Origin of the sequence: Novosphingobium terrae (genome assembly GCF_017163935.1) — a bacterium.
GTDB lineage: Bacteria > Pseudomonadota > Alphaproteobacteria > Sphingomonadales > Sphingomonadaceae > Novosphingobium > Novosphingobium terrae.
Genome location: NZ_JABVZR010000001.1, coordinates 2,736,519 through 2,794,189 on the forward strand (window position 1 = coordinate 2,736,519; position 57,671 = coordinate 2,794,189).

The 57,671-nt window shown below is 64.6% G+C and carries 43 protein-coding genes (2 of these 43 cut by a window edge); 15 read left to right on the forward strand and 28 right to left on the reverse strand.

Annotated features, from left to right (window positions below; translation table 11 throughout):
- Positions 1-252, forward strand: partial view of a hypothetical protein gene (locus HGK27_RS12285; RefSeq protein WP_206240898.1) — the 3' portion only. Its footprint begins 75 nt before the window's first position; only the last 252 of its 327 coding nucleotides appear in the window; the start codon falls outside the window, past its left edge; it ends in the stop codon at positions 250-252.
- A 64-nt stretch (positions 253-316) separates the two neighbouring features.
- The gene (locus HGK27_RS12290) at positions 317-1,243 is read left to right on the forward strand and encodes a LysR family transcriptional regulator (RefSeq protein WP_241127093.1); all 927 of its coding nucleotides are present in this window, start codon (positions 317-319) and stop codon (positions 1,241-1,243) included.
- Here the strand turns inward: HGK27_RS12290 and HGK27_RS12295 are convergent.
- Both HGK27_RS12295 and HGK27_RS12300 read right to left on the reverse strand, forming a co-directional pair.
- A complete protein-coding gene (locus HGK27_RS12295; RefSeq protein ID WP_206240899.1) occupies positions 1,240-3,111 on the reverse strand; it encodes a bifunctional sugar phosphate isomerase/epimerase/4-hydroxyphenylpyruvate dioxygenase family protein in 1,872 nt (623 codons plus the stop codon). The two genes, HGK27_RS12290 and HGK27_RS12295, sit on opposite strands and share 4 nt — an antisense overlap.
- Before the next feature lie 108 nt (positions 3,112-3,219).
- Entirely contained in the window at positions 3,220-4,236 is a 1,017-nt protein-coding gene (locus HGK27_RS12300) for an LLM class flavin-dependent oxidoreductase (protein ID WP_206240900.1), read from the reverse strand.
- 245 nt (positions 4,237-4,481) lie between these two features.
- Between HGK27_RS12300 and HGK27_RS12305 the strand changes: the two genes are divergently transcribed.
- The gene (locus HGK27_RS12305) at positions 4,482-5,921 is read left to right on the forward strand and encodes an NAD-dependent succinate-semialdehyde dehydrogenase (protein ID WP_206240902.1); all 1,440 of its coding nucleotides are present in this window, start codon (positions 4,482-4,484) and stop codon (positions 5,919-5,921) included.
- Between the two features lie 45 nt (positions 5,922-5,966).
- Here HGK27_RS12305 and HGK27_RS12310 read toward each other — a convergent pair whose 3' ends face one another.
- From HGK27_RS12310 to HGK27_RS12330, 5 genes are read right to left on the reverse strand one after another with little or no spacing between them, the layout of a single operon-like run.
- Entirely contained in the window at positions 5,967-7,988 is a 2,022-nt protein-coding gene (locus HGK27_RS12310; RefSeq protein ID WP_206240904.1) for an acetyl-CoA carboxylase biotin carboxylase subunit, read from the reverse strand.
- Between the two features lie 26 nt (positions 7,989-8,014).
- Positions 8,015-10,159, reverse strand: a complete 2,145-nt coding sequence (gene scpA / locus HGK27_RS12315; RefSeq protein ID WP_241127095.1) for a methylmalonyl-CoA mutase — start codon at positions 10,157-10,159, stop codon at positions 8,015-8,017.
- Complete coding sequence (mce, locus tag HGK27_RS12320) at positions 10,146-10,583, reverse strand: methylmalonyl-CoA epimerase (RefSeq protein ID WP_206240906.1); 438 nt, start codon at positions 10,581-10,583, stop codon at positions 10,146-10,148. The genes scpA and mce overlap by 14 nt, the downstream gene beginning before the upstream one ends.
- On the reverse strand, positions 10,580-10,825 hold the full coding sequence (locus HGK27_RS12325; RefSeq protein ID WP_206240907.1) for a hypothetical protein: 246 nt from the start codon (positions 10,823-10,825) through the stop codon (positions 10,580-10,582). Before HGK27_RS12325 ends, mce begins: the two co-directional genes overlap by 4 nt.
- The gene (locus HGK27_RS12330; protein ID WP_206240909.1) at positions 10,822-12,348 is read right to left on the reverse strand and encodes an acyl-CoA carboxylase subunit beta; all 1,527 of its coding nucleotides are present in this window, start codon (positions 12,346-12,348) and stop codon (positions 10,822-10,824) included. The genes HGK27_RS12325 and HGK27_RS12330 overlap by 4 nt, the downstream gene beginning before the upstream one ends.
- 100 nt (positions 12,349-12,448) lie before the next feature.
- On the opposite strand from HGK27_RS12330, the gene HGK27_RS12335 reads away from it, so the two are divergent.
- The gene (locus HGK27_RS12335; protein WP_206240910.1) at positions 12,449-13,867 is read left to right on the forward strand and encodes a helix-turn-helix domain-containing protein; all 1,419 of its coding nucleotides are present in this window, start codon (positions 12,449-12,451) and stop codon (positions 13,865-13,867) included.
- A 42-nt stretch (positions 13,868-13,909) separates the two neighbouring features.
- On the opposite strand, the gene HGK27_RS12340 is transcribed toward HGK27_RS12335, so the two are convergent.
- The 3 genes from HGK27_RS12340 to HGK27_RS12350 form a co-directional block, all read right to left on the reverse strand.
- Positions 13,910-16,009: a malate synthase G gene (locus HGK27_RS12340; protein WP_206243113.1), complete on the reverse strand. Its 2,100-nt coding sequence runs from the start codon at positions 16,007-16,009 to the stop codon at positions 13,910-13,912.
- 124 nt (positions 16,010-16,133) lie between these two features.
- Entirely contained in the window at positions 16,134-16,307 is a 174-nt protein-coding gene (locus HGK27_RS12345; RefSeq protein WP_206240912.1) for a hypothetical protein, read from the reverse strand.
- A gap of 34 nt (positions 16,308-16,341) precedes the next feature.
- Positions 16,342-17,934 (reverse strand): isocitrate lyase, encoded by a 1,593-nt coding sequence (locus HGK27_RS12350; protein WP_206240914.1) that lies wholly within the window; start codon positions 17,932-17,934, stop codon positions 16,342-16,344.
- A gap of 142 nt (positions 17,935-18,076) precedes the next feature.
- Here HGK27_RS12350 and HGK27_RS12355 point away from each other — a divergent pair, with 142 nt between their 5' ends.
- Positions 18,077-19,474, forward strand: coding sequence for a helix-turn-helix domain-containing protein (locus tag HGK27_RS12355; protein ID WP_206240915.1), 1,398 nt, complete (start codon positions 18,077-18,079; stop codon positions 19,472-19,474).
- A gap of 21 nt (positions 19,475-19,495) precedes the next feature.
- Here the strand turns inward: HGK27_RS12355 and HGK27_RS12360 are convergent, their stop codons facing one another.
- Positions 19,496-21,142: an electron transfer flavoprotein-ubiquinone oxidoreductase gene (locus HGK27_RS12360; protein ID WP_206243115.1), complete on the reverse strand. Its 1,647-nt coding sequence runs from the start codon at positions 21,140-21,142 to the stop codon at positions 19,496-19,498.
- A 218-nt stretch (positions 21,143-21,360) separates the two neighbouring features.
- On the opposite strand from HGK27_RS12360, the gene HGK27_RS12365 reads away from it, so the two are divergent.
- The gene (locus tag HGK27_RS12365) at positions 21,361-21,837 is read left to right on the forward strand and encodes a hypothetical protein (RefSeq protein ID WP_206240917.1); all 477 of its coding nucleotides are present in this window, start codon (positions 21,361-21,363) and stop codon (positions 21,835-21,837) included.
- Entirely contained in the window at positions 21,834-22,565 is a 732-nt protein-coding gene (locus HGK27_RS12370) for an HTTM domain-containing protein (RefSeq protein WP_206240919.1), read from the forward strand. Before HGK27_RS12365 ends, HGK27_RS12370 begins: the two co-directional genes overlap by 4 nt.
- Here the strand turns inward: HGK27_RS12370 and HGK27_RS12375 are convergent, their stop codons facing one another.
- Complete coding sequence (locus HGK27_RS12375) at positions 22,566-23,237, reverse strand: 2'-5' RNA ligase family protein (RefSeq protein WP_206240921.1); 672 nt, start codon at positions 23,235-23,237, stop codon at positions 22,566-22,568.
- Positions 23,238-23,396: 159 nt separating this feature from the next.
- Here HGK27_RS12375 and HGK27_RS12380 point away from each other — a divergent pair, with 159 nt between their 5' ends.
- On the forward strand, positions 23,397-24,050 hold the full coding sequence (locus tag HGK27_RS12380; RefSeq protein WP_206240923.1) for a dihydrofolate reductase family protein: 654 nt from the start codon (positions 23,397-23,399) through the stop codon (positions 24,048-24,050).
- 55 nt (positions 24,051-24,105) lie between these two features.
- Here the strand turns inward: HGK27_RS12380 and HGK27_RS12385 are convergent, their stop codons facing one another.
- Positions 24,106-24,441: a hypothetical protein gene (locus HGK27_RS12385; RefSeq protein ID WP_241127097.1), complete on the reverse strand. Its 336-nt coding sequence runs from the start codon at positions 24,439-24,441 to the stop codon at positions 24,106-24,108.
- 161 nt (positions 24,442-24,602) lie between these two features.
- Here HGK27_RS12385 and HGK27_RS12390 point away from each other — a divergent pair, with 161 nt between their 5' ends.
- From HGK27_RS12390 to HGK27_RS12400, 3 genes are read left to right on the forward strand one after another with little or no spacing between them, the layout of a single operon-like run.
- The gene (locus HGK27_RS12390) at positions 24,603-24,884 is read left to right on the forward strand and encodes a hypothetical protein (protein WP_206240928.1); all 282 of its coding nucleotides are present in this window, start codon (positions 24,603-24,605) and stop codon (positions 24,882-24,884) included.
- 35 nt (positions 24,885-24,919) lie between these two features.
- Positions 24,920-25,753 (forward strand): SPFH domain-containing protein, encoded by an 834-nt coding sequence (locus HGK27_RS12395; protein WP_206240929.1) that lies wholly within the window; start codon positions 24,920-24,922, stop codon positions 25,751-25,753.
- Positions 25,750-26,295, forward strand: a complete 546-nt coding sequence (locus HGK27_RS12400; protein WP_206240931.1) for a hypothetical protein — start codon at positions 25,750-25,752, stop codon at positions 26,293-26,295. Before HGK27_RS12395 ends, HGK27_RS12400 begins: the two co-directional genes overlap by 4 nt.
- On the opposite strand, the gene HGK27_RS12405 is transcribed toward HGK27_RS12400, so the two are convergent.
- From HGK27_RS12405 to HGK27_RS12445, 9 genes are all read right to left on the reverse strand, one after another.
- Entirely contained in the window at positions 26,292-27,533 is a 1,242-nt protein-coding gene (locus HGK27_RS12405; RefSeq protein ID WP_407674636.1) for an SGNH/GDSL hydrolase family protein, read from the reverse strand. The genes HGK27_RS12400 and HGK27_RS12405 overlap by 4 nt on opposite strands.
- A gap of 74 nt (positions 27,534-27,607) precedes the next feature.
- Positions 27,608-30,706 (reverse strand): TonB-dependent receptor, encoded by a 3,099-nt coding sequence (locus tag HGK27_RS12410; protein ID WP_206240933.1) that lies wholly within the window; start codon positions 30,704-30,706, stop codon positions 27,608-27,610.
- 457 nt (positions 30,707-31,163) lie between these two features.
- On the reverse strand, positions 31,164-32,792 hold the full coding sequence (locus tag HGK27_RS12415; RefSeq protein ID WP_206240935.1) for a GH35 family beta-galactosidase: 1,629 nt from the start codon (positions 32,790-32,792) through the stop codon (positions 31,164-31,166).
- Positions 32,792-34,264 carry a mannitol dehydrogenase family protein gene (locus HGK27_RS12420; protein WP_206240936.1) on the reverse strand — a complete coding sequence of 491 codons (1,473 nt, stop codon included), beginning with the start codon at positions 34,262-34,264 and terminating at the stop codon, positions 32,792-32,794. The genes HGK27_RS12415 and HGK27_RS12420 overlap by 1 nt, the downstream gene beginning before the upstream one ends.
- Complete coding sequence (gene uxaC / locus HGK27_RS12425) at positions 34,261-35,673, reverse strand: glucuronate isomerase (RefSeq protein WP_206240940.1); 1,413 nt, start codon at positions 35,671-35,673, stop codon at positions 34,261-34,263. The genes HGK27_RS12420 and uxaC overlap by 4 nt, the downstream gene beginning before the upstream one ends.
- Positions 35,670-36,941, reverse strand: a complete 1,272-nt coding sequence (locus tag HGK27_RS12430; RefSeq protein WP_206240942.1) for an MFS transporter — start codon at positions 36,939-36,941, stop codon at positions 35,670-35,672. Before HGK27_RS12430 ends, uxaC begins: the two co-directional genes overlap by 4 nt.
- A gap of 6 nt (positions 36,942-36,947) precedes the next feature.
- Positions 36,948-38,159, reverse strand: coding sequence for a D-mannonate dehydratase ManD (manD, locus tag HGK27_RS12435; protein ID WP_206240943.1), 1,212 nt, complete (start codon positions 38,157-38,159; stop codon positions 36,948-36,950).
- Positions 38,160-38,173: 14 nt separating this feature from the next.
- Entirely contained in the window at positions 38,174-40,537 is a 2,364-nt protein-coding gene (locus tag HGK27_RS12440; protein ID WP_206240945.1) for a glycoside hydrolase family 3 N-terminal domain-containing protein, read from the reverse strand.
- Complete coding sequence (locus tag HGK27_RS12445; protein WP_407674637.1) at positions 40,534-42,888, reverse strand: glycoside hydrolase family 3 N-terminal domain-containing protein; 2,355 nt, start codon at positions 42,886-42,888, stop codon at positions 40,534-40,536. Before HGK27_RS12445 ends, HGK27_RS12440 begins: the two co-directional genes overlap by 4 nt.
- Before the next feature lie 190 nt (positions 42,889-43,078).
- Between HGK27_RS12445 and HGK27_RS12450 the strand changes: the two genes are divergently transcribed.
- The 3 genes from HGK27_RS12450 to HGK27_RS12460 all read left to right on the forward strand — a co-directional run bounded on the left by HGK27_RS12450 (position 43,079) and on the right by HGK27_RS12460 (position 47,575).
- Complete coding sequence (locus HGK27_RS12450) at positions 43,079-45,247, forward strand: alpha-glucuronidase family glycosyl hydrolase (RefSeq protein ID WP_206240949.1); 2,169 nt, start codon at positions 43,079-43,081, stop codon at positions 45,245-45,247.
- Positions 45,248-45,398: 151 nt separating this feature from the next.
- Positions 45,399-46,460 (forward strand): LacI family DNA-binding transcriptional regulator, encoded by a 1,062-nt coding sequence (locus HGK27_RS12455; protein ID WP_206240951.1) that lies wholly within the window; start codon positions 45,399-45,401, stop codon positions 46,458-46,460.
- Positions 46,461-46,519: 59 nt separating this feature from the next.
- Entirely contained in the window at positions 46,520-47,575 is a 1,056-nt protein-coding gene (locus HGK27_RS12460; RefSeq protein ID WP_206240952.1) for a LacI family DNA-binding transcriptional regulator, read from the forward strand.
- Between the two features lie 48 nt (positions 47,576-47,623).
- Here the strand turns inward: HGK27_RS12460 and HGK27_RS12465 are convergent, their stop codons facing one another.
- From HGK27_RS12465 to HGK27_RS12480, 4 genes are read right to left on the reverse strand one after another with little or no spacing between them, the layout of a single operon-like run.
- Entirely contained in the window at positions 47,624-49,036 is a 1,413-nt protein-coding gene (locus HGK27_RS12465) for a sugar porter family MFS transporter (RefSeq protein ID WP_206240953.1), read from the reverse strand.
- A gap of 29 nt (positions 49,037-49,065) precedes the next feature.
- Complete coding sequence (locus HGK27_RS12470) at positions 49,066-49,935, reverse strand: SMP-30/gluconolactonase/LRE family protein (RefSeq protein ID WP_206240954.1); 870 nt, start codon at positions 49,933-49,935, stop codon at positions 49,066-49,068.
- Positions 49,926-50,666 (reverse strand): SDR family NAD(P)-dependent oxidoreductase, encoded by a 741-nt coding sequence (locus tag HGK27_RS12475; RefSeq protein WP_206240956.1) that lies wholly within the window; start codon positions 50,664-50,666, stop codon positions 49,926-49,928. Before HGK27_RS12475 ends, HGK27_RS12470 begins: the two co-directional genes overlap by 10 nt.
- A 3-nt stretch (positions 50,667-50,669) precedes the next feature.
- Positions 50,670-51,800, reverse strand: coding sequence for a fumarylacetoacetate hydrolase family protein (locus HGK27_RS12480; protein ID WP_241127100.1), 1,131 nt, complete (start codon positions 51,798-51,800; stop codon positions 50,670-50,672).
- A gap of 212 nt (positions 51,801-52,012) precedes the next feature.
- On the opposite strand from HGK27_RS12480, the gene HGK27_RS12485 reads away from it, so the two are divergent.
- A complete protein-coding gene (locus tag HGK27_RS12485; protein WP_206240959.1) occupies positions 52,013-53,797 on the forward strand; it encodes an IlvD/Edd family dehydratase in 1,785 nt (594 codons plus the stop codon).
- Positions 53,798-53,829: 32 nt separating this feature from the next.
- On the opposite strand, the gene HGK27_RS12490 is transcribed toward HGK27_RS12485, so the two are convergent.
- Together HGK27_RS12490 and HGK27_RS12495 are read right to left on the reverse strand one after the other, a co-directional pair.
- Entirely contained in the window at positions 53,830-55,323 is a 1,494-nt protein-coding gene (locus HGK27_RS12490; protein WP_206240961.1) for a glycosyl hydrolase family 8, read from the reverse strand.
- Between the two features lie 7 nt (positions 55,324-55,330).
- Positions 55,331-57,671, reverse strand: the 3' portion of a protein-coding gene (locus tag HGK27_RS12495; protein ID WP_206240962.1) for a glycoside hydrolase family 3 C-terminal domain-containing protein. It continues 305 nt past the right edge of the window; 2,341 of the gene's 2,646 nt are visible here — the last part of the coding sequence; its start codon lies beyond the right edge, outside the window; its stop codon occupies positions 55,331-55,333.

The following is a 57,671-nucleotide window of genomic DNA, read 5'->3' on the forward strand; positions in this document are numbered from 1 at the left end:
CTTTCCGAAGGGATCGGCGTGATCGACCAGTCCCTGCGGCCTCTCAAAATCCTGCTCGAAGCGCTGTCGGCCCGGCCGCCGTCACGCAAGGGGGCGGAGCTGAAACTCTTCTTTGCCGGTCGCGCGCAGCGCAGCGATATGGACAAGCGCTGGATCTCCATCCTGATCAGGGAAGGCCTTGTGGAGGAAGACGCTCAGGGCCGGTTGCGCCTTTCAGACGAGGGCGCGCGCCGGATCGTCACCATCCTGTAAGGCGGGGGACTCCGCGTCCTGATCCATGGTGTTCGGGGCGGATGGGCTGTGTTATGCGGCCCCTATGCTCAACGCCATGCTCAATCCCACGCTTACCATGCGCCAGATCGAGATTTTTCGCGCCGTCATGATCACCAAAACGGTGAGCGGCGCCGCCAAGCTGCTGAGCACCTCCCAGCCCGGCATCAGCCGCATGCTGGCCCATATGGAAGACCATCTCAGCTTCCGCCTGTTTGATCGCACCAAGGGCCGGCTGATGCCCACCCATGAAGCGCAGGTGCTGTTCGAGGAAATCCAGCGCCTCTACGATGGGCTGGCCGGGCTGGACCAAACGGTGCGTCGCCTTGCCAAGGGTGAGGATCGCATCTTTCGTGTCGGCGCCTCACCCTCGCTGGGGCACTCGATCCTGCCCGCCATGCTGGCGAAGCTGACCTCGGCCTTTCCGGGGCTGACATTGCAATTCGATATTCTCTCAGTCGATCAGGCGACGGGCTATCTGGCCACCCAGCGCGGCGACTATGCGCTGACGCTTTTTCCCATCGATCATCCCAATGTGCTCTCCAACCGCATTGCATCGGGGCGGCTGATCTGCGCCGTGCCCGCCGACCATCGGCTGGCCGGGCGCGAAAGGATCACCGTGGAGGAGATTGCCGGGGACCAAATCCTTTCCTTCCCGCCCGATACGCCGCATGGCAATGCGATTGCGGCGATGTTCGCCATGGCCGGCTGCACGCTGAAGGTGGCAAGCTATCTGCGCTTTGCCGAAACGGCGGTGGCCTTCGTGGCGCAGGGCATGGGCGTGGCGCTGGTCGACAGCTTCACCGCCATGCAGCCGCATGCCGAGACGGTGCGCTTTCTGGAATTCGAACAGCCCGCCAGCCTGCCGGTCTATCTCAACCGCAATCTGGAAGCCCCCCGCGCGATCATCGGCGAAAGCTTCGAGGAGATCGCCCGCAAGGTGCTGCTGAGCCTGCCCCGGCCCAAACTTTAATCGATAGGGTCTGCCGGGCGGAACCGCGCCTGCGCCGCCAGCCTGACGCCAGCATTGGGCGCGCCATAGCCATTGTAGCCCGCATCGCGCTGGAGGAATTCAAAGAAGAAGCGCCGGTCCACAGCGCGGCTGTACATCTGGTGGAAGCGATTGCCCGCCAGATCCTCATCATAGAGTAGGTGGGCCTGTTCCATCGCGGCCAGTTGCGCCTCGTCGAAGCCGAAGCGGGCGCCCAGATCCTCGTAATAGTTGGCGGGGATTTCCAGCAGGGCCGCGCCGCGCTCGCGAAGTGCCGCGCTGCTGGCGGCCAGATCGTCGCTGGCCAACGCCACATGCTGGAAGCCGCCCGCCATCCCCCGCGCCAGAAAGCGCGACGACAGCGTTTCGCGCGCATCCGAGGCGTTGATCGTCACCCGGAAGGCCCCATCGGCGGATTGCAGAGCCTGACTATGCACCAGACCCGAAGGGTCGATCACATCCTGCTCGCTCAGCGCCTCAAGACCGAAGAGGGCGCGCCAGTAGAGTTGCCATGACAGGAACTCGTCATGATGCACCACGCTGGCCAGATGATCGACGCGTTGCACGGCCTGCGCGGAAGAGCCCTCGCCCGCGCTGGGAAATTCGCGATGCCACAGCGCCTCGGCATCATCGTCGGCGATCAGGTAAAGCAGCGTACCGCCCACCCCGCGCAGAGCAGGCATGGCCAGACGGCCCGGGCGCCCCTCAGGCTTGTAATGGCGGATGCCCAGCGCGGTGGCGCGGTCCAGCACGGCCTGCACATTGGCCACCCGCAGGCCGATGGCGCAGATCGATGTGCCGAACACCGTGCGATAGGTCTTGGCGAAACCCTTGGGCTCGGCATTGACCACCAGATTGACGCCGCCCTGCTGCCAGCGCGTGACCTTCTTGTTGCGGTGCTTGCCCGCCTTGGCGAAACCGAGGCTGGCGAAGGTCTCCTTCAGCGTTTCGGCTTCCTCGCCCTCGGCGGTAAATTCGATAAATTCGGTGCCCAGCACAGGTTGCGGCGCGGGCATGCTGGTGGGCTGGTCCAACCGCGTCAGCGCCGCATCGCGCACATAATCAAGCGAGCGATAGCCATCGGCGGCCACCAGCGCGGGAGAGCTGGAACGGAAACGATCGTTGAAAATCTCCAGCGAGAGCGGGCCCTTGTAACCGCTGCGCAGGATTTCCGCGACGAAGCCCGCCACATCCAACCCGCCCTGCCCCGGCAGATTGCGGAAATGGCGGCTCCAATAGAGCAAATCCATCTCCAGCAGCGGGGCATCGGCCAGCTGGACATAGGTGATCTTGTCGCCCGGAATGTCCGCGATGCTGGCGTTAGGAATGCGGCGCGAAAGCGAATGGAAACTGTCGAGAATAATGCCGATGCTGGGATGATCGACGGCTTTCACCACCTCCCACGCATCGCGGTGGTCATAGATATGGCGCCCCCAGGCCAGCGCCTCATAACCCACGAGAATGCCGCGCTTGGCCGCCCTTTCGCCCAGCTCGGCAAAATCGTCGATGATGCGCTGGCGCTCGCCCAGCGAGTGGGGCTGGCAGTTGGAGCAGACCAGAATGCGGTTGGTGTTCAGCTCGCCCATCAGGTCGAACTTGCGCTCGGCGCGGTCGAAGGCGCGGGCGCGCAGGGCGCCGGGCATGCCCTCGAAATCGCGGAAGGGCTGGTAGAGATCACAGGTGAGGCCCAGATCCTCCAGCAGCTTGCGCACTTCGGTGGGCGAAAGGCTGGAGCCGATCAGATCGGCCTCGAAAATCTCCACGCCGGGGAAGCCGGCGCCCGCTGCCGCCACCAGCTTTTCCTGCAAGGTGCCCTTGAGCGAAACCGTGGCGATGGCGTTGGACGACATAAGGTTGACCCCTGCTGGATGACTGACCCTGCCGATTATGCGCCTGTCCGCGCGGCGAGGTAAGCCATCCTATATGGGTCGATCATACCATGATGTTATGGCTTACGCTTAACGCCAGCCCAGCGCCGGGGCGACATGGGTCAGGATCGCCTCGATCAGATGGGCGTTGTAGTCCACCCCAAGCTGGTTGGGCACGGTGAGCAGCAGCGTATCGGCCTCGGCAATGGCCTCATCGGCGCGCAGTTGCTCGATCAGGCGATCAGGCTCGGCGGCATAGGAGCGGCCAAACACCGCGCGCATATTGTCGATCACGCCGATCTGGTCGCTGCTTTCACCGCGCCCGAAATAGGCGTGGTCCATCTCGTTCACCAAGGCGAAGATCGAGCGCGAGACCGAGACGCGCGGTTCGCGCTTATGCCCGGCCTTCTTCCAGGCCTCGCGATAGAGGCGGATCTGCTTGGCCTGCTGGATATGAAAAGGCTCACCGCTTTCATCGGCCTTCAGCGTGGAGCTTTGCAGATTCATCCCCTGCTGCGCCGCCCAGACCGCCGTGGCATTGTTCCCCGATCCCCACCAGATGCGATCGCGCAAGGTGGGCGAGAAAGGCTCCAGCCGCAGCAACCCCGGCGGGTTGGGGAACATCGGGCTGGGGTTGGGCTTGGCAAAGCCCTCGCCCTTGAGCAGATCGAAGAACATCTGCCCATGGCGGCGGCCCATATCGGCCTCGCTCTCGCCCTCGGCAGGCTGGTGGCCGAAATGGCGCCAGCCCTCGATCACCTGCTCGGGGGAGCCGCGGCTGATCCCCAGTTGCAGCCTTTCGCCCGCGATCAGATCGGCGGCCCCGGCATCCTCGACCATATAGAAGGGGTTTTCATAGCGCATATCGATCACGCCAGTGCCGATCTCGATCTTGCTGGTTTTCGCACCGACAGCCGCCAGCAGTGGAAAAGGCGAGCCCAACTGCCGCGCGAAATGATGCACGCGGTAATAGGCGCCATCGAGCCCCAGTTCCTCCGCCGCCACGGCCAGATCGATCGACTGCAACAGCACATCGCTGGCCGAGCGCGTCGCCGATCCGCGCTGATCCGACCAGTGACCGAAAGAGAGAAAACCGATCTTTTTCATACCGCGTCCTGCCAAGCCAAAGGATGATTAATGCCCGCTTATCATTGGTATGGAGCGCCCGAAAATCAAGGATAGGGCCAGCATGCCAACCAATGATCCCGCATGAACAACGGACCATCGCATGCCGACAAGCCCCGGCCTTGGTCCTGCTTGCCCCACGCCCGCCCCCTTCCGATATGATGCGCCGCAATAACTCAGACAGGGATCTCTCCCTCCCTGCCCCCTCTGATCCGGAGTCCCCCGAGATGACCTATCCCAACACGCAACTTTTCATCGATGGCGTCTGGCAGGATGCCGCCGACGGGCGCACGCTGGCGGTGGAGAATCCGGCCACGGGTCAGGAAATCGGTCGCGTCGCCCATGCCAGCAAGGCGGACCTCGACAAGGCGCTGGCCGCCGCCCAGCGCGGCTTTGAGATCTGGCGCGACTACACCCCCGCCGCCCGCAGCAAGATCCTGCGCAAGGCCGCCGCCCTGATGCGCGAGCGCGCCGACGACATCGCCAAACTGCTCACGCAGGAACAGGGCAAGCCCCTGATCGAGGCCAAGGGCGAGGCCATGGCCGCCGGTGACATCATCGAATGGTTCGCCGAGGAAGGCTTCCGCGTTTATGGCCGCCTGGTGCCGCACCGCAGCGACATCGCCACGCGCCAGATGGTCATCAAGGATCCGGTCGGCCCCGTTGCGGCCTTCACGCCGTGGAACTTCCCGATCAATCAGGTGGTGCGCAAGATTTCGGCGGGTCTGGCCGCAGGCTGCTCGCTGATCGTCAAGGCGCCGGAGGAAACCCCGGCCAGCCCTGCCGCCCTCATCAAGGCGTTTCAGGACGCGGGCCTGCCCGAGGGCGTGCTGGGCCTCGTCTTCGGCAATCCGGCAGAGATTTCGGAATATCTGATCGCCAGCCCGATCATCCGCAAGATCACCTTCACCGGCTCCACCCCTGTCGGCAAGCTGCTGGCGGGTCTGGCGGGCCAGCATATGAAGCGCGTCTCGATGGAGCTGGGCGGCCATGCCCCGGTGATCGTGGCCGAGGACGCGGACATCGCTCTGGCGGTGCGCAGCGTGGGCACGGCCAAGTTCCGCAATGCCGGTCAGGTCTGCATCTCGCCCACGCGCTTCCTCGTTCACAACAGCGTGAAGGATGAGTTCGCCAAGGCGCTGGCCGCCTATGCGCAGGGCATCAAGGTGGGCGACGGCACGGCGGAAGGCACGCAGATGGGCCCGCTGGCCAATCCGCGCCGTCTGGCCGCCATGGCCGAGTTCCAGCAGGATGCCGTGGAAAAGGGCGCCACCGTGCTGACCGGCGGCAGCCGCATCGGCGAGACAGGCAACTTCTGGCAGCCCACCGTGCTGACCGATGTGCCGCTGGAGGCCCGCCTGTTCAACGATGAGCCCTTCGGCCCGGTCGCGGGCGTGCGCGGTTTCGACAAGCTTGAGGAGGCCATCAGCGAGGCCAACCGCCTCTCCTTCGGCCTTGCGGGTTATGCCTTCACCCGCTCTCTGGCGAACGCTGATCTGCTGACGCGCCGCGTGGAAGTGGGCATGCTGTGGGTCAACACGCCTGCCACCCCTTCGGCAGAACTGCCTTTCGGCGGCCTGAAGGATTCGGGCTACGGCACCGAGGGCGGGCCCGAGGCGGTCGATGCCTACCTCAACACCCGCGCGGTGGTGATCGCCAACGTGTGATCTGATGCGCAAGCCTCCCCGGCATAGCGCCGGGGAGGCTTGGCTTTATTCCATTTCCAGAATGATGGCGTCCACCGCCAGACTGTCGCCAACTTTGGCGTTGACAGCCTTCACCGTGCCCGACTTGCCAGCGCGCAGGATGTTTTCCATCTTCATCGCCTCCACCACGGCAAGCGGCTGCCCGGCTTCCACACGGTCCCCCACACCGACCGACAGCGACACCAGCAGCCCCGGCATCGGGCAGATCAGGAAGCGCGAGAGATCGGGCGGGATCTTCTCGATCATATGCTCGGCAAAAGCGGCCAGTCGCGCGGGCAGGATCTGCACCTTGTGGATGGCGCCGCGCGTGGTGATGATCAGCCCGCTGCGGGTGGGCTCGATCTTCACCGTCAGCGCTTCCTCGCCGATTTCGGCGTAAATCAGACGGTCGCCGGGCGTGTATTCCATCGCCAGATCGACCACCTCGCCATCGACGGTGATCTCATCCTCATCCACCGCGACGGCAAAGCTCTGGCCGCCCAGCTTGACCTGCCAATCGAGATCGGGCGTCAGCTTGCCATCGAGCTGCCCGGAAATCTCCAGCGCGCGATCGGCCCGCGCCGTGGCCACAAAGGCCGCAATCGCCGCCAGTTCGCGCAGCAGCTCGTCCGACACCGCCGCGCCGTGGAACCCTTCCGGATATTCCTCGGCGATAAAGCCGGTGGTCAGCTCGCCGCTGCGGAAGCGCGGATGCTGCATGATGGCGTTGACGAAATCGATGTTGTGGCCCAGCCCCTCGATCTCGAAAGCATCCAGCGCGGCGATCTGGCGGTCGGCAGCCTCGTCGCGGGTGGCGCCCCAAGTCACCAGCTTGGCGATCATGGGATCGTAGAACATCGAGACCTCGCCGCCTTCATAGACGCCGTCGTCCACGCGCACGCCCGCCACGCCGCGGCGGCCATTGGCGGCGCCATCATCGGTCCAGCCCTCGACAGGCGGGCGATAGCGGCTGAGGCGACCGGTGCTGGGCAAAAAGCCGCGATAGGGGTCTTCGGCATAGACGCGGTTCTCGATGGCCCAGCCGTCGATGCCGATGTCATCCTGCGTGAAAGCCAGCTTCTCGCCCGCCGCGACGCGGATCATCTGCTCGACCAGATCGATGCCGGTGATCGCCTCGGTAACCGGATGCTCCACCTGCAGGCGGGTGTTCATTTCGAGGAAGTAGAAGCTCTCGCCCGTGGGATCGGCGCCCGAGACGATCAGCTCGACCGTGCCCGCACTGTAATAGCCCACCGCGCGCGACAAAGCGACGCATTGCTCGCCCATGGCCTTGCGCATGGCGGGGCTGACGAAGGGTGACGGGGCCTCTTCCACCACCTTCTGATGGCGGCGCTGGATCGAGCATTCACGCTCGTTCAGATAGAGGATGTTGCCGTGCTGATCGCCCAGGATCTGGATTTCGATATGGCGCGGGTTGAGGATGAATTTCTCGATGAACACGCGATCATCGCCGAAGGAGTTGAGGCCCTCGCGCTTCACCGCCTCGAAGCCCTCGCGCACGTCCTGCTCGCTGTAGGCCAGACGCATGCCCTTGCCGCCGCCGCCCGCCGAGGCCTTCATCATCACCGGATAACCGATTTCGCCCGAGATGCGCACGGCATGCTCGGTGTCCTCGATCTCGCCGACAAAGCCGGGGACGACATTGACGCCCGCCGCCTTGGCCAGCTTCTTGGACTCGATCTTGTCGCCCATGGCGGCAATGGCATTCACCGGCGGGCCGACAAAGGCGATGCCCTCGGCGGCCAGCGCCTCGGCAAAGCTGGTGCGTTCGGAGAGGAAGCCATAGCCGGGATGGACGGCATCGGCGCCGGTCGCCTTGCAGGCCGCGATGATTTTGTCCGCGATCAGATAGGACTGCGCGGCGGGCGACGGGCCGATATGCACCGCCTCATCCGCCATTTGCACGAAGGGCGCGCGAGCGTCAGCATCGGAATAGACCGCCACGGTGGCGATCCCCATGGCGCGCGCAGTCTTGATGACGCGGCAGGCGATTTCGCCACGGTTGGCGATCAGGATTTTCTTGAACATCTCGTCTCTCGTCCCAACTTCCGCGTTTATGCCAAGACCGCATCGACCGGCGGCATGTTATGACCCAGCAGGCGCAGCATATCGGCTGCGCATTCCACCACATTGCTGCCCGGCCCATAGATCCCCTGCACCCCGGCATCGCGCAGCATATCGTAATCCTGCGGCGGGATGACGCCGCCCGCCACCACCTTGATATCCGGGCGTCCGGCATCGCGCAGCAGGCGGATCAGCTCAGGGATCAGCGTCTTGTGCCCGGCGGCCAGAGAGCTGGCGCCCACCGCGTCCACCTCATAGGCCAAGGCCAGATCGCAGGCTTCCTGAGGCGTCTGGAACAGCGGACCGCTGGTGACATCGAAGCCCATATCGCTGAAGGCGCTGGCGATCACATTGGCGCCGCGATCATGCCCGTCCTGCCCCATCTTGGCCACCAGCAGACGCGGCTTGCGCCCCAGACGGCGACCGACAGCCTCAACACCATCCAGCACCTGCTGGTAGCGATTGTCAGCAGCATAGGCCGCGCCATAAACACCCTTCACCGGCGTGGGCGTGGTGCCATAGCGGTCGAACACCTCTTCCATCGCCGCGCTGATCTCGCCCAAAGTGGCGCGGTGGCGGGCAGCCTCCACGGCCAGTTCCAGCAAATTGCCTTCGCCCTTGGCCCCTTCGGTGAGAGCTTGCAGCGCCGCCTGACAGGCCGCCTCATCGCGCGCGGCCTTGGTGGCCTTGATGCGGGCGATCTGGGCATCGCGCACCGCGTGGTTGTCCACCTCCAGCGTTTCGATGCGGTCTTCTTGGCGCAGCCGGTATTTGTTGACGCCGACGATCACATCCTCGGCCTTGTCAACGCGGGCCTGACGGGCAGCGGCGGCGGTTTCGATCATCGCCTTGGGCCAGCCGGCGGCGACGGCCTGCGCCATGCCACCCTCGGCCTGCACCTTCTCAATGATAGCCCATGCCTCATCGACCAGCGATTGCGTCAGCGATTCAATGTAATAGCTGCCGCCCAGCGGATCGACCACCTTGGTCATGCCGGTCTCTTCCTGCAGCACGATCTGCGTGTTGCGGGCGATGCGCGCGGAGAAATCGGTGGGCAGCGCGATGGCTTCGTCCAGCGCGTTGGTGTGCAGGCTCTGCGTGCCGCCCAGCATCGCGGCCATGGCCTCCACCGTGGTGCGGATGACGTTGTTGTAGGGGTCTTGCTCCTGAAGCGAGACGCCGCTGGTCTGGCAATGGGTGCGCAGCATCTTGCTGCGTTCGTCCTGCGCGCCAAGCTGGGTCATGGCGCGGTGCCACAACACGCGGGCGGCGCGCAACTTGGCGATCTCCATGAAGAAGTTCATGCCGATGGCGAAGAAGAAGCTGAGGCGTCCGGCGAATTTGTCGATATCCAGTCCGCTCGCCACGCCGTAGCGCACGTAATCCATGCCATCGGCGATGGTGAAGGCCAGTTCCTGCACCTGCGTCGCCCCGGCCTCCTGCATATGGTAGCCGGAGATCGAGATGGAGTTGAACTTGGGCATCTCGCGGCTGGTGTAGCCGAAGATGTCGCTGATGATCCGCATGCTGGGTTCGGGCGGATAAATATAGGTGTTGCGGACCATGAACTCCTTCAGAATGTCATTCTGAATGGTGCCGTCCAGCAGCTTGCGGTCAACGCCCTGCTCCTCACCCGCGACGATGAAGAAGGCCAGGATCGGGATCACCGCACCGTTCATCGTCATCGAGACCGACATTTCGCCCAGCGGAATGCCGTCGAAGAGGATCTTCATATCCTCGACGGAATCGATGGCCACACCCGCCTTGCCGACATCGCCCACCACGCGGGGATGGTCGGAATCGTAACCGCGATGCGTCGCCAGATCGAAAGCGACCGACAGGCCCTTTTGCCCTGCCGCCAGATTGCGACGGTAGAAGGCGTTGGATTCCTCGGCGGTGGAGAAACCGGCATATTGGCGGATCGTCCATGGGCGCCCCGCATACATGCTGGCGCGCACGCCGCGCGTGAAGGGCGCGAAACCGGGCAAGCCGGGGTCAGCCGTCACATCATCGGCGGTGTAGAGCGGCTTGACGTCGATCCCTTCTGGCGTGTGCCAGGTCAGATCGCGGCCCTTGACCTCCTTGGCGGAGAGCTTTTCCCAGTCTGCGATGCCCGGATTTTCAGTGCTGCTCACGGGGCGTCTCCATGATTTCGGTCAGCTGGCCCAGCATGTCCTTGGGGTGCAGGAAGAAAATCGGCGTGCCATGCGCGCCGATGCGCGTGGGGCCGAGGATGCGCTTGCCCTGTCCTTCAAACCATGCGCGGGCCTCCGCGATATCGGCAACCTCATAGCACAGATGATGCTGTCCGCCCGCCGGGTTCTTGACGATAAAGCTGGCGATGGGGCTGTCTGCCCCCAAGGGTTCGATCAGCTCGATCTGCGTGCCGGATGTGCCCTGCTCGCCCGGCGTATGGACGAAGGCCACCTTCACGCCCTGTTCGGGCATATCGAAAGGCTCCGTGATGACATCGGCACCCAGTACGTCGCGGTAATAGGCGATGGCATCCTGCATCGACGGCACAGCCACACCCACATGGTTCAAACGTCCCAGTTTCATAGCCTTATCACTCCAACCGCACGCAGCCCGATCAACATCATGCTCACCATCAGCAGAGGGCCTGCCAACCGCCCGATCGTCACCCACCAGAACATCACCGGCTGATCCGCGCGACGATAATGGTAGCGAAAATAATAGACCGTCTCTCCGGTGCGGATCGCCTGAATGCCCAGAGATATCTGATGCATGGCCACAAGGCAGGCGACCGCCAGAAAGAGGATGAAGAACCAGTCCATCGTCACAACGGAATGTTGTCGTGCTTCTTCCACGGGTTTTCCAGCGCCTTGCCGCGCAGCTTGCGCAGCCCCAGCGCGATGCGGCGCCGGGTGGAGTGCGGATGGATCACCTCATCGATAAAGCCCTTGGCCGCCGCCACGAAGGGATTGGCAAAGCGGTCTTCGTACTCCCTGGTCTTTTCAGCGATCTCCTCACGCGACAGGCCGCGGAAGATGATCTCCACCGCGCCTTTCGCGCCCATCACCGCGATTTCTGCCGTCGGCCACGCGTAATTCAGATCGCCGCGCAGATGCTTGGAGGCCATCACGTCATAGGCGCCGCCATAGGCCTTGCGGGTGATGACAGTGATCTTGGGCACGGTCGCCTCGGCATAGGCGAAGAGCAGCTTGGCGCCATGCTTGATGATGCCATTATGCTCCTGCGCGGTGCCGGGCAGAAAGCCGGGCACATCGACGAAGGTGACGATGGGAATATCAAACGCATCGCAGAAGCGCACAAAACGCGCGGCTTTCTTGGCGCTGTTGATGTCCAGCACGCCCGCCAGCACCAGCGGCTGATTGGCCACCACGCCCACGGTGCGCCCCTCGATCCGGCCGAAACCGCACAGGATGTTGGCGGCATGGGCGGGCTGAATTTCGAAGAACTCGCCCTCATCCAGCACCTTGCGGATGACTTCGTGCATATCATAGGGCTGCGCCGCGCTGGCCGGGATCAGCGTGTCGAGGCTGTCATCGCGGCGGTCCCACGGATCGCTGGTGGGGCGGTCGGGCAGTTCGGCACGGTTCGACAGCGGCAGGAAATCGAAGAGTTCGCGCGCCGCCAGCAGCGCCTCGATATCATTCTCCAGCGCCAGATCGGCCACGCTGGTGCGGGTGGTGTGCGTGACGGCGCCGCCCAGCTCCTCCTGCGTGACGACCTCGTTCGTGACGGTCTTCACCACATCGGGGCCGGTCACGAACATATAGGAGCTGTCCTTCACCATAAAGATGAAGTCCGTCATGGCCGGGCTGTAGACCGCGCCGCCCGCGCAGGGCCCCATGATCAGCGAGAGCTGAGGCACCACGCCGCTCGCCAGCACATTGCGCTGGAAGATTTCGGCATAGCCGCCAAGGCTGGCGACGCCCTCCTGAATGCGCGCGCCGCCGCTGTCATTCAGCCCGATCACCGGCGCGCCCACCTTCAGCGCCATATCCATGATCTTGCAGATCTTCATGGCGTGGCGCTCGGAAACCGCCCCGCCGAAGACCGTGAAATCCTGGCTGAACACAAAGACCAGACGGCCATTGATCGTGCCGCTGCCGGTCACCACGCCATCGCCGGGGATATGGTTGTCCGCCATGCCGAAGTCGACGCAATTGTGTTCGACATACATGTCGACTTCCTCGAACGATCCTTCATCCAGAAGGACCTTGAGGCGTTCGCGCGCGGTCAGCTTGCCCTTGGCATGCTGGGCATCGATACGGCGCTGCCCGCCACCGGCGCGCGCGGCGGCGCGGCGGGTTTCCATTTCGGCGACATTGGCGCTCATGCAAAGCTCTCCTGAGGTATTTTTGCTGCTTTCGCAGCCCTCTTCGGCTGTGTCCAATGCAATCTTGCTAATTTGCAATGCATGACTTAGCAAATTCTTCATGCCCCCCCCCCCCACCCAACGCCGGCTTTATGCCGGCCCCTTTCTCAAGAACCTGCGAAGCGCCCATGGGTTGCGACAGGCCGAGATGGCCGCGCAGCTCTCCATCAGCCCGCCCTATCTTTCGCAGCTGGAAAGCGACAGCCGCCCGCTCACCCCGCGCCTCATGGCAAGGCTGCGCGCGCTTTATCCGCACGACTGGGCCGACAGGACCGACAACCGCCAAGAACCGGTGATCGAAAGCCTGCTGGAGGCCACGCGCGACCCCGCCCTGCGCGAGGCTCTGCCGGAAGATCAGATCGAGCGCATTGCCCAGCAGCACCCGGCCTTTGCCGCGCAATTTGCCCAGCTGTACCGACTCTACCGCTCCAATGCGCAGAGGCTGGAGGCGGTGGATGAGGCGCTGGGCTCGGACATGCTTTCGGGCGGGCGCCTGCCATGGGAGGAGGTGCGCGACTGGTTCAACCGCGCCGACAATTACAACCATCTGATCGACACCGGCGCCGAGGCGATTGGCCTCAGCCTGTCCGATGGCGCCCCCTCGCCCGATACGGCGCAACTGTCGGACTGGTTTACGCAGCGCGGGATCAGCTTGCGCTTCGATGCTACATCGCTGATGCGCAGCTATGATGAGGCCGGCAAGCAACTGGTTCTGAACGCCAACCAGCCGCTGGAAAGCCTGCGCTTCCAGATGGCCTTCCAGATTTGCGCCATCGCTCTGGCCCGGGAAATCCGCGAGACCGTCGAGGCCTCCGACCTCACCATGCAGACCGCGCGGCATCTGCTGACGGTGGGCCTCACCAATTATGCGGCGGGCGCCCTGCTGATGCCCTATCGCGGCTTTCGCGATGCGGCGCGGCGACTGCGCCACGATGTCGACCGGCTGCGGCAGATTTTCAGCGTCAGCTTCGAGCAGGCCTGCCATCGCCTTTCCACGCTGCAGCGCCCGCATATGCGCGGCACGCCGGTGTTCTTCTGCAAGATCGATATGGGCGGCAACATCACCAAGCGCCACGCCGCCAATGGCTTGCAACTGGCGCGCTTTTCCGGCGCCTGCCCGCTGTGGATCGCCCATGAGGCGGTGACTGTGCCCGAGCGCATCCATCTGCAGCTGGCCGATATGGCCGAGGGCGGGCGCTATGTCTTTCTGGCGCGCGGGCAATTGAAACCCTCGGACAGCTACTTCCTGCCGCCGCGCCGCCATGCGCTGGTGCTGGGCTGGGAGGCGTCTCTGGCGGGCGATTTCGTCTATGCCGATACGCTGAACATGGCTTGCGAGGAGGCCTTCACCCGGATCGGCGTTTCCTGCCGCATCTGTCCTCGCATGGATTGCCATCAGCGCGCCTATCCGCCCAATGAGAAGCAGATTTCCATCGATACACGGCGGCGCGGGCCCATCCCCTACGATATTTGTGAGTAGGCCATCAGGGCGGGGATGCCGATTACACCCCCGCCCTGTCTGTTACCCGGCCTTCACCTCGGCGCGCCATGCGTGCAGCAGCGGCTCGGTATAGCCATTGGGCTGGGCCACGCCCTCGAACACCAGAGCGCGGGCGGCGAGGAAGGCGGGGCTGGTGCCTTCCTGCCCGCTCATCGGCTGATAGAGCGGATCGCCCGCATTCTGCCCGTCCACCTTGGCGGCCATGCGGCGCAGCGCACCTTCGACCTCGGTGGCGCTGGCCACCCCATGGAGCATCCAGTTGGCCAGATGCTGCGAGGAAATGCGCAGCGTCGCGCGGTCCTCCATCAGGCCGACATCGTGGATATCGGGCACCTTGGAACAGCCAATGCCCTGATCGACCCAGCGCACCACATAGCCCAGGATCCCTTGCGCATTGTTGTCCAGCTCCTCCCGGATTTCCTCGGGCGACCAGTTGTGGCCGGAGGCCAGAGGCACCATCAGCAGCTTGCCCAGCGGCACCACCGGCTCGGCCTTGCGCGCGGCCTGACGCACAGGGACATGGACCAGATGGTAATGCGTTGCGTGCAGCGTCGCCGCCGTGGGAGACGGCACCCATGCCGTGCTGGCCCCCGCCTTGGGGTGAGCCACCTTCTGCTCCAGCATATCGGCCATGCGGTCGGGCGCGGCCCACATGCCCTTGCCGATCTGCGCCTTGCCCGACAGGCCGCAGGCCAGACCGATCTGGACATTGCGGTCCTCGTAAGCCGCGATCCATTCCGCCGCCTTCATCTCGGCCTTGCGCAGCATCGGGCCCGCACGCATCGAGGTGTGGATTTCATCGCCCGTGCGGTCGAGGAAGCCGGTGTTGATGAAGACAACCCGGTGGCGCACCGCATGAATGCAGGCCGCCAGATTGGCCGAGGTGCGGCGCTCCTCATCCATCACGCCGATCTTGATCGTGTGACGCGCCAGCCCCAGCGTGTCCTCGATGGCATCGAACAGCCGGTCGGAGAAATCGACCTCTTCGGGCCCATGCATCTTGGGTTTGACGATGTAGATCGAACCCTCGCGGCTGTTCTTGAAACGCCCATTGCCGCGCAGATCATGCATGGCGATCAGGCTGGTGACGATGCCGTCCAGAATGCCCTCGGGCGCGTCGCTGCCATCGGCCAGCTTGACGGCAGGCGTCTTCATCAGATGGCCGACATTGCGCACGAACATCAGGCTGCGGCCCGGTAGCACGATATCGGTGCCATCGGGGGCGGCATAGGTGCGATCTGCGTTCAGGCTGCGGGTGACGGTCTTGCCGCCCTTCTCGAAGCTCTCTTCCAGATCGCCCTTCATCAGGCCGAGCCAGTTGGCATAGGCCGCAACCTTGTCCGAAGCATCGACCGCTGCGATGGAATCCTCCAGATCGACGATGGTGGTCAGCGCCGATTCCAGAATGACATCCGCGATATGCGCCGGATCGTCCCTGCCGATGGGGTGCGTGGGATCGATCACGATCTCGATATGCAGCCCGTGGTTGGAGAGCAGAATGCGCTTCGCATCCTGCGCCACCCATTGCCCCGGATTGGCCAACGGCAGCATCCCGCCCTTCCACTGCGCCCAGGAGCCATGCGCCAGCGGCACGACCTTGTCGAGGAAGGCCTTGGCATAGGCGATCACCTGCGCGCCGCGTGCCGCATCGAAGCCCTTGCCCTCGGGCGTGCCGGGGATGGCATCGGTGCCGTAAAGCGCATCGTAAAGACTGCCCCAGCGCGCATTGGCGGCGTTTAGCGCAAAGCGGGCGTTGAGCGCGGGCACCACCAACTGAGGGCCGGAGCGCAGCGCCACTTCCTCATCCACATGGCGCGGATCGACCGAGAAAGGCGCGGGTTCGGCCACCAGATAGCCGATCTCGCGCAGGAAGGCCTGATAGGTCTCGCCATCGATGGTCTGGCCGTGGTGCTGTTCGTGCCAGCTGTCGATCTGCTGCTGCAGGCGGTCGCGCTTGATCAGCAGGGCCTCGTTTTCCGGGGCGAAGCGGCCGAAGATGCCTGCCACGCCGTACCAGAAGGGCTGCGGCTCGATTCCCGTGCCGGGGAGAACCTGCTCCTCGATGAAGCTGGCCAGCGGCTCGGCCACCGACAGGCCGGCGCGGTTGGTGTATCCTGTCATGGTCATCTCTCACTTCCGATTGCGACGGGAGCGGCTGATCCTAATCGATGGGATCAACCGCTCCAGCCTTTTGTTTTATCGCATCGTACAGGTCACCGGGCCTTATGCCCGGCTTGACGGCTGCTTAGCGCAGCCGACCCAGACGGTGGTACAGGTGGCTGTAAGCCTGCGATTCCGGCGAATCTTCCACCTGATGGATGTAGGCCAGCACAGCGGTGCGCAGCAGCTTGAAATCGGCGGTCGAGAAGATCGGGCGAGCCGGGGTGGGTTCAGTGCGTTCTGCGGTCTGAGTGGTCATGATACTTCTCCTTTCTCTGTATTTGCCTGTTTGATCAGGCGAACTGGTTCATCGTGTTGTGGACGCCGCCCGCCTTCAGCGCGGCCTCACCGGCGAAGGCTTCCTTGTGATCGTCGCCAATGTCGGAGCCCGACATGTTCTGGTGGCGCACGCAGGCAATGCCCTCGCGGATTTCCTTGCGCTGCACGCCCGCGACATAGCCCAGCATCCCGGCCTCGCCGAAATATTCACGCGCCAGATTGTCGGTGGACAGGGCGGCGGTGTGATAGGTCGGCAGAGTGATGAGGTGGTGGAAGATGCCCGCACGCTTGGCAGCATCGCGCTGGAAGGTACGGATCCGGTCATCGGCCTCATGCGCCAGATCGGTGCTGTCATAGACAACGCTCATCAGCGCGGCGCGGTCATAGGCAGACACATCCTTGCCCGCTTCCTTCCAGGCATCGAAGACCTGCTGGCGGAAGTTGAGCGTCCAGTTGAAGCTGGGCGAGTTGTTGTAGACCAGCTTGGCATTGGGGATCACCTCGCGGATGCGGTCCACCATCGATGCGATCTGCTCGATATGCGGCTTCTCGGTCTCGATCCACAGCAGGTCCGCGCCGTTCTGGAGCGAGGTGATGCAGTCGAGCACGCAGCGATCCGCACCCGTGCCGCTGCGGAACTGATAGAGGTTCGAGGGCAGGCGCTTGGGGCGCACCAGCTTGCCGTCACGCTCGATCAGCACGTCGCCGCGCAGGCCCTTGAGATCGCTGATCTCGTCGCAATCGAGGAAGCCGTTGTAGAGGTCGCCCAGATCGCCCGCCTCGCGGCTGTAGGCGATCTGCTTGGTGAGCCCGGCCCCCAGCGAGTCGGTGCGCGCCACGATGATGCCATCTTCCACGCCCAGTTCGAGGAAGGCGTAGCGGCAGGCGCGGATCTTGGCGATGAAGTCCTCATGCGGCACGGTGACCTTGCCGTCCTGATGGCCGCACTGCTTTTCATCCGAGACCTGATTTTCGATCTGGAGCGCGCAGGCACCCGCCTCGATCATCTTCTTGGCCAGCAGATAGGTCGCCTCGGCATTGCCGAAACCGGCATCGATGTCGGCGATGATCGGCACCACGTGAGTCTGGTGGCCATCGATCTGAGCCTGAATCTCGGCTTCCTTGGCGCGATTGCCCTCGCCGCGCGCCTTGTCCAGATCGCGGAACAGCATGCCTAGCTCGCGGGCATCGGCCTGGCGCAGGAAGGTGTAGAGTTCCTCGATCAGCGCGGGCACGCTGGTCTTCTCATGCATCGACTGGTCGGGCAGCGGGCCGAATTCGGAACGCAGCGCGGCAACCATCCAGCCCGAGAGGTAGAGGTACTTGCCCTTGGTCGTGCCGAAATGCTTCTTGATGCTGATCAGCTTCTGCTGGCCGATGAAACCGTGCCAGCAGCCCAGCGACTGGGTGTAGTTCGCCGGATCGGCATCATAGGCGGCCATGTCCTGGCGCATGATCTTCGCGGTGTAGCGCGCGATATCGAGCCCGGTGTGGAAACGGTTCTGCAGGCGCATGCGCGTCACGGCCTCAGCCGCGATGCCGTTCCAGGCCGAGCCCTGAGCGTCGATCGTGCGATCGGCATCGTTGAGGAGAGTCTGATAGGTCATGGTCTCAAGCATCCTGTTGTCTGTCGTTGCAGTGGGGATGACGCTGAAATGGGCCGCTTTGCTGCATTGCGACAGGGCTAAGGGTGACAAGGAGACATGATCTGACTTGTCACGCTAGTCACACTGTGACAATCTGACAGACATGAGCACCAACCCCGATCGCAAGCTGTATCTTGGCCCCCGCCTGCGCATGCTGCGGCGCGAGCTGGGGCTGAACCAGACCGAAATGGCCGAGGAACTGGGCGTTTCCCCCAGCTATCTCAACCATCTGGAACGCAACCAGCGCCCGCTGACGGCGCAGATGCTGCTGCGTCTGGCCAGCACCTATGATGTCGATCTGCGCAGCTTCACCGCCGCCGCCAATGAGGCCGCCAGCAGCGATCTGCACGAGATCTTCGCCGATGCGCTGGTGCGCGACATTGGCGTACCCCGGCAGGAAGTGCTTGAAGTGGCAGAGAATTACCCGGCCATCGCCGAGGCCATCGGCCGCTTCTACCGTGCGCTCAGCGATCTGCGCGATGTGCCCAAGCGAGTCGAATCCGCCGGGGCCACCGGCACCAAAGTGTCCTCGGCGGTGGCGTGGCTGCGTGACTGGCTCTACGCCCGCCGCAACTATTTCCACGAGATCGATATGGAGGCCGAGGCGCTCTCCGAAGCGCTGGGCGATCACGCCGATGCCAGGCGCGAAGGTATGATCCAGCGCCTGAAAGAGCGCTATGACATCACCGTGCGCATCGTGACACAGGATCAGATGCCGGACGCCAACCGCCATTATGACGCGCATCGCCGCCGCCTGATGCTGGCCGAAAGCCTGCCCCCGCATGACCGCCTGTTCGGTCTGGCCGAAAGGCTGGCCGCCACCGAGATGCGCCGCGTGCTGGCCGCCGCTCTGGATGCGGCGCAGGCGCCGGATGCCGAGGCCAGCCTGCTCACCAAGCGCTTTCTGGCCAATTATGCCGCCGCCGCGCTGATCATGCCCTATGGCAAGTTCCAGAGTTCAGCCGAAGACAGCCTCTATGACATGGACCTGCTGATGGCGCGCTTCGGCGTCTCTTACGAGCAGGCCGCGCACCGCCTCACCACGCTGGACCGGCAGGGCGCGCGCGGCGTGCCGCTGTTTCTGCTGAAGCTGGACGCCTCGGGCAATGTCGCCAAGCGCTATGGCAGCGAGACGATCCCCCTCGCGCGTTTCGGTGGCGGCTGTCCACGCTGGCGCATCCATCGCGCCTTGCGGCGGATGGGTGAAACCATCGTCGACCATGTCGCCATGCCCGACGAGGCAGCCTATCTCACCTGGGCCCGCGCCCTGCCCCAGCCGCATGGCCGCGAGCCAGTGGTGATCGTGCTGGGCTGCGAAGCGCGCCATGCCAGCCGCATCGCCATCGGCGCGCAGACGGCGACGGTCACGCCGATCGGCCCGGCCTGCCATCTGTGCGAGCGGGCCGACTGCATGGACCGCTCCCTGCCGCCGATCACCCGCGCCCTGGATTTCCACCAGATGCGGCAGTCGCGCGCGCCTTATCCGTTCCGTTCGACGTAACGGGATAAGGCGCGCTGCCAATCACATATTGGGGTAGTTCGGGCCGCCGCCGCCCTCGGGCGTCACCCATTCGATGTTCTGGGTGGGGTCCTTGATGTCGCAGGTCTTGCAGTGGACGCAATTCTGCGCGTTGATCTGCAGGCGCTTCTCGCCCTCTTCGCCCACGAATTCATAGACGCCCGCCGGGCAGTAACGCGCCTCCGGCCCGGCATAGACCGGCAGGTTGACGCGCGTCGGCACGGTGGCATCCTTCAATCGCAGATGGCAGGGCTGATCTTCCTCATGGTTGGTGAAGGAGAAGGCCACGCTGGTCAGGCGGTCAAAGGTGATCACGCCATCGGGCTTGGGATAGGCGATGGGCTTGTAGAGATCAGCGCGCATCGTGGCCGAGGCATCGGTGTGATGCTTCATCGGCCCGGCGATGCCGAAACCGAACAGGTTGCGCAGCCACATATCCGCGCCGGCCAACACCGTGCCCAGACCGCCGCCGAACTTGGAAACCATCGGCTGGGCGTTCTGCACCAGCTTCAGTTCATCGGCGATCCAGCTGCTCCGCACGGCGGCATCGTAATCCTCCAGAGCATCGCCCCGGCGGTCCTGCGCCACGGCGGCGGCGATGCTTTCGGCCGCCAGCATGCCCGACTTCATCGCCGTATGGCTGCCCTTGATCCGCGGCACATTGACGAAGCCTGCGCTGCAGCCCGCCAGCACGCCGCCCGGGAAGGCCAGATGCGGCACGCTCTGCCAGCCGCCCTCATTGATCGCGCGGGCGCCATAGGAGACGCGCTTGCCCCCCTCCAGCACCTTGCGGATCTCGGGATGCTGCTTCCAGCGCTGGAATTCCTCGAAGGGATAGACGTGCGGGTTCTTGTAATCGAGCGCCGTCACAAAGCCGAGCGCCACCTGACCGCCTGCCTGATGATACAGGAAACCACCGCCCCAGCTGTTGCTTTCGCTCAGCGGCCAGCCCTGCGTGTGAAGCACGCGGCCGGGCACATGCTTGTCGGCCGGAATGTCCCAGAGCTCCTTGATGCCAAGGCCGTAGACCTGCGGCTGGCAATCGCGCTCCAGATCGTACTTCGCTTTCAGGCGCTTGGTCAGATGGCCGCGCGCGCCCTCGCAGAACAGCGTGTAGCGGGCCAGCAGGTTCATGCCGGGCTGGAAATCGCCCTTGGGCTGGCCCTCGCGGTCCACGCCCATATCGCCGGTCTGCACGCCGATCACCTCGCCCTGATCGCCGTAAAGGACCTCGGCAGCGGGGAAGCCGGGGAAGATTTCCACGCCCAGCTCTTCGGCCTTGCCGCCCAGCCAGCGGCACAGATTGCCCAGCGAGCCGGTGTAATTGCCATCATTCGAAAGAAAGCCCGGCATGATGGCATGCGGCATGGCGAATTTGCCGGTCTTGGTCAGCACCCAGTGCCAATTGTCAGTCACCGGGGTTTCGGCCATCGGGCAGCCGTCTTCGCGCCAGTTCGGCAGCAATTCATCCAGCGCGCGCGGATCGACCACCGCGCCCGACAGGATATGCGCGCCGATCTCGCTGCCCTTTTCCAGAATGCACACCGACAGGTCGGCGTTCAGCTGCTTGAGCCGGATCGCCGAGGCCAGCCCAGCCGGGCCGCCCCCCACGATCACCACATCATACTCCATCACATCGCGTTCGATCATCATCCACCCCTCGGCATGGCCATCTGCTCGGGACATTCGCTGCGGAAACGCTGTCCGCTCCCGCCTTGGCGATGGCGACTGCACGCAATTGACCGCTCTGTCCAATCTGAAGATGAAAAAACACAGGCGCGCGATCGGGCAAATTCGTTATGATGGCGCCGGGGGATGGCGATGCGGCCCCGCCAAATGTTTGATTTTCAGGAGGCTGCGGGCCAATCGTGTTTCCCTTCACCGGTCTGCGGCTGCTGTTTCCCGCCATCATGCCCTCATGGCGTTTTTTCGATGCGGTGAGCGCCAGCCCGCGTCTGGATTACGCTCTGCTGCCCGCCCCTGAGGCGGAGGCCGGGCCATGGCATGCCTTCTGCCCACGCCCCGCCGTGCTGAGCCTGGGCACCATGCTGCGCCGCCTTTTTTGGAACCCGCAGTGGAATGAAACGCTGTTTCTGGTCAGCCTTTCGGAACGGCTGATGCATGGTGTGTCGCCGGAAACGGTGGCGCATAGCCAGCGCGAATTGCTGTTGCGCGTGGCGCGGCATCTGGATCGCGAAGGCCTCGCCTATCGCGGCGATTGCCTGCAAATCCGCCTGCGCCTTGTGACGCGTGAGGTGACGCGCGAGGTGACGCGTGAGGAAAACGGGGGCGAGATCATCTACCTCTCCGCCCCCTGCTCGATCAACGGATTGCTGAGCGCATGATGCTGGAGCGCGCCCTCGATCTGACCAGCGGCATGATGGCACTGGCCTTTATCCAGCAGAGCCTTGAGCATCTGCGCCCCGCCGTCCGCCCGCAGGAACGGCTGCTGTTTGCGCCAAGGCTGGTCCTGTCGATCCTGCTGCTCGCCGCCAGTCTCGGCGCGCAACTGCCCGGTCTGACGCCGGGCATGCTCACCCTGGCTCTGGTGATCAACCACCTGCTGATCCTGCCCTTCTTCAACGGCCCCTACAATGGCGGTGCCGACCGCATGGGCCTGCTGATCCTGCTCTGCCTGACCGCCGCCTTCAACCTGCCGCATGTTGGCGCTCTGGCCTCCGGTCCGTGGCGAGAGCTGGCCTTCGGCTATCTGGGGGCGCAACTGCTGCTGTCCTATTTCATGTCGGGCTGGGTGAAGGTGGTGAACCCGGACTGGCGCAACGGGCAGGCGCTGCGCGATGTCTTCCTGTTCTCCGCCTATCCCGCCGGGGAAAACATCCGGCGCTGGGCCGAGAACCCCCGCCTGCTGCTGGCGATGGGCTGGGCCGTGATGGGCTTTGAACTGGCCTTCCCGCTGGCCTTCCTGACGCGTCCCACCTTGCTGGCCGGGCTGGCCATCGCGGCGCTGTTCCATGGCGCCAATGCCTGCCTGTTCGGGCTCAACCGCTTCTTCTGGATCTGGATCTGCGCCTACCCTGCCATCCTGTGGCTGCAGGAGCGGCTGCTGGGCTGATCAGCGGAAATGGTATTCCGCCAGAGTCTTCACGATCTGGCCATTGGCATCCACGATCCCGATGCCGATCCCTTCCACCTGACCGCTGGCAGCAGGCTGGTTCTGCTCCGCCTCGGCCACAAAGGCGCTGAGGCCGGGGTTGCTCTCATTGGCCAGCAGGGTGAGATGCGGCTCGAACTGCGCGAAGACATTGGGCGAGCCATAGCGCTCGAAGGCGGGCAGCTTGGCGGGGTAATCCTTCATCCAGCCCGGCGCGGAGACGCCATGATCGCGAAAAGGCTCGGCAGCCAGAGTCACCTGATCGGCCAGCCTCTGCAGTTCGGCGCTGCGCTGCACCTTCAGGAACAGCCAGTTGGAGGCGGTGCGCTCGGTGCCGTTCACTCTCAGCGGGAAGCGCTTGCTGCTCTTCACCAGCCGGGCGATCGCGGCCTTCAGCGCAGGCGTCGCGCTGGCCGGATATTGCGTGAGATACAGCGTGGCATGCACGGCATGGCCCTGTGCATAGAAAGTCTGCATCCCGCGTTTGGCCAGATTTTTGCTGGCCTGCGCCACCGCATCGACCACCGGGCGCGAGGGGATGGCGTAAATATCGATGCTCACCGTGTCGCCGGCATGGGCGGGCAGAGCTGCGCCCATCGTCGCGATCAGGGCCGGGAGAGCATAGCGCAGCATCGTCAAGGTCTTTCGGGCAGCCGAGTCCATGGATCATGGCGATAGGCGCTGCCCCTGCGGTGTGGCAAGCGTGTTGGGCAAGCGCCTCAGGCAAGATGTTCCGCGTTGCGCATGCTTCCGCAACAGGGCAGCATCGCGCAAACGCTTGAGGAGGCTGGAATGGGACGTGTCAGAGTCGCAGGGTTTTCGCTGTCCCTCGATGGATTTGGGGCAGGCCCCGAACAAAGCCTCGACGCCCCCCTGGGCCAGCGCGGGCCTGAAATCTTCCAATGGTTCTTCGGCACCAGAACCTTCCGCGCCATGCATGGCAAGGAGGACGGCGTGGACGGCATCGACGAAAATTTCGCCCATCGCGCGATGGACGGCTTCGGCGCCTTCATCCTGGGCCGCAACATGTTCGGCCCGGTGCGCGGGGAGTGGCCGGACGACAGCTGGAAAGGCTGGTGGGGCAGCAATCCGCCCTATCACGCCCCCACCTTCATCCTCACCAACCATGCGCGCGATCCGATCCCCATGGAAGGCGGCACCACCTTCCATTTCGTCACCGGCGGCATTCATGAAGCGCTGGATCTGGCGCGTGAGGCGGCGGGCGATCTGGATGTGAAGATCGGCGGCGGGGTTTCGACCGTGCGGCAATATCTGCAAGCCGGGCTGATCGATGAGCTGCATTTCGCGCTCTCGCCCGTGCTGCTGGGCCGGGGCGAGGCGATGTTCGCGGGGCTGGATCTGTCAGCGCTGGGCTATCGCGTGACAAGCTCCACGCCCTCGGAGCTGGCCACCCATATCGTGATCGAGCGCAGCGCCAGCGCATAGGCGCCTGATCGGGAGGCCCTGCCAGCCTCCCCCCGGCCTCCTCATACCATCGGGCTCAGGCGATCTGCGGTTCGAACGAGAACCATGCCTGCGCGCCATGATCGTAGAGCTGGATCAGGCGCGGCAGGATCTCGGCCTCATAGTGGTGGCCGGACGCCCGGTCATAACCTTTGACCTTATAGCCATCCACCTCCAGCGAGACGAAGGCCTGATCGGTTGCATCGAACAGTTCGGGCAGCGTGCCGCCGAACAGGCCCGGGCGGCCCTCGTAATTCCCCTGCACCCGCCCCTCTCGGCTTTCGGCGGCAACGCGCAGATGCTCCTGCGCGGTGAAATCATAGAGACCCGCAACCTTCCGGTCAAAGATCACAGCATAGGCGGAGGCGGCCACCAGGGCCCTTGTGTGAGACTGCATGGGCCTGATGTGGCATTCAGCGTCCCCGGCTTCAAGATGCCGGGCCAAGGAAGAGAATTTATATAAACTTCATAAAATTCCTGATAGATGAGAGCGAAGTTGCTTCAAGATATGCTCTGCTATCGAGGATACAGCGCTTGGCCCATGTCCTGATCCTGCTGCTGATCTTCGGCCTGTTCTATGTGTTGAACAGAAGACCCCGCAGGATCGCTCCGCCCCCGGCCCGCCCTGTTGCACAGCGGCTGACATCGCAGCGGACGCGCGCCGCGCCGCCATCCTTCGAGGATGAGGATGATGATGAGGTGATCGAGGGCGACGACGACATCCCCGTCGATCCCCCCGCCCCGCGCCACCGCCCCCGCCACGCACGATCCTTCTATCGCACGCTCTACGGCCCCGGCCTCTGCTCGCCGCGATAGGCCAGCCTTACAACACCACCATCGGGAGAGTTCCTTTGGCCATCACCAGGCAAGTCATCACCACGCTTCAGTCCGACGGCTCGGATGTGCTGGGCACGCGCACGCTGGCCTACAAGATCGCGGACGACAGCATCGTCTCGGGCTCGCTGCTGACGGTGGAAAGCAACCATTTCTGCGTGCTGAAATCGCGCGGCGCGGTGCTCGATGTCTATGAAACCGGGCAATATGCCATCGAAACACCCGACAAGCCGCTGATCGGCACGCTGGCCAAGGGCTTCTTCGGCGGATCGAGCCCCTGGGTCTATGAGGTGATCTACATCAACCGCTCCAAGCTGCTGGTGCGCAACAGCGGCATCGCCACCTCGGCGGAGATGGCGGAGGTGTCCTATGTGGTGGATTATTACATCCATATCGACAGCAAGCAGGAAGCGCTGGACCTCATCACCCATATGCCTTTCGCGGGCACGGTGATCGATACGAACGAAGTGGCCGATTACGCCGGCCCCGCCATCGAGCAGGCGATCAACCAGATCGTGCAGGTGACGAAGCTGGAGAACATCAACGAGCATATCGGTGAGGTGCGCGAGGCGGTGAAGGGCCATCTGGCCGAGTTCCTCAAGGTCTATGGCATCATGCTCAATGACCTCAAGGTGCTGATCCTGCCGCGAGACGAGCGCATGCGCGAGCTGATCTCGCTTCAGGCGCTGGGCCTCTCGCCGATCGAGGCGGTGCGTTACTATCTGGCGCTGAAGATGGCCGACAAGGGGCTGGTTTCGGCCCCCAATGCGGCGGCGGGCCTGCCCTTCCATATCGGCGGCCAGCCCACCGGCATCTATCCGCTGGGGCCGGAAGTGGGCGTCACATCGTGAGCGAGGATACGGGCACTGGCGCGGGGGAAACCCTGCGCCAGATCGCGACCAACCTGTTCCACGGTTACGGCTACACCTACTATCGCACGGAAAACGAGCTGCGCGCCGATGATCAGCGCATCCGCCGCATGGTCAGCGAACTCCTGCAACGCAGCCGCAAGGCGCTGAGCGAAGCCGAAGCCCGCTATCGCCGCGAGCGTTTCCCCGCGCCCAGCCGCGCCCAGCCCTTCCCGCCGCCCGAAGCTCAGGCCGACGCGCGGCGGCTGGAGGCCTTGGCGGGCGCGGTCAGCGCGCTGGACGGGCAGATCGCTCACCTGCCCGTGCCCGGCAATGATTTCATGACCCAGCGCTACCGCAATGAGGCCGAAACGCTGCGGCAACTGGCGGAAAAGGATGTCGAACTGGCCGAAGCCGCGCATGGCCTGCTGACGCTGGTCGAGGGGCTGGATCTGGGCGCGATCCTGCCCGCCGCCTCACAGATCGAAAACGCCATCGAGGCCTTGCGTCGCAAGATTCTGGAACGCCAGACTTTGCTTGTTTAATTCTGGGAGAACACAGACAGAGGGATGCTCTTCGCCATCGCCCGGTAACCTTCGGGCGATGGGTGGAGATGATCGCCACTGTCATAGGCGGGCAGCAGGCGGTCGGGCCGGGCCGGATCGCGCATGGCAGAATCGAAATCCACCACCGCGTCGAAATGGCCCTTTTCCCGAATCCAGCGGTTGACGGCCTGCCGGTCCGTCTCATTGCGCGCATCGGGGTGGTAATAGGCATTGCCCATAAAGGGCAGCACCGTCGCGCCGATCGCCTTGATCCCCCGCCCATGCGCCCGCGCGATGATCTGGCGATAGGCGCCGATCATCTGCGCAACCAGCGCCTGATGCGCTGCCTCATCCACCGGAGCGTCGCGGGTCAGCGTGCCGATATCGTTGATGCCTTCCAGCACCACCACCCAGCCGGCGCCCGGCTGCACCAGCACATCGCGGTCCAGCCGTGAGAGCGCATTGGGGCCCAGCCCGTCATGCAGCAGCCGGTTGCCGCCGATGCCCTGATTGACGATGGCGAGGCCGCGCGTCGCCGGATCGGCCTGCAGGCGGCGGGCCAGATCATCGGTCCAGCGGTCATTGGCGTCATCGGTGGCGCCATGGCCGTCGGTGATGGAATCGCCCAGCGCCACGATCAGGCGCGGCGCCTCGCAGCGTGAAACCTCCAGCCCGGAAAGCGTGAACCAGTGCTGGAACGTCTTTGCCCCTGCCAGATCGGCATCACCCAGATGATCGCCCGCCAGCAGCCATGAGGTGGCGCGCGATCCGGGGTGAGAGGTCTGCCCCTGTGGATCCTGCGCATAATGCAGGGTGATTGCCAGATCGTCGAAAGCGCGGATGGGCAGAGCGACGGGATCGGAAAGATACTCCGCCCCGGCGGGGATGGTCACGCCCGCCTGCCCGTCAAAGCGCAGCGCAATCAGCGAGGCCGGATCGATCGCCGCGCTGCCCGCCTTCACCGCACGGGCCAGAGTGGCACCATCGATGCGCAAAGGCGCCGTGCCATTCACATTGGAGAGCCTGATGCGCAGCCCCGTCCCGCCGATGGAAGGGCGGATGATCTGCCGCAGCGTCGCCCCGCCGAAACTGCCAGCAGGCAAGGCATTGTCCCCCGTGGGCACCATCTGCGAGGACGCCCAGCCTGCCACCCATTGCGGCGCGCATGGCGCCGCATGGGCCGCGAAAGGCGACAGGGCCAGCACCGAAGCAAGCGCGGCGCGCAGGGCAGGATTCATCAGCATCACCTCCGGCATACGGAAAGGACCGGGTTTCACGCCCGGCCCTTCCCTTTTTCACACTCTTCGGATCGTCAGAACTTCTCGCGCAGACCCAGCGAATAGGTCGTGCCCGGATTGTAGTCCGAATAGGTCACGTTCTTATACTGCAGATAGGTGCGGATATGCGCCTTGGTCAGATTGGTGACGTTGAAGGAGACCGTGGGAAGCAGCGTGCTGCCGCCGAAGATCTTCTGCAGGTCGAGGTTGGAGGAGAAATCCAGCTCCTTGTGCACGTCATTGTAGATCGCGAAATTGTTGAGCCCGTTCTGGGGGCCCGCTGCCGCCAGCGAACCGCCGGTGAAGTTGTACAGCAGTCGCGCCGACACGCCCTTGTGATCGTAATAGAGCGTCAGGTTGTAGGTCGTGTGGGCCACACCCGTCGCGATCACGGCGGGCACGCTGGCGCTCGACTGGTCGATCACGGTGACGTTGCCGATCACGCCCAGACCCTTGATGCCATGGCCATGCGGCGCAAGGATGAAGTCCAGCGGCTGAACAACCGTGAATTCAGCGCCGTTGATCACCAGATTGCCGGCATTGACCTGCTCGGTGATGTTGATCGGCGAGTTGGCAGCGCCGGTCGGGTAGCTGTTGAGGATCGTCGCCTGTCCGGTGGTCACCGTGTTGATGTTGACGCCATAGGGAGCCAAAGCGCTGAAGGTGCTGGCAATGTTGGCCGACTGGGTGAAGCCGGTGATCGACTTGCGATAGGCGGCAACCGCGATGTAGCCTTCCTTGCCGGTATAATATTCAAAGCCCAGGTCGAGGTTCTTTGACAGATAGGGCGCCAGCGCCGGATTGCCGATCGAAGCCTGATAGGCCGAAATGTCGGAGAAGTTCACACCCGGCAGCATCGCATTGGGGTCCGGACGGGTCAAAGTCTTGGACCAGGATGCGCGGAACACCGCATGGCGGCCCAGCGCGAAGTCCGCCGTGAAGGCCGGCAGCGCATAGCTGTAGCTGTTGTAGGTGTTGATGAAGTTGAAGGCGCCAATGCCCACCGTGGGGTAATAACCGCCGCTGGTCAGCGAAGCGTTCTGCTGGGTGATGGCGCCATTGGCGACATAGCCGCCGATGCGCTGGTTGGTGTGGATGAAGCGCACGCCACCGTTCAGGCGCAGCGTGTTGTCACCGAATTCGAACTTGTCATCGGCTTCGATATAGGCGCCGAAGTTCTTTTCCTCATACTGGCCCGAATTGGCGCCGGTGTTCGAGGCGGTCGAGAAAGGCGCGCTGGCATTGTACTGGGCATAGTTCGACGCGGCAGCAAAGGCCGGCCAGTTGACGGTGATGAAACCGCGCGGCCCGGGCATCAGATAGTTGGCCAGCGAGGCCTGCGGGATCAGCGAGCCCAGATACTGGACCGAACCCGTCGCCCCCGCCGTCGCGCCCGTGCCATAGCCCGGATACAGCGCTGCGGCCGAACCCGGCGCATTCAGGCCAAGGCAGGCAGGCTGCGTGTTGGGCGACTGCATCGCCACATTGGGCTGATTGCCGCAAACCGCATTCTGCCACAGCGTGCTGTTGTCCATGGCGTAGATGTTGCGGTAATTGTCATCATAGGCGGCGCCCACGCGCACCACGATATCACCGTGATCCCAGCGCAGATTGCCGCGGATGCCCTTGGTCGTGGTCTGGCGGCGTTCGTCCTGCAGATTGACGCGGCCGCCATTCCAGTTGAAGTTCGCCGGATTGTCGAGATCCGTGCTGGAGGCAATGTTGATGTTGCCGTTGTTGTTGGTGTAATTGACGGTGTCGCCCGAACCCAGCACCGTCGAGACCAGCACCGAAGGCGACTGGCGGTAGAAGCTGCTGTGCGTGACATCACCGCGAACATCGATCTTCAGATGGTTGGTGATCTGATACTCACCGCCCGGATTGAAGCCGTAATAGGTCAGCTGTTCGTCATAGGGACGATATTCGAGGAAGGACTGCGAATTGGCGAAGGTGCCCGAGGTCACCACGCCATTGCTGTCCACCTGCAGGCCGATCGGGATGGCGCTGCCATTGCGGCCCACCCAGTCCATATCGATGCGCTGTTCCTGGTTGCGCGCCTTGGACAGCATGCTGTCGAGGTAGAGATGCAGCCCGTTGTCGTCGCCCTTATACTCCAGCGAGACGACGCCGGTGATGCGCTTGCGCGAACCCCATTCGTTGAACTCGCGGCCCAGACGAGGGATCAGTGCCTGGTTGAGCTGGGTGATCGTCAGGCCCGGGTTCAGCGCCAGCAGCGCCGCCTGATTGAGCGCGCTGCCCGTCACCAGACCATTGCCCGCGCCTGCCGGAACGGTGGCGGGGATGCTCCAGGTGCTGCCGTTGCTGCCGGTGCCATTGATGTTGTTGCGCGAGGAGGTGGTGTTCTGCGCGGCGGACAGGTTCGGCTCGGTCCAGCCCACCGACTCAAAGCCGTTGGAATTGACCTGATTGCTGATGCCCGAAACGCCGATCAGAATGCCGAACTCGCCCTTGGTGCTGCTGAACACCGCCGCGCCCTTATAGCCGGGCGTCTTGGCATTGGTGTTGTAGAGCCCGTCCATCGAGAGGCTGAAATGCGTGCCCGGCTTGTCGAAGGGATGCGCCATGCGCAGATCGATCGAACCGGCGGCGCCGCCTTCCAGAATGTCAGCGCGCGAGCTTTTCTCGACGGTGATCGAGGTGAACAGCTCGGTCGGGAAATAGTTGAGGTCGACCTGACGGCCCGTGCCCGAACCATCGGCGGTGCCGGTCGAGCCGATCATGATCGCCGCGCCGTTCAGCGTCACCTGCGTGAAGGCAGAACCCAGGCCACGAATGGCAGCGTTCACACCCTCGCCATCATTGTCGCGGTTGATGGTCACGCCCGGCACGCGGCTCAGCGATTCAGCGATGTTCGAATCCGGGAACTTGCCGATGTCTTCGGCCAGAATGGTTTCGGTCAGGCCGATGTTGTTCTTCTTGATCTCGGCAGAGCGCTGAAGGCTGGCGCGATAGCCGGTCACGATGATTTCATTGGCCGCATCCTGATCGGGCTGCGCAGCCGGAGCGCTCGCCTGTGCGGCAGGCGCCTGAGCAAAAGCCGGCATGGCCAGAAAGCCGAAGCTGGAAACACCCGTCGCAAGGCCCAACATGATGGCCGTTTTCTTATATGTCATATGCCTACCCCTGATTCCCATGCATGTGCGGCGCGGATGGCGGGCCTGAACCAGCCCGGGCGCCCGATTTCATTATGGCCGGCCCGCTTGCACACGCGCCGACAGCCCTCCGCCCCCTGATGTTTCAGCGTGCGGGTTGCAGATGGTTACGTCCTGATGATCGGCGGCCTGACGATCGGGCCTGTGTGAAGCCCTTGTCGTCAGGCGACCCGTGTGAGGCCGAACGCCTCTAGGCGGCGCCCTTCCCTGTCAGACGCATGCCAAGGGGTCCCTTCCCGGCAAGGCGGCGAACAAGGCTGGAGCGAACGCAGGTGCGTTGGTGTTTGCTGAACATCGGCCTCTCCTGAGCGCTATCCCCGGCCCTGTCTGTTTCGAGCCTTTGTACTGGTTTGTGATAGCGCTATCACTGCTTGGTGTTTACTCCGACCACTCCGCCTGTCAAGCAAAGATCGCAAGCCTATTGGTAGCGATACAATTTTATCCGCTGGATCTGGAATTCCCCGGGCGCGAGCTGGATGTGCCGCCCCTGGTGAGTCTGGTCGCCATTGAGCAGACGGCCCGCAATCCAGCGGTGTTGGGCGTCGAAATGCCCCTCCCAAGCGCTGTCGATTCCGGCAAGGCGCCCACCGGGCCCGACAGGCTCAAAGGTAACGGTAACACCCTGCCCTGCCACGATATAGTCTTCCGGCCCGGTCTGCACGATCACCGCCCCGGCCTTGCCGGTTTCAGGCGTGGCCTCGGGCTTGACGATATCGGCAAAGCTGACGGTGAAGCGGTAATCGCCGATCCGCTCGGTAACGGGCTCATAGATCAGCGTGCCATCGTAAAGCGCGCGCGGTCGGAAGGCCGACATGCGCCCCAAGCCCTGCGCGCCGAGAATCTCGGGCGAGATCTGCTCCAGCACGTCATAGGCCCCGGCCAGAGCGCCCGGTTTCTCATCGACCGATTCGATGGAGAAGGGCCCGAAGCCGATCGCATCCAGCTTGCCGATGGCATAGAAGGCATTGCCCGGCACCTGCGGGTGATCGGCATTGTTGGCTTCGGGAATGAACAGCGGATTGTCGGGCCGCTTGTAGGTGTTCACGATATCAACGAAGTTGGTGAAATAGATATCGGGCGCCAGAAAATCGAGCGCAGGCGCCGCGGCCTTCCAGACATCGATCAGATGCGGCAAGGGGCCGCCGCTGGGATATTCACCGGGCGCGCGTCCGGGCCGGTTGAGCGCCACATTGACATACATCGGCAGGTCGTAAGCACCTTTCCCCGCGCGCGTCAGCCCATCGGCGAAGCGCGCGTAATGCCATGCGGTGAAGATTTCCTCCGACGCCGTGCCCGGCCCGAACACCTCGGCCCATGTGCCGCTGGTTTTGGCGCCATTGTCCTCCCAGCGCTGACGCATGGCGGGGACCAGCGTATCGTGATGCTGCTGGAGGTAGGTCATCAGCTCGGCGGGCACTTGGCCGCGATAGGCGGCATCGGCCTGCGCGCTGTAATCGCGCGCCACCGGCAGCATGCCGATCTCATTTTCCACCTGCACCATCAGCACGGTGTTCTGCTGGGCATCCACCGCCTTGATATGGGCGAGCAGCGCGGCGAAGATCTTCTGATCCGCCGCAAGGGTCGCGGGCGCCATGGAGGAAAGGATATCCACCCCCTGCCCGCTCGGCAGTTGAGCGCGCGGGAAACGGGCCTGATCCCGCTTCACCCAGGCAGGCACATAGGTCGACATGGAATTCTTCCACGCCCCGAACCACAGAAACACCAGATGCAGATTGTTGGCCCGCGCGTTGCGGATCAGCGTATCGACGCTGGACCAGTCATACTGGCCTTCCTTGGGCTCGATCAGCTCCCAGGAGACCGGCGCCAGCACGGTGTTGAGATGCATGGCGCGCAGGCGCTTCCAGTGGGGGGCCATATAGGCCTCACTGGTGTCGCTGCTGTTGCCGAGTTCGCCAGCCAGCAGCAGCATGGGCTTGCCCTGCACCTGCAACTGGGTGGCGGTGCCCTGTTTCACCAGCCTGGGCGCATCGGCCAGAGCGGGCGTTGCGACCAGGGAAAGGGCCGCCGCACAAGACAGCAATTTCATCACGAAACATCCTTGCAAAGAGCCAGCGCGGCCAGCGCGCCCTGCGTTTCCAGAAGGGTGAGCCAGCGGACCAATGCTGCGCGGAATGCTGCATGGTTTTGCAACGCGAGCGGCACGACGGCCTCAAGCCCCAGCACGGCATCCACCCGGGCTTCGGCATCCTTGGCCCCGGCCAGACGCTGCGCGATCACCCCGGCCAGCGGATCATCGATGGCGAAGGTTTCACCCCTGTCATTGCGCCCGGCCTGCCAGCGAATCCAGCCCGCCACCGCCAGAGACAAGGCCTCGATCCCCTGCCCCGCCGCCAGCCTTGCGGCGATCGGCGCCAGCAGACGTTGCGGCAGCTTCTGAGAGCCATCCATGGCGATCTGATGCGTGCGATGCATCAACGTGGGATTGTCAAAGCGCGCCATCAACGCTTGGCGATAGGCGGCGATGTCCAGCTCCGGCGGGGGCGACAGAGTGGTCTGCGCCTCATCCCATAGTTGTTCGACAAAAGCGCGGGCCTCGGGGCGTTCCAGCACCTCATGCACATGCGCGAGGCCCGCCAGACCGCCCAGATAGGCGATGCCGCTATGCGCGCCATTGAGCAAGCGCAGTTTAGCCTCCTCCCATGGGGCGACGGCGGCGGTCAGTTGTACGCCCGCGCCGAAGGCAGGGCGAGGCCCGCAGAAATGGTCCTCGGTCACCCATTGGGTGAAGGGCTCGGTCTTGACCATGGCTCGGTCTTCTACGCCGAGGCGCTGCGCCAGATCGGCAATATCCTGCTCCGTGGTGGCAGGCACGATGCGGTCCACCATGGTTTCAGGGAAAGCGCCATAGGCCTCGATCCACACGGCAAGGTCAGGATCGTGATGCCGCGCCAGAGCCAGCACCCCGCCGCGCAGCCGCGAACCATTGTGCGGCAGATTGTCGCAGGAGATCGCGGTGAAGGGCTTGAGCCCCGCCGCCCGGCGCATGGCCAATGCTGCAACGATATAGCCCAAAGCGGTTTGCGGCTTTTCCAGCGACAAGAGGTCTGCCGCCAGCTGCGCATCATCCTCGATCAGCGCGCCGCTGGATGGGTCCAGCTTGTAGCCCTTTTCGGTGATGGTCAGAGTGACGATATGGGTGTCCGGCGCGGCCATCACGGCCAGCAATTCCGCCGGAGCCTCCGGCGCGATCAGCACCTTTTGCACCGCGCCCATGATGCGGGCGGTCAGGGCCGCGCCATCGCGCACCAGCATGGTGTAAAGCCCATCTTGAGGCACCATCTGATCGCGCACTGTGGGCGAACGCAAGGACGCCGCCACAATGCCCCAGCGCAGATCGCCAGCGGCCAGCACATCATCGAACACTGCCGCCTGATGCGCGCGGTGAAAAGCGCCGATGCCCAGATGGATGACACCGGTCTTCACCGCGCCGCGATCATAGGAGGGGCGCAGCACATCGCCTGGCAGCTGGCTCAGCGTGGCTTCGGAAAGACGCGTCACAGCCGATACGCCTGCTTGGCCAGCCCATAGGACAGCGCATGGGCCAAGTCGAAAGCTTCGTCCTCCTCGATGCGGTGTTCGGCCACCAGACGGGCGAGGAAGCCGCAATCCATCCGCCGCGCCACATCATGCCGCGCAGGGATTGAGAGGAAGGCGCGCGTATCGTCGTTGAAGCCCACCGTGTTGTAGAAACCGGCGGTCTCGGTGACGTTTTCGCGGAAGCGGCGCATGCCTTCCGGGCTGTCATGGAACCACCAGGGCGGACCCAGCTTCAGCGCGGGATAGTGCCCCGCCAGCGGCGCCAGTTCGCGGGCATAAACATCCTCATCCAGCGTAAAGAGGATCAGCGTCAGGCGCGGATCATTGCCATAGAGGTCCAGCAACGGCTTCAAAGCGCGCACAAACTCGCCCGGCATCGGGATATCACCGCCCTTGTCACGCCCGAAGCGGCCCAAAACCGCATCGTTGTGGCTGCGCCAGACGCCGGGGTGAAGCTGCATCACCATGCCGTCCTCGATCGACATGCGCGCCATTTCCACCAGCATATGGCCGCGGAAGAGTTCGGCCTCCGCCGCGCTGACGGGGCCTGCCATCACCTTGGCGTAAAGCGCCTCGATCTCGGGGCGCGAGAGATGCGCGGTGAAGGCCGTGGGATGGCCGTGATCGGTGCTGGTGGCGCCCGCCGCGCGGAAATCGGCGCGGCGCTTTTCATGAGCGCGCAAGTAACCGGCGAAGCTGCCGACATCCTCGCCCGTCATGGCGCAGAAGGCTGTCACCTTTTCGATAAAGCGCGGATCGTCCGGGTCCATCACCGGGTCGGGGCGATAGGCGGTGACAACCTTGCCGCCCCAGCCGCTCTCACGGATCGCCTTGTGGTGGGTCAGCGGGTCCAGAGGCCCCTCGGTGGTGGCGATGGCCTCGATGTTGAAGCGCTCGAACAGGGCGCGGGGGCGGAATTCGGGGGTTTGCAGCGCGGCGTCGATGGTGTCGTAATAGAGGCTGGCGGTGGCTGGTTCCAGCCGCACATCAATGCCGAAAACCTGCGTAAAAACATAGTCCAGCCACATGCGCGAGGGGGTGCCCGCGAACAAATGGTAATGGGCGGCAAAGCGATCCCATATGGCGCGCGAATCGCTTTCGGTGGGGCTGCCATCGACCGTCGGGATGCCCAGTTGATCCAGCCCGACGCCCTGACTCATCAGCATACGGAAGACGTAATGGTCCGGCACGATCAGCAGATCAGAGGGGTTCGCGAAAGGCTCGTTATAGGCGAACCACGCCGGGTCGGTATGGCCGTGCGGGCTGATGATCGGCAGGTCGCTGACGGTGGCGTAAAGCGCCCGGGCGATATCGCGGGTGCGCGTTTCAGCCGGAAACAGGCGATCAGGATGGAGGCGAAGGGGCTTCATGCGGTTGTTTCCGAAAGCGAGACCGGCGCGTAACGCGGAACGATCAGGTGAAGGACAAACAGCGCCACCAGATAGGCGCAGGAGGCGAGGATAAAGATGGGCTGAAAGCTGCCGACCGTTTCCAGAATCATGCCGGCATATTTGGCCATCAGCATGCCGCCCAGCGCGCCCGAAAGCCCGCCGATGCCGATGACGGAGCCCGCCATCCAGCGCGGAAAGAGATCGCCCGGCAGAGCGTAAACATTGGCCGAAAAGCCCTGATGCGCGGCGCAGGCAAGGCCGATCAGCAGCACCGCCACCCACAGGCTGGGCGCCTGAGCGGCAAAGGCAATCGGCAGGGCAAACAGCGCGGCGCAGAACATCGCGCCCTTGCGCGCTCGGTTGATCGACCACCCGCGCCCCATCAGCCGCGAGGACAGCCAGCCCCCCGCCACCGATCCGACATCGGCCAGCAGGTAAACCGCGATCAAGGGCGGCCCGAAATCGAGCATTTTTACATGATACTGCCGGTTGAAGAAATCGGGCAGCCAGAACAGGAAGGTCCACCACACCGGATCGATCAGAAAGCGGCCCATCAAATAGGCCCATGTCTGGCGATGACGAAACAGGCTGAGCCATGGCACGGAACGCTGAGGCTCTGCAGGTTCGGCCTCGATCCAGGCGAGTTCTTCCGCCGAAAGGCCCACCTTGTCGCGCGGGCGGCGATAGATCGCCAGCCATGCCGCCAGCCACACCACCGTCAGCAGGCCGGTGAGGATAAAGGCCCAGCGCCAACCCAAGGTCACCGCGATCACCGGTACCAGCAGCGGCGTAACGATCGCGCCAACATTGGAGCCCGCGTTGAAGATGCCGATGGCCAGAGCCCGCTCGCGCCGGGGAAACCATTCATTGGTGGCGCTCAGCGCGGCGGGGAACGTCCCTGCCTCACCGATGGCCAGCGGGATGCGCGCCAGCAGCATGCCTCCGGTGGTGGTGAAGAAGACATGCATGACATGCCCGAGCGTCCACAATCCTACTGCCAATGCGTATCCTGCGCGTGCGCCGATCCGGTCGATTACGCGGCCGAACAGCACATAGGCCACGCCGTATCCCGCCTGAAACCAGATCGCGAGGCTGGCATAGCCGGTCTCGCTCCAGCCATAGCGGGCCTGAAGATCGGGTTTCAGCGTGGGCAGCACCAGCCGGTCGATATAGCTGAGCACCACGGCGGCAAACAGCAGGGCGCAGACCACCCAGCGGATTTTGCCTGAAGGTTTGGCCTGCTCCATGCGCGCTTACCAGTTGTACATCGTGCCATCTTCCAGCCGGTTCACCGGCAGGAAGGCGCGCTTGTATTCATACTTTGCGGCCAGCTCTTCATCGATCTCCACGCCGAGGCCCGGCTTCTCGCCCGGGTGCATCATGCCGTCTGCAAAGGTGTAGGCATGGGGGAAGACGGCATCGGTCTCCGCCGTGTGCTTCATATACTCCTGAATGCCGAAATTGGGCACCGAGAGGTCGAAATGCAGCGCAGCGGCCATGCAGACCGGCGAGAGATCGGTGGCGCCATGGCAGCCGGTGCGGATCTGATAGAGATCCGCCAGCGCCGCAATCCGGCGCAGATGAGTGATACCGCCCGCATGCACCACCGTGGCGCGGATATAGTCGATCAGCTGGTTCTGGATCAGATCCTTGGCGTCCCAGATCGAGTTGAAGATCTCGCCCACGGCCAGCGGCGCAGTGGTGTGCTGGCGGATCAGCTTGAAGGCCTCCTGATTTTCGGCAGGGGTGGCGTCTTCCAGCCAGAAGGGGCGGTAGGGCTCCAGATCCTTGCCCAGACGGCCCGCCTCGATGGGGGTGAGGCGGTGGTGGATGTCATGCAGCAGATGAACATCCCAGCCCAAAGCCTCGCGCGCGGCCTTGAAGAGTTCGGGCACCACGCGCAGATATTTGCTGGTGTTCCACACGTTTTCCGTGGGCAGATCGGAGTCAGCGGGCTCGTAGAAATATTTGTCCTTCGAGACGCCATAGGTGCTGGCCATGCCCGGCACGCCGCATTGCAGGCGGATCGCCTTGTAACCCTGCTTCTGATACTCCAGCGCGACGTTGATCGTATCCTCGATGCTGGTGCCATTGGCGTGGCCATAGACCATCACGCCCTCGCGGCTCGCCCCGCCCAGCAGCTGGTAGAGCGGCAGGCCGGCGATCTTGCCCTTGATGTCCCACAGCGCCGTGTCGACCGCGGCAATGGCGGTCATGGTGACGGGGCCGCGACGCCAGTAGGCGCCCTTGTAGAGATACTGCCAGATATCCTCGATGCGATGCGCGTCACGCCCGATCAGGCAGGGGATGATGTGATCCTGCAGATAACTCGCCACCGAGAGTTCGCGGCCATTGAGCGTGGCATCGCCAAGCCCGTAAACGCCCTCATCGGTCTCGATCTTGAGGGTAACGAAATTGCGGCCGGGGCAGGTCACGATGACCTTGGCGCCTGTGATGATGGGCATGGCTTTGATCCTGTTCAGACGATGTCGAGAGTAACGGTTTGCAGGGTTTCGCTGTCTGGCCCGACCATGATGTCGAAACGGCCGGGTTCGACGCGCTCGACCATGTTCAGATCCCACAGCGAGAAGGCATCGGGGCCGAGGGTGAAGCGCACCTCACGGCTTTCGCCCGGCGCCAGGGTGACGCGCTCGAAGCCCTTCAATTCCTTGATGGGGCGGGTGACGGAGGCCACCTGATCATGGATGTAAAGCTGCACCACCTCATCGCCCGCGCGGGAACCGGTGTTGCGCACATCGACGCTGACCATCACCTGCCCCTGCGTGCCGATCTGCGGCGCGGAAAGGCGCGGTTTGCTCATCTCGAAGCTGGTGTAGGAGAGGCCGAAGCCGAAGGGATACAGCGGCGAAATGTCTTCAAAAACATAGCCTCGCCGGGCGCTGGGCTTGCGGTTGTAGAAGATGGGGATCTGCCCCGCATTGCGCGCCACGGTGACGGGCAGCTTGGCACCGGGATTGACCGCGCCGAACAGGATATCGGTCATGGCCGTGCCGCCCTCCTGCCCCGGATACCAGCATTCCAGCAGAGCGTTGGCGCCTGCCGCCACGGCAGGATAGCTGGGCGGGCGGCCATTGATCGCGCAGACCACCACAGGTTTGCCCGTAGCCTTGAGCGCGGCGAAGAGATCATTCTGCTCGCCCACCAGATCGAGGCTGGTGCGGTCGCCCAGATGGTTTTTGGCGAAGCCCTCGCGGCTGGTCTGCTCGGTGTCGCCGATGGCCAGCAGGATGATGTCGGATGTCTGGGCCAGCTTGACCGCCTCGGCGATCAAGTCGCGGTTGCGGGCAGGATCGGCCAGCAGCACTTCGTCGCTGGAGCGGTCCTCGCTCTGGGTGATGAAGACGCCTTGGGCAAACTCCACCTGCGCCTTGCCTGCCAGATGGGCCTTCACGCCTTCCAGCAACGATACCGCCTGACGCGGCGTGCTGCTGTAACCGCCCAGACGCGCCACGGCGGCATTCGGCCCGATCACCGCCACACGCTTGTGAGCACCGGGCGTCAACGGCAGAATGCCATCGTTCTTGAGCAGCACGATCGAGCGATGCGCCGCCTTCAGCGCCAGAGCGCGGGCCTCGGCATTGCCGGTGATCCGGTCGAATTCCTTGTCGACGAAGGGGTTTTCAAACAGCCCGGCGCGGAATTTCAGGGTAAGCATACGCGCGCAGGCGGTGTCCACCGCTGCCTGCGGGACCTTGCCCTCGCGCACCTGCTGCACCAGCGTGCGGAACGCCAACCCATCGGGCAGCTCGCAATCGACGCCCGCCGCCAGAGCATGACGCGCCGCCGCTTCCAGATCGGCGGCCACATGGTGGATCGTATCCAGCTCCGGCACCGCGCCGTAATCGCTGATCACCGCGCCATCGAAGCCCCATTCGCCACGCAGCACCTGCGTGAGCAGCCAGCGGTTCTGATGGCTGGGCACGCCGTCGATCTCATTGTAGCTGGGCATCACCGCGCCGATGCCGGTGCGTTTTACAACCTCTCGGAAGGGCGGCAGGAAGTTCTCGCGCAATTCGCGCTGCGAGATCGGCGCGGGGGCGATGTTGTCGCCGCTCTGGGGCTGGCCGTGGCCGGTCATATGCTTGAGCGTGGCGAACACCTTGCCCGGGGGCAGCTCACGCCCCTCACCCTGCAGGCCCAGCACGGCGGAGACGCCCATTTCCCCGCAGAGATAGGGGTCCTCGCCATAGGTTTCCTCGATGCGGCCCCAGCGCGGATCGCGGGCGATGTCCACCACCGGCGAGAGCGCCAGATGCACGCCGCGCGCCCGCACCTCGCGCGCGATCACCGACTGGACATCATGCATCAACTGCCGGTCGAAGCTGCCCGCCAGACCGATGGCCATGGGGAACATGGTGGCGTCAGTCGCCATATAGCCATGCAGCGCTTCCTCATGGAACAGCACCGGAATGCCGAGGCGCGTTTCGTTGCGCGCCCATGTCTGCACAGCGTTGATAAAGCTGACCGTATCGGCAGGCGTGCGCCAGCGCGCGCCCACGCCGCCCGCCTGTGTCGAGCCATTGGGCGCCCCGCGCCGGTCCGAAGGCCGGGTGATCTGGCCGAAGCTGGCCGGATAGGCCGCGCTGGCCTTCTTAGGCGAGAAGGTGAGATCATCCATCACCTGCGCCTTGGTGGCCCAAAGCGCGATGATCTGCCCGACCTTCTCCTCCAGCGTCATGCGTGAGAGCAGATCGCGCACCCGCAGATCCACCGGCGCAGCGGCATCCTTGTAGAGCGGCCTCGTCGCCGCCGCACCCGCACGGCTGGCCGCCAGCATCGCGCTGCTGGCCAGCAGCCCGCCCAGAACTTGCCGCCGGATCATGGTGCCACCGTCAGCGTGGTGGTCTTGAGATCGACCGAATTGTCGCCGGTCATGATCTCGAAATCGCCGGGCTCGACGACGCGCTGCATCTGATCGTTCCACATCTGCAAGGCCTCGGGTCCGATGTTGAAGGTGACGGTGCGGGTCTCGCCGGGTTTGAGCGTGATGCGTTCAAAGCCCTTCAGCTCCTTGATGGGCCGCGTGACCGAGCTGACCTTGTCGCGGATGTAGAGCTGCACCACCTCATCACCCAGACGATTGCCCGTGTTGCGCACATCGACCGAGACCGTCGCCTGCCCCGCCTTGCCGATGGTCGCCGCCGAGAGACGCGGCGCGGAAAGATCAAACGTGGTGTAGCTCAGCCCGAAACCAAAGGGATAGAGCGGCGCGGTGGTGTCGAACAGATAGCCGCGCCGCGCACTGGGCTTGGCATTGTAGAACACCGGCAGCTGCCCCACCGAGCGCGCAACGGTGACCGGCAGATGACCGCCGGGGTTCACATCGCCGAAGAGCACATCGGCCACGGCATTGCCGCCCTGCTCGCCCAGATACCAGCCTTCGAGGATGGCATTGGCCTGCTCCGACACCTTTACGATGGAGGGCGGGCGGCCATTGATCAGCACCACGGTGATCGGCTTGCCCAGCGCCTTGAGCGCATCGAACAATTCCTGCTGCTCACCCACCAGATCGAGGCTGGGGCGGTCGCCCAGATGGTTGTCGGCCCAGCCCTCGCGGCTGGATTGTTCGGTGTCGCCAAGGGTCAGCACGATGCGGTCGACGCCGCGCGCCGCCTCCACCGCCGCCGCGATCAGCTTGCGGTTTTCCGCCGGATCGGACTTGGTGACCTTGTCGGCCCACCAATCGTCATCCTCGGTGATCTTCACGCCCTGCGCGAAGACGATCTTCGCCTTGTCGCCCACGCGCGCCTTGATGCCGTCGAGGATCGAGACCTTATGCGGCGGTTGGCCGTAATAGCCGCCCAGACGGGCCACCGCCGCGCTCGGTCCGATGACGGCAATCGTGCCCTCGGGCTTCAGCGGCAGCATGCCATCGTTCTTGAGCAAGGTGATCGAACGCTGCGCCGCCGTCAGCGCCAAAGCGCGAGCCTGCGCATCGTTGGTCAGCTTTTCGGCCGCCGCGGCATCGGCATAGGGATGTTCGAAAAGCCCGGCGCGGAATTTGAGGTCCAGCATGCGGCGCACGGCTTTATCCACCTGCGCCTCGCTGACGCGGCCCTCGCGCACCGCCTTGCCCAAAGTGCTGTAGGACAGGCCCTCGGGCAGATCGGCGTCCACGCCCGCATCCAGCGCGCGCCTTGCCGCGCCCTCCAGATCGGGGGCGATATGGTGGATGCTCATCAGCTGATCGACAGCCGAATAATCGCTGACCACCGCGCCCTTGAAGCCCCATTCGCCGCGCAGCACCTTTTCCAGCAGCCACTTGTTGGCATGGGAGGGCACGCCGTCGATCTCATTGTAGCTGGCCATCACCGCCTCGATGCCGGTGCGCTTCACCACCTGTTCGAAGGGCGGGAAGAAGTTCTCGCGCAGCTCGCGCTCGGAGATCGGCGCGGGGCCGACATTGGTGCCGCTCTCGGGCTGACCATGGCCGGTGAGATGCTTGAGCGTGGCAAAGACATGGCCCGGCGTCAGCTGGCGCGCATGGCCGGGGCCCTGCAGGCCCTCCACCGCCGCCACGCCCATTTCGCCGACGAGATAGGGGTCCTCGCCATAGGTTTCCTCGATACGGCCCCAGCGCGGATCGCGGGCGATATCGACCACCGGCGCCAGCACCTGAGACACGCCGCGCACCCGGATTTCCCTTGCGATCACGCTGTTGACCGCGCGCAACATCGCCGGGTCCCAAGAAGAGGCCATGGCGATGGATTGTGGAAAGCTGGTGGCGCCAACGGCAGCGTAGCCATGCAGCCCTTCCTCATGGAACAGGATCGGGATACCCAGCCGCGTCTGGGTCGTGGCCCAATGCTGCAGGGCATTGACCAGCGCCACCGTCTGCGCCGGATTGCGCCCCGGCAGCACGCGCGGGCTAACCGAGCCCTTGGCGTCCGAAGGGCGCGTGAACTGCCCCAGCCCGTTGGGATAATGCGATGCCAGCTTCGCGGGATCGAGCTGCAGCTTCGCATCGAAAATCTCGGATTTGGCATCCCAGACGGCGGTGATCTGGGCGATCTTCTCATCCAGCGTCATGCGCGCGATCAGATCGTCAACCCGCGCCTCGATGGGAGCGTTAGCATCCTTGTAGACCGCCCCTGCCGCTGCGGCCTTCACACTGGCCGCCCGAGCAACCGCCGCCCCCGGCGGAAGCGCCGAAAGGGCCGTAACCATGGCCATTGCAGATGCGGCGCGCAGCGCAGATCCACGGATCTGACAGGACTTGAACATGGAACCCCTCTCCAGCGGCATATATGGCGACCGATTTTTCTTGCCGCATCACCTTTGATAGCGTTAACATCACTCAAACAGGATAGGCTTGTCAATGCCCATCGGCGCGATGACAGCGAGAAGATTCGGGAGAGAGAGAATGTGGTCTCGGCTATGCTGCTGGCTGCTTGCCTGCGCCACGCTGTGCGCGACAATGGCCCTTGCCCCAGCCGCAAGGGCTGAGGACGGCTACAAGCTATGGTTGCGCTACGCCCCCTTGCAGGGCGCGGCTCTGCAAGGGGCAACCATCCATGCCAAAGCCATCATGGGCCCCGCGCAAGGCCCCAGCGCTCTGGCCGCCGAGGCCGAATTGCAGCGCGGCTTTGCCAGCCTGACCGGCAAGGCACCGCAGACCACGCAAAACCTCACCGATGGCGCGATCTGGCTGGCAACGCCTGCCACTTCCCCCACCCCGCTGCCGGTCTCGCTGAAGGCTCTGGGCGAGGAAGGCTATGCGATTCGCACCATCCAGACGCAGGGCAAGACCGTCACGCTGATCGCCGCCAACCGCGACATCGGCCTGCTTTACGGCGCCTTTCACCTGCTGCGGCTGGCCTCCTCCGGCGCCGATCTTGCCCATCTGGACATCACCAGCGCCCCGCGCATCAGGCTGCGCATGCTCAACCATTGGGACAATCTCGATGGCACGGTCGAGCGCGGCTATGCCGGCGCCTCGATCTGGGACTGGTGGCACCTGCCCGACTTCACAGACCCGCGCTACACCGATTACGCCCGCGCCAATGCCTCGATCGGCATCAACGGCACGGTGCTCAACAATGTGAACGCCAAGGCCGACAGCCTGACCGCGCCCTACATCGCCAAGGCTGCCGCGCTGGCTGCCGTGTTCCGCCCCTATGGCATCAAGGTTTACCTCTCCGCCAAATGGAGCGCCCCCATCGAGATCGGCGGGCTGAAAACCGCCGATCCGCTCGACCCGCAAGTCGCCGCATGGTGGGCCGCCAAGGCCGATGAGATCTACGCCGCCATCCCCGATTTCGGCGGCTTTCTGGTCAAGGCCAACAGCGAGGGTCAACCCGGCCCTCAGGACTATCACCGCACTCATGCCGATGGCGCCAACATGCTGGCCGCTGCCGTAAAGCCTCATGGCGGCGTGGTGATCTGGCGTGCCTTCGTCTATGCGGCGGGCGCTCAGAAAGATCCGCGCCTCGATGACCGCGCCAAGCAGGCCTATGATGATTTCAAGCCGCTCGACGGCCAGTTTGCCGACAATGTGATGGTGCAGGTGAAGAACGGCGCCATCGACTTCCAGCCGCGCGAGCCCTTCCATCCGCTGTTCGGTGCCATGCCCAAGACGCCGCTGATGATGGAATTCCAGATCACCAAGGAATACATCGGCCAGTCCACGCATCTCACCTATCTGGGGCCGCTATTCGAGGAAACGCTGCGCGCCGACACCGGCACCGGCGGCACGGTTGCTGATGTGGTCGATGGCACGCTGAACCACCACAGGCTGACCGGCATCGCGGGCATCGCCAACATCGGCACGGACCGCAACTGGTCGGGCTCCATCTTCAATCAGGCCGACTGGTATGCCTTCGGGCGCCTCGCCTGGGATCCGCAGCTTGCCGCGCAGCAAATCGCTCAGGAATGGGCGGCACAGACCTTCTCGCCCGATCCGCGCGTGGTGGCGCCCGTCACCGCCATGATGGCTGGATCGCGTGAGGCGGCGGTGGATTACATGACCCCGCTCGGTCTGGCTCATTTGATGGGCACGGGGCACCATTACGGCCCCGCTCCATGGATCTCCGATCTGGCCCGCCCGGAATGGAACCCGGTCTATTACCACCGCGCCGACGCGCAAGGCATCGGTTTCGACCGCACCGCCAAGGGCAGCGACGCCATTGCGCAATATGCCCCGCCCGTCGCCGCACGCCTGTCAAAGCTGGAGACCACGCCGGAGAAGGAATGGCTCTGGTTCCATCATGTCAGTTGGGACCAGAAGCTGGCCTCGGGCGATACGCTGTGGGATGGGCTGGTCCATCATTATGACCATGGCGTGGCCTATGTCGCGGGCATGCAGGCGACATGGGACAGCCTGCGCCCGCTGATCGATGCCGAGCGCTTCACCCAGACGCAAAGCTATCTGGCGATCCAGCACCGTGAGGCGCAATGGTGGCGTGATGCCAGCATCGCCTATTTCCAGTCGATCAGCCGCCGCCCCCTGCCCGCCGGAGCCGCCGCGCCAGCCCACACGCTGGACTGGTACAAGGCGCTGCGCTTCCCCTATGCGCCGGGCAATCCCAAATAGGGAGGGGCCGAAACAAGCCTTCATGTTAGCGAAAACATCCTCCTTTGGCACTGGTTCATAACATTCCGCTGGCGGTTTGCGGTGTTTTCGCTAACATTTTTACCAAAGGGCACACGATAGCCCCCTGATATCGCCTCCAGATTGACCGTCCATGGATCACAAAGACTCCCGCGCCCCCACGATCATCGATGTTGCCAGAGAGGCCGGTGTCTCGCCAATGACCGTGTCACGCGTGGTCAACGGCAAGCAGGCGGTACGCCAGGCCACGCGTGAGGCGGTGCAGGCCGCCATCGCCGCACTCGGCTATGCCCCCAGCGCGGCGGCGCGGGCACTGGCAGGCGGCGAGGAAATCCGCATCTGCCTGCTGTTTTCCAACCCCTCCACCTCCTTCCTCTCCGAATTGCTGATGGGCAGTCTGGAACAGGCCAGCCACCACAATGTGATGCTGGCGGTGGAAAAGCTGGCCGAGCCGCTCTCGGTCGAGGCGGTGCTGGCCCATCTCAAACATGCGCGGATCAACGGCATCATCCTGCCCCCGCCGCTTTGCGATTCCCCCGAAATGCTGGCGGCCCTGCGCGACGCCGGTATCCGTGCCGTCACGCTGGCGGCCAGCCATCGGCCCGATCACTTCTCCTCGATCAATATGGACGACCGGCTCGCCGCGCGGGAAATGACCCGCCATCTGGTCGCGCTGGGCCATCGCCGCATCGGCTTCGTGAAGGGCAATCCGGCCTATAACTCGGGCCAGCGCCGGTTCGAGGGCTATGTCGCCGCGCTGGCCGATGCCGGTCTGCCGCTCGATGAGACGCTGATCGCGCAGGGGCTGTTCAACTATCGCTCGGGCCTCGATGCCGCCGAGCACTTGCTCGATCTGCCCGAGCCGCCCACCGCCATCTTCGCCTGCAACGATGATATGGCCGCCGCCGCCGTGGCCATCGCCCATGGGCGCGGGCTGGATGTGCCGGGCGACCTCACCGTCTGCGGTTTCGACGATACGCCGCTGGCCACCACCATCTGGCCGGAGCTGACCACCATCCACCAGCCGATCAGCGATATGGCCCGCGCCGCCGTCGACCTGCTGGTGCGCGATTTGCGCGAACAGCGCGGCGATGCCCCTGACGAGCCTGCGCATATGCTGCTCGATTTCAAGCTGGTGCGCCGCCAGTCCGATGCCGCGCCCCGCCGGCGCCCGCGCGGAAGGCCGAAAGCTTAAGGTGCGGCGCTTTCATTTCCATAACTTGCATTTCACCGGGCGCGAGGCTTTATGACACAATGACCAAGCCCCGTTCCCGCAGCCAGCGCAACGCGCCGACCATTGCCGATGTTGCCCGCCACGCCGGGGTCTCCCCCATGACCGTTTCGCGCGTGATCAATGAGGGCACCATGGTGCGCGCCACCACGCGCGAAAAGGTCGAGGCGGCGATTGCGGCGCTCAATTACGCGCCTTCGGCAGCGGCGCGGCAATTGGCGGGCGGCGACGATACGCGCATCGCGCTGGTCTATTCCAACCCTTCCTCGACCTATCTGTCCGAATTTCTGATGGGCAGTCTGGATCGCGCTGCCAGCCTCAACGTCACGCTGACGGTCGAGCGCTTCGGTGAGGATGCCGATCTGGCCGATCTGATCACCCGTATGCAGCGCGGGCGCCTGAACGGCGTGCTGCTGCCCCCGCCCCTGTGCGAGAATGAGGCGATGCTCGCTGCGCTGCGCAAGGAAGGGCTGGCGGTCGTCGCGGTGGCGGCGGGCGTGCCGCGTCCGGAGATCGCCTCGGTCGGCATCGATGATTTCCATGCCGCCGAAACCATGACCAGCCATCTGATCGCGCTGGGCCATCGCCGCATCGGCTTTATCAAGGGCAACCCCGATCAGAGCGCCAGCGAAAGGCGCTATGAAGGCTATCTTGCCGCGCTGGAGCAGGCGGGGATCGCGCTCGATCCCTCGATCGTGGCGCAGGGCTATTTCATCTATCGCTCGGGTCTGGATGCCGCTTCGGACATTCTCGATGCCGCCGAGCCGCCCACCGCCATCTTCGCCAGCAATGACGATATGGCCGCCGCCACCGTGGCCACGGCCCATGCGCGGCATCTGGATGTGCCGGGCGATCTCACTGTCTGCGGTTTCGACGATACGCCGATGGCCACCACCATCTGGCCGGAGTTGACCACCATCCGCCAGCCGATCAGCGATATGGCGCGCGCGGCGATGGACCTGCTGGCCAGCATGATCCGCAACCCTGACGATGGCGCGGAGGTCCGCCACGACCGGCTGGACTATCAGCTGATCCGTCGCCAGTCCGATGCCAGCCCGGCGCGCAAGCGCAAAAAATAAGGCGGGCGGTTTGACCCGCCCGCCTCTTCAGACAATCCGGGCTTTCTTTTACCCTTCCATCTCTTCCAGCTCGCGCCCCTTGGTCTCATGCACAAGGCCGCGCACGAAGATGAAGGACAGCGCCGCGAAACCGGCATAACCCGCATAGGTCACCGCCAGACCCGGCGAGACGACCAGCGCCGGGAAGCTGACCGAGATCGCCGCATTGGCGATCCACTGCGCAAAGCCCGACACCGCCAGACCCGAGCCACGGATCTGGTTGGGGAACATCTCGCCCAGCATGACCCACATGATCGGGCCCCAGCTCATGTTGAAGAACAGCGTATAGAGATTGGCCGCGACCAGCGCGATCATCCCATGGTTGCCCGGCAGCGCCATCACGCCATCGACACCCTGCGTCGCGGTCGAGAAAGCCCAGGCCACCGTGGCCAAAGTGACAGTCATGCCCGCCGAGCCGATCAGCAGCAGCGGCTTGCGCCCGATGCGGTCGACCAGCGCGAGCGTGGCAAGGCAACCACCGATCGAGATCACGCCGGAAATGATGTTGATCTGCAGCGCGTCAGCCTCGGAGAAGCCCACGGCCTGCCACAGGGTGGCGCCATAATAGAACACCACATTGATGCCGACGAACTGCTGGAACACGGCCAGACCGATGCCCGTCCACACCAGCTTGCGGATGCGACCGGTGGCCGGGTCCTTCAGATCGGCCAGCGAGGGACGGTGATGATCCGAAGCAAGGCTCTGGCGGATTTCCACCAGCTTGCGCGCGGCAGCGCCGGCGCCCAGCAGGCGGGTCAGCACGGACTGCGCCTCCCCCTCGCGCCCGATGGCGACGAGATAGCGCGGGCTTTCGGGAATGACCTGCAGCGCGAGGAAATAGATCGCGGCGGGTGCGGCCTGCAGCCAGAACATCCAGCGCCATGCCGGTTGCCCGGCCCACAGCGTCGCGGTCGAGCCGCCCGCGTAATGGGCCAGCACATAGTTGACCACGAAAGCGCCGGTCAGGCCGGTGATGATCATCACCTGCTGCACGCTGGAGAGACGGCCACGCACGCTGGCGGGCACCACCTCGGAAATATAGACCGGCGAGATCACCGAGGCCGCGCCCACGCCCAGCCCGCCGATGATGCGCGCAAAGATGAAGATCGCCGAGGAACCTGCCGCACCTGCCAGCAGCGCGCTGACCAGAAACAGCACCGCCGCCGTCTTCATCACGCCGCGCCGCCCGATGCGGTCGGCCAGACGCCCGGCGCCAAAAGCACCGATCGAGCTGCCAACCAGAATGGCGCCGACATTGATGCCGATGCCCACCTTGCCCAGATCGAAGGCGGCCTCCAGACCCTTTTGCGTGCCGTTGATCACGCCCGAGTCATAGCCGAACATAAAGCCGCCAATGGTCGCCACCGCCACAATCGCGGCGATGAAGCCCATATTGGCCTTCTCTATTGTGTTGTCATGCATCCTGCCCATCCCTCTTATAGTCTTATGATTTACACGCGGGCGATATGGCCTTCCAGCCCCGCCACGCCTGCATCGAAGGCGAACAGAGCGCCCGCCAGAGGCTGGGCCGCGCGTTCCGCCTCCGTCAGCCCCTTGGCCGCCGTGGTGGCATAGGCGGTGCGCAGATCGGGCCCGCCAAAGGCGATCTTGGTGATGTTGGCCACCGGCATCGGCACGGTGGCGATCAGCCGCCCGCTGGGATCATAGCGCCGCACGCCCCAGCCCGCGAAAAGGCCGACCCACAGGCAACCCTCGGCATCAACAGTCGGGCCATCGGGATAGCCCGCGCCATCCTCGATCTCGGCGAAGAGGCTGGTTTCAATGACCTTACCCGCTTCCACCCGGCTCGCCCAGATGCGGCAACCCAGCGTGTCGTGGTGATAGAGCGTGGTGCCGTCCGGCGAAAAGGCCGGGCCGTTGGTGATGCTGACGGGCGGCAGGCCGGTGTCGGCGCAGATGCCATCATGCAGACGCCAGATGCGGCCCGTGTCCTCGGCCTCGGCATCGTCCATCGAGCCGAACCAGATCGCGCCATCGGCGGCCACCGTCGCATCGTTGAGGCGATTGCCGGGGCGGCCAGCCTCGGGCGCGTGCAGCAGGGCGAAGCTGCCCGTGGCGGTATCGAAGCGATGCACGCCCGTCTGAAGCCCGGCGATCATCCCGCCGCCCTCGCAAGGCAGCACCCAGCCGACCTGCGCGGGCGCCGCCCAGCTTTGCCGCGCGCCGCTGGCCGGATCGAAGCGATGTACGGCGGGCGCCTTGATGTCGACGAACCACAGCGCCGCATCGCGCGCCACCCACACCGGGCCTTCGCCCAGCGTGGCGCCCAAAGGCCAAATTGGCTCAGGGCTCAGCGCCATCCGGCATCGACCCAATAGTTGTGCCCGGTGATCAGCCGCGCATCGTCAGACGCGAGGAACAGCGCCAGCGCCGCCACATCGGCAGGCATCAGGCGGCCATCCATGCATTGCGCCGCCACGATCTCGGCCTCGCCCTCAGGCGTGTACCATTGCTCCTGACGGGGGGTCTTCACATTGCCCGGAATGATCGCGGTGACGCGGATGTTGTCACGCCCCAGCTCGCGGGCGAGGCCGCGCGTCATGCCTTCGATGGCGGCCTTGGCGGTTTCGTAAAGCACCAGATCGGCCAGACCCAGATGCCAGCTGATCGAGCCGAGGTTGATGATCGCCCCGCCGCCCGCGCGCTTCATCGCGGGCACGGCGGCTTGCGCCACAAAGAACTGATGGCGCAGATTGACCGCCATGCGCTCGTCCCAATAGGCGGGCGTCACATCGGCGATGCTGTGGCGGTCGTCATTGGCGGCATTGTTGACGATGATGTCGATGCCGCCAAGCTCGGCTTCGACCTGCGCCATCATGGCCTGAACGGCCTCGATATCGCGCAGATCGCAGCGGTGGAAATGAGCGCCCAAACGCTGGGCAACAGCGTCACCCGCGTCCTGAGCGATGTCGCAGAAAGCAACATGCGCGCCCTGCGCCACAAAGGCCTCGACAAAGCCCTCGCCGATGCCGCTGGCGCCGCCGCTGATGAAAACGCGCTTGCCCTTCAGGCTGGGATAGATCGCCCGCATGGTTTACGCCCCCGCCTTCAGCAGACCGCGCTGCGCCAGATTGGCATAAAGCGCGCCGATACCCTGAGTCCAGGGCGCCGCATCGCGCGAAGTGACCACCGTGTTGACCAGACGGCCCAGACGCGGCGTGGCGATCGAGACCACATCGCCCACCTTATGGGTGAAGCCCCGGCCCGGATCGTCACGATCCTGCACGGGGGCGAACAGCGTGCCGAGGAACAGCACGAAACCATCGGGATACTGATGCTCGCTCAGCGTCTGGCGCACCAGATCGAGCGGATCGCGGCTGATCTGGTTCATCGAGGAATGGCCCTCAAGGCGATAGCCCTCGGGCCCGTCGATCACCAGCTCGACCTCGGCATTGCGCACATCGTCGATTGTGAAGCTGTCGTCGAACAGGCGCACCAGCGGGCCGACCGAGCAGGAGGCGTTGTTGTCCTTCGCCTTGCCCAGCAGGAGCGCGCTGCGGCCCTCGATGTCGCGCAGATTGACATCATTGCCCAAAGTGGCGCCGACCGTCTCGCCAGCGGCATTGACCAGCAGCACGACTTCGGGCTCGGGGTTGTTCCAGGTGGAGTCCGAACGTACGCCGATCTCGGCCTGCGAACCCACCGTGGCCAGCACGGGCGCCTTGGTGAAGACCTCGGCGTAAGGCCCGATGGCAACTTCCAGATATTGCGACCACAGGCCATCAGCGATCAGCAGTTCTTTCAGCGCCTCGGCCTCGGCGGAACCGGGCACCACGCTGCGGATGGAACCGCCCACGCGGGCCTCGATGCGGGCGCGGATCTCCTGCGCCTTGCCCGCGTCACCGCGCGCGCGCTCCTCGATCACGCGCTCCAGCGTGGAAGTGGCGAAGGTCACGCCCGCCGCCTTCACGCATTGCAGATCGATGGGGCTGAGCAGCGGCAGATCCAGCGTATCGAGCGAGCCCAAAATCACCCCGCCCGCAGCGGAAAGCGGCAGCATCTCAACCAGCTGCGACACGGTGGGGGCGACATGCGACATGTCATAGACCTCGCCGCCGATCACCAGAATGGGGCTTGGCCCCTGCGCGGTCTGTACGCGGCCGAGGAATTGGCCCTCGCGCCAGTCGGCAGGCAGCACGTCTGCCAGGGCAGCATGATCGGACACGTTTCTCTCCCGGGTCTTCAGGTTATTGACAAAAACTGATAGCGCTATCATTACGCTTATCGCGCCGCTGTCAAGCCTTTTGATGGCGCAGCGCGAACGAAACAAACGAATGGGTGAGAGATGTCCACACCAACAGATGGTTGTAACCTCTGGCACCCCGACTCACTGCCGCTTCGCCAGCCCGCCTGCCGCCAGATCAAGGACCTGCCCCGATGAGTGACCCTGCCCAGCCCGCCCGCCGTTTCCGCTCTCAGGACTGGTTCGCGGACCCCGCGCGCTCCGATATGGTGGCGCTCTATCTTGAGCGTTTCATGAATTACGGCATCACGCCTGGGGAACTGCGCTCGGGCCGCCCGATCATCGGCATCGCGCAGAGCGGCAGCGATCTTTCGCCCTGCAACCGCATCCATCTCGATCTGGCGAAACGCGTGCGTGACGGCATCCGCGATGCGGGCGGCATCGCCATGGAATTCCCCGTCCACCCCATCTTCGAGAACTGCCGTCGGCCGACCGCCGCGCTGGACCGCAATCTGGCCTATATGGGTCTGGTGGAAATCCTCTACGGTTATCCCATCGATGCCGTGGTGCTGACCACCGGCTGCGACAAGACCACGCCTTCGCAGGTGATGGCGGCCAGCACGGTGGACATTCCCGCCATCGTCCTGTCGGGCGGGCCGATGCTGGATGGCTGGCATGAGGGCGATCTGGTCGGCTCGGGCACGGTGATCTGGCGCAGCCGCCGCAAGCTGGCGGCGGGCGAGATCGATGAGGAAGAATTCCTGCAGCGCGCCTGCGATTCCGCGCCATCGGCAGGGCATTGCAACACGATGGGCACCGCCTCCACGATGAACGCCGTGGCCGAGGCGCTGGGCCTCTCGCTGCCCGGCTGCGCCGCCATCCCCGCGCCCTACCGTGAACGCGGCCAGATCGCCTATGAGACGGGCCGCCGCATCGTGGAGATGGCTTACGAAGACCTGCGTCCCTCCAAAATCCTGACGCGCGAGAGCTTTCTCAACGCCATCCGCGTGGTCACCGCCATCGGCGGGTCGAGCAATGCCCAGCCGCATATCGTCGCCATGGCCCGCCATGCCGGTGTGGAGATCAACGCCAGCGACTGGACCGAGCATGGCTATGACCTGCCGCTGATCGTGGACATGCAGCCCGCCGGTCGCTTCCTTGGCGAGCGGTTCCACCGCGCGGGCGGCGTGCCTGCCGTGATGTGGGAGCTGCTGCAGGCCGGCAAGCTGCATGGCGAAAGCCTGACCATCACCGGCGAGACAGTGGCCGAAAACGTTGGCGAGCGCCCCGCGCGTGACCGCGAGGTGATCCGCCCCTTCGCCGAACCTCTGAAGGAAAAGGCCGGTTTTCTGGTGCTGTCGGGCAATCTCTTCGACTTCGGCATCATGAAGACCAGCGTCATCAGCGAGGAATTCCGTAACCGCTATCTTTCGCGCCCCGGCTCGGAAGGCGTGTTCGAGGCGCGGGCCGTGGTCTTCGAGGGCGGCGAGGATTACCATCACCGCCTCGACGATCCTGCCCTCAACATCGATGAAAACTGCATTCTGGTGATGCGCGGCGCGGGCCCGCAGGGCTGGCCGGGCAGCGCCGAGGTGGTCAACATGCAGCCCCCCGCCGCCCTGATCCAGCGCGGCATCCAGTGGCTGCCCACGCTGGGCGACGGGCGCCAGTCGGGCACATCGGACAGCCCCTCGATCCTCAACTGCTCGCCCGAAAGCGCGGCGGGCGGCGGTCTGTCGTGGCTGCGCACGGGCGACACCATCCGCATCGACATCAACAAGGGCGAATGCAACGCGCTGGTCGATGCAGCCGAGATCGAGCGCCGCAAGGGCGACGGCCTGCCCCCGGTGCCGCCCAGCAACACGCCCTGGGAAGAGCTCTTCCGCGAGAAGACCGGCCAGATGGGCGAAGGCGCGGTGATGGAAATGGCGGTCAAATATCGCGGCCTTGCCGCAAAGACGCCGCGCCATAACCATTGATGGAGTGGGCCGGGCTTTCATCGCCCGGCCCCTCATGTCTTCGGCGCGATGATGCGGAATTCTCCGGAAAGATGCATCATGCTCATCAGATAGACCATGCCGTCGAAATAGCGCTGCTCGCCCGCAGGCGTGGGCATGGCCCAGACGGCGCGTAAAAATCCACGCGAGGCCTCGCCCGGCGTGCCCGCCAGCCCCGCCACCGCCGTTGCCGCCACCATGCCGGAAGAATGGCGGGTGGAAAGCGGCTTGCCTTCCAGCGTGTAGCGGTCCGGGAAGCTCTCCATGCCCTGCCGGGTGAGGAAGCCCTGGATGGCATCGCTCAGCGCCCGCTGGCGCTTGTCCTTGCCCCACCAATTGCTGTCCACCGACCAGTTGCTGGCGGTGCGCCAGCTGTCATAGCCGAAGGGATAGGGCTGGCCGTCGAAAGTCTGCATGGCGCTGGCGTCGAGATAGCTGCGATCCGGCGCCAGCCCTGTGCGAGGGTTCGCCACCTTCACAAAGAAATCGCGGCTGACATCCGCCGCTTTGGCCCAGAAAGCGCGATCCTCCACCGGCCCCCAGCGTGACCATAATTCGTAAAAGGCGGGCAGATGGTAGGAGGCATCGGTACCCGGCACCTCGGTCTCGGCCACGAAGCGCACCATGGCATGGCTCTCATCCATCATCGGCCCCACGCTGGCGAGGCGGGGCGGATGCGGCTGGCGGGCAGGCGGCCATGGGCGGCCCGCCGCCCGGGCCTCGGCGGCTTCGGCGCGGTTGTTGATGCTGGGCCATGGCTGGGCGGGTTCGACAAAGGGCGCATCGCCCGGATGGACGCGGAAGGGCGGCATGCCCGTCTTCACCGCGCGGTGGCGCATGGCGCGCAGGATGCGATCGGCCTGAGCGCGATAGTCGTAAATGCCCTTGCCATTGCCCCAGCGGTTGGCGGCGAAATAGAGCGCCATGGCGTAATATTGCTCGCCATCGGGCGCGGCGCCGGTGCTGCGCGGTGTGCCATCGGTGTTCATCGACCAGGCGAAATAGCCATAGGAGGGATTGGCCGGATCGGTCACCTCCATATAGGTTTTCGACCAGTTCCACAGCGCATCGAACTCGCGCTTGTGGCCAAGCTGGACGGCGATCATCATGCCGTAGCTCATGCCCTCGCTGCGGGCGTCATTGTTGGCCCAGTCGGTGATGTAGGCCAGCGGGCCGTTCGCATTGGCGCCGGTCTCGAAATAGAGGCGCTGTTCCTGCCCGTCGCCATGGAAGAGCTGCTGATAGATGGCGGCGATCCGCGCATGGGTCTGCTCGGGCGAGAGGCCCAATTGCTGCGCGAAGAGATTGGGATAGCGCCCCGTGTGATAGGCCCCCGTGCCATCGCCGGGGTGCCGCTCGACCGGCCAGAGCGGCGCCTCGACATGGTGCCCGGTCGCCACGGCGGGAGGCGGGGTGGAGGCTTCGGTCACCTGCCCCGTCTGCTGAGCCGATGCGGCAGAGGCCAACACAGAAGCCCCCGCCATCAGGATGATGTTGCGCAGCATCATGTTCCCCTTACCGCGCGATGGCTGCGCCATGGGTGACGGCAAAGCCCGTCTCCACCGTGGGCAGCCCCTGCCCCGGCTGCCCGCCGCCAAGGCTGAGCTGATACTGCCCCGCCAGCACCGAGCGCACGCCATCGGGATCGACCGAACTGAGATCACGCGGGGTGAGATCGAAGCTGACCTCCCGCGCCTCGCCCGGCTTGAGCGTCACGCGCTGGAAGCCGCGCAGCGCGATGTTGGGCACGCCCGGCGCCTGAGGGAAACGCAGATAGAGCTGCACCACCTCGTCGCCCGCGCGCTGGCCGCTGTTGCGCAGTCGGGCGCTGACATGCAGGCCTTTCGCGGCATCGCCATCGACCGGCGCAACCTTCAACCCATCATAGGCAAAGCTGGTGTAGCTCAGGCCAAAGCCGAAGGGATAGACCGGCTTGCCCGTGAAATAGCGATAGGTGCGCCCGGCCATGCCGTAATCGTCAAAAGCGGGCAGATCGGCCAGGCTGTGATAGAAGGTGAGCGGCAGGCGCCCGCCCGGATTGACCGTGCCCGAAAGCACCTGCCCCACAGCAAACCCGCCCGACTGGCCGGGATACCACGCCTCGACAATGGCGTTGGCGTTGTCACGCGCCCAGCTCAGATCGATGGCGCTGCCGTTCATCGCCACCACCACCAGCGGCTTGCCCAGCGCTTTCGCATCGGCCAGCAGGGCGCGCTGATCGGCGGGCAGGTCCAGCGCGGTCTTGTCGCCCCCGGCGAAGCCGTCGATCTTGATGGGCATTTCCTCGCCCTCAAGGTCGGAGGTCAGGCCCACGGCCGCCACCACCACATCGGCATTGGCCACGGCGCGGCGCAGATCGCCCGCCTCATCGCGCGAGATGCGCTTCCACACCAGACTGGGTTCAGCCGCCCCGCCCGCCTCCATCTCGAAATGCAGGGGGTAGCGCTCGCCCTTTTTCAGCTCCACCTCAACCAGCTTGGGCGCCTCGCCCCATTGCGAGTAATGATCCGAGGCGATGGCAGGCTTGCCGCCGACATCGATGGCGCCCTTCACCCCGGTCACGCCGATGCGGTAGGTGCCCGTTTCCGGCACGGTGAAAGAGCCGCTCCACACCACCTTATAGGCATCCGACGCCTGCTTGAGCCGGGGCGCATAGGTTTCCAGCCGCTCCTCGGTGCGGCGGGCGATGGGGGTGGCGGCATAGGTCCGCTCGCCGCGCGGTTTGGTGGGGTCGATGGCGTTGAAATAATCGGCATGCAGGCCGGGCTTGCCATCCGGCGTCAGGAAATGCCCGGCAGGCACCGGATCGCCGTCGGTGATCGAGGCGCTGAAGGGCACCAGCGTCACCTGAGCGCCCGGCATGGCGCGGCGCAGGCCCTCCACCACCGAGACCGGCGGCGCGGAATTGGGCGAGGAGTAATTGCCGCGCAACACGCGCGTGGCGTCGCCCAGCGGGCCGATCACCGCCACGTGCAGGCCCTGCTTCAGGGGCAGCGTGCCATCGTTCTTGAGCAGCACCAGACTTTCCACCGCCGCGCGCAAGGAGGTCTCGCGATGCTGCGCCGTGTCCACCGTGGTAAGCGGCACGGGGTTGGTGTTCGGGCCCGCAATCCCCGGCAGATCGCCATTGCGATAGCGCGCGGCAAACAGGCGCACCAAGGCGCGGTCCAGATCGGCTTGTGTCAGCAAACCCCGCTTCAGCGCCTCGGCATAGCGGACGCCAAGGCCGGGGACTTCGCCGATGGTGCCGGTGTGGCATTCATTGTCCACCCCGGCGCGGAATGCCGCCGCCACGCCCGCTGCCGGATCGCTGGCATATTTGTGATGGTCGGCGATATCGACCACGGCGTCACAGTCGGAGACGACATAGCCCTTGAAGCCCCATGCGCCGCGCAGATGGTCCTTCAGCAGATCGTCGCTGGCGCAGGCGGGTTGGCCATCGATGCGGTTGTAGGCGCACATGATCGATCCGGCATGGCCCTCCACAATGGCGGCGCGGAAGGCGGGCAGATAGGTGTCCTCCAGATCGTGGCGCGAGACGAAGACATTGGCGACATGGCGCGTCGATTCCGGCCCGGAATGCACCGCGAAATGCTTGGGCGTGGCGATCACCAGCGGATGCTCCGGATCGGGGCCCTGCATGCCGGTGACGAAGGCCACCCCCATATGCGCGGTGAGGAAAGGGTCCTCGCCATAGGTTTCCTGACCGCGCCCCCAGCGCGGATCACGGAAGATGTTGATGTTGGGCGACCATGTATCGAGCCCGGTGCCGATCTTGCCGAGATGGCCGGTGGCGCGGCCCAGCGTATGCATGGCGCGCACCTCTGTGCCGATCACGCTGGCCACATCATGGATC

What these genes read in the sequence shown, in the direction of transcription:
- HGK27_RS12290 (WP_241127093.1), top strand. Translation starts at nt 317, where the DNA reads ATGCTCAACGCCATGCTCAATCCCACGCTTACCATGCGCCAGATCGAG.
- HGK27_RS12295 (WP_206240899.1), bottom strand. Translation starts at nt 3,111, where the DNA reads ATGTCGTCCAACGCCATCGCCACGGTTTCGCTCAAGGGCACCTTGCAG.
- HGK27_RS12300 (WP_206240900.1), bottom strand. Translation starts at nt 4,236, where the DNA reads ATGAAAAAGATCGGTTTTCTCTCTTTCGGTCACTGGTCGGATCAGCGC.
- HGK27_RS12305 (WP_206240902.1), top strand. Translation starts at nt 4,482, where the DNA reads ATGACCTATCCCAACACGCAACTTTTCATCGATGGCGTCTGGCAGGAT.
- HGK27_RS12310 (WP_206240904.1), bottom strand. Translation starts at nt 7,988, where the DNA reads ATGTTCAAGAAAATCCTGATCGCCAACCGTGGCGAAATCGCCTGCCGC.
- mce (WP_206240906.1), bottom strand. Translation starts at nt 10,583, where the DNA reads ATGAAACTGGGACGTTTGAACCATGTGGGTGTGGCTGTGCCGTCGATG.
- HGK27_RS12330 (WP_206240909.1), bottom strand. Translation starts at nt 12,348, where the DNA reads ATGAGCGCCAATGTCGCCGAAATGGAAACCCGCCGCGCCGCCGCGCGC.
- HGK27_RS12335 (WP_206240910.1), top strand. Translation starts at nt 12,449, where the DNA reads ATGCCCCCCCCCCCCACCCAACGCCGGCTTTATGCCGGCCCCTTTCTC.
- HGK27_RS12340 (WP_206243113.1), bottom strand. Translation starts at nt 16,009, where the DNA reads ATGACAGGATACACCAACCGCGCCGGCCTGTCGGTGGCCGAGCCGCTG.
- HGK27_RS12345 (WP_206240912.1), bottom strand. Translation starts at nt 16,307, where the DNA reads ATGACCACTCAGACCGCAGAACGCACTGAACCCACCCCGGCTCGCCCG.
- HGK27_RS12350 (WP_206240914.1), bottom strand. Translation starts at nt 17,934, where the DNA reads ATGACCTATCAGACTCTCCTCAACGATGCCGATCGCACGATCGACGCT.
- HGK27_RS12355 (WP_206240915.1), top strand. Translation starts at nt 18,077, where the DNA reads ATGAGCACCAACCCCGATCGCAAGCTGTATCTTGGCCCCCGCCTGCGC.
- HGK27_RS12360 (WP_206243115.1), bottom strand. Translation starts at nt 21,142, where the DNA reads ATGATCGAACGCGATGTGATGGAGTATGATGTGGTGATCGTGGGGGGC.
- HGK27_RS12370 (WP_206240919.1), top strand. Translation starts at nt 21,834, where the DNA reads ATGATGCTGGAGCGCGCCCTCGATCTGACCAGCGGCATGATGGCACTG.
- HGK27_RS12375 (WP_206240921.1), bottom strand. Translation starts at nt 23,237, where the DNA reads ATGCTGCGCTATGCTCTCCCGGCCCTGATCGCGACGATGGGCGCAGCT.
- HGK27_RS12380 (WP_206240923.1), top strand. Translation starts at nt 23,397, where the DNA reads ATGGGACGTGTCAGAGTCGCAGGGTTTTCGCTGTCCCTCGATGGATTT.
- HGK27_RS12405 (WP_407674636.1), bottom strand. Translation starts at nt 27,533, where the DNA reads ATGAATCCTGCCCTGCGCGCCGCGCTTGCTTCGGTGCTGGCCCTGTCG.
- HGK27_RS12410 (WP_206240933.1), bottom strand. Translation starts at nt 30,706, where the DNA reads ATGACATATAAGAAAACGGCCATCATGTTGGGCCTTGCGACGGGTGTT.
- HGK27_RS12415 (WP_206240935.1), bottom strand. Translation starts at nt 32,792, where the DNA reads ATGAAATTGCTGTCTTGTGCGGCGGCCCTTTCCCTGGTCGCAACGCCC.
- uxaC (WP_206240940.1), bottom strand. Translation starts at nt 35,673, where the DNA reads ATGAAGCCCCTTCGCCTCCATCCTGATCGCCTGTTTCCGGCTGAAACG.
- HGK27_RS12430 (WP_206240942.1), bottom strand. Translation starts at nt 36,941, where the DNA reads ATGGAGCAGGCCAAACCTTCAGGCAAAATCCGCTGGGTGGTCTGCGCC.
- manD (WP_206240943.1), bottom strand. Translation starts at nt 38,159, where the DNA reads ATGCCCATCATCACAGGCGCCAAGGTCATCGTGACCTGCCCCGGCCGC.
- HGK27_RS12440 (WP_206240945.1), bottom strand. Translation starts at nt 40,537, where the DNA reads ATGATCCGGCGGCAAGTTCTGGGCGGGCTGCTGGCCAGCAGCGCGATG.
- HGK27_RS12445 (WP_407674637.1), bottom strand. Translation starts at nt 42,888, where the DNA reads ATGGCCATGGTTACGGCCCTTTCGGCGCTTCCGCCGGGGGCGGCGGTT.
- HGK27_RS12450 (WP_206240949.1), top strand. Translation starts at nt 43,079, where the DNA reads ATGTGGTCTCGGCTATGCTGCTGGCTGCTTGCCTGCGCCACGCTGTGC.
- HGK27_RS12455 (WP_206240951.1), top strand. Translation starts at nt 45,399, where the DNA reads ATGGATCACAAAGACTCCCGCGCCCCCACGATCATCGATGTTGCCAGA.
- HGK27_RS12460 (WP_206240952.1), top strand. Translation starts at nt 46,520, where the DNA reads ATGACCAAGCCCCGTTCCCGCAGCCAGCGCAACGCGCCGACCATTGCC.
- HGK27_RS12465 (WP_206240953.1), bottom strand. Translation starts at nt 49,036, where the DNA reads ATGCATGACAACACAATAGAGAAGGCCAATATGGGCTTCATCGCCGCG.
- HGK27_RS12470 (WP_206240954.1), bottom strand. Translation starts at nt 49,935, where the DNA reads ATGGCGCTGAGCCCTGAGCCAATTTGGCCTTTGGGCGCCACGCTGGGC.
- HGK27_RS12475 (WP_206240956.1), bottom strand. Translation starts at nt 50,666, where the DNA reads ATGCGGGCGATCTATCCCAGCCTGAAGGGCAAGCGCGTTTTCATCAGC.
- HGK27_RS12485 (WP_206240959.1), top strand. Translation starts at nt 52,013, where the DNA reads ATGAGTGACCCTGCCCAGCCCGCCCGCCGTTTCCGCTCTCAGGACTGG.
- HGK27_RS12490 (WP_206240961.1), bottom strand. Translation starts at nt 55,323, where the DNA reads ATGATGCTGCGCAACATCATCCTGATGGCGGGGGCTTCTGTGTTGGCC.